Origin of the sequence: Hoskinsella mucinilytica, assembly GCF_045223415.1 — a bacterium.
GTDB classification, from domain to species: Bacteria; Bacillota_I; Bacilli_A; order Erysipelotrichales; family Erysipelotrichaceae; genus Hoskinsella; species Hoskinsella mucinilytica.
Genome location: NZ_JBEQZJ010000012.1, coordinates 1 through 57,671 on the forward strand (window position 1 = coordinate 1; position 57,671 = coordinate 57,671).

Genomic DNA, 57,671 nt, shown 5'->3' on the forward strand with positions numbered 1-57,671 from the left:
GTATGAATTTGTGTGAATCAAAGAGTTTTATATTTGCTTTAAATGAATTGTGGTATAATAGTTAAGACTGACTTTTGTTGGTATATCAGAAAGTAATATGGTGATTGATATGGAATTTATTGAGCTAAAAGAAAAGGAATTTGACTCCTTTGCGAGAAATCATAAATATAGCTCTTTTTTACAAAGTGTGGAAGAATATCACATAAAAAAAGAAGAAGGCTATGAATGTTATTTAGTTGGTGTGAAACACGAAGATACTTTAATTGCGGCAACCTTTTTACAAAGCATGCCAGTCGCAAGATTTTTTCGCTATTTTTATGCGCCTCGTGGTTTTTTGATGGATTATGAGGATAAAGAATTGATGGATTTCTTTTTTTCTCATCTAAAAAAATATTTATATGATCATAAATGTCTATATTTAAAATTCGATCCTTATGTTCCATTGATTCAAAGAGATAAAAATGGGGAGATCGTGAAGGATGGATTTGATCATCATGACTATATAGATGCTTTGTTACGACAGGGATGTAAACATGGTGGTTTTACAACAGGGTTTAATGCAGTTTCACAAGCGAGATGGATGATGGTATTGGATTTAAAAAACAAAACAGAAGAAGATTTAATAAAAAACATGGATCAGCTTAGAAAAAGAATTATAAAAAAAGTGGATTCTAATCATGTAGTTGTTTCCTTTTTATCTCATGATGAGCTTCCTCTTTATGAAAAAGTAGTGGAGGAAACAGGAAAAAGGAAAGGATTCCTTGCCAGAGAACATTCCTATCATGAACATTTATATCATTTTTTTGGCGAAGATCAAATTAAGATTGCTTATGCACAACTTGATGTCAAGGGCTATATGAAGGAGCAAACACAGAAGGTCGAAGAAGCAATGTCAAAATTTCATAAGTTAAAATCAGAATATGATGAAAAGCCGACAGAAAAATTAAAAAAGAAGATGGAACTTGCTGCTCAGACACTTGAAAATACAAAGAAAAAACGTTCAGAAGCTGAAGTGTTATTGAATCAAGGTGAGTGGATGCCTTTGGCTAGCTGTTTCTTTATCCTTTATGGTAAGGAAATCGTTTATTTATCAGGCGGTTCTTATCATGAATATAACAAATATAACGGTCCTTATACCATTCAATGGAACATGATTCGTTACGCATTATCACATGGCTATACCTCCTATAATTTCTATGGAACCAGTGGAAATTTCCATAAAGATGCAGATGACTATGGTGTGTATGAATTTAAACGTGGTTTTAATGCAGAAGCAGTTGAATTGTTAGGAGACTTTTATTTACCAATCAGAAAGGGATGCTTCTCTGTGTATAACAGACTCAAGCATATCGTTTAAGGAAGGTGGCTATCACATGAAATATACGTTTACAGTGGATATAAGCAAAGCGGAACATGACGCATTTGTGGAAGTGCATGAATATTGTAATTTACTACAGTCTGCTTCATGGGCTAGGGTTAAGGACAATTGGAAATCCGTATTAGCCGGAGTAAGAGATGATCATCATCAATTGGTTGCTTCCTCTCTTGTGTTGATCAAACAACTACCACTTGGTTTCACCATGTACTATTTGCCAAAAGGCCCAGTGATGGATTTCCATAACAAAGATATTATGAAGGCTTATTTTGATGGATTAAAACAATATAGCCGAAAGGATCATTGTATTTTTATAAAGGTTGATCCAGGTATTCATATCAATGATTATAAATCTACAGAATATAATACCGATCAATATCCTGAAACAAAAGAATATATGGACAATTTTCAATTCGTAAACGGAAGACATCAAGGATTCTCTATGCATATCGGAGATACCATACAACCACGTTTTCAATCTAATGTATATCGAAGCGATGATTTTGAAGCACAACTACCACGTCATACTAGACGCCTGATCAAAGACGCAGTAAAACGCAATGTTGAAATTGAAATGGGTGGTAAAAATTTTGTGGATGAATTCTCTCGTCTTGTTTCTTTAACAGAAGAAAGAAAAGGCGTACATCTAAGAGGTGCTTCTTATTTTCAAAAACTTTGTGAAGCTTATCCGGCAGATACCAAAATATTTTTAGCAGGTGTGGATCTAGAAGCGCTATATCAAGAATATTTAAAAAAACATGAAGAAGTAAAAAAAGAGATAGAAAACTGTCCGGAAAATGCGGTCAAGAAAATGAGAAGACTACAGGATATGGAGCGTTCTTTAAACAAAGATGTGAAGGAATTTAAGGATATCTTTGAAGAGATGGGACAAGTTCGTGGTAAAATCTATATCGCAGGTGTATTGAGCATACGATATGGACATACATGTGAAATGTTATATGCCGGTATGGATCAAAGATTCAAAAAGTTTATGCCACAATATAAAATCTATGTAGAAAATATGAAATGGGCATTTGAAAATGGCTGTAAAACGTGTAATATGGGTGGTGTAGAAGGTAGCCTGGATGACGGTTTGACAAAGTTTAAAGATAACTTTAATCCGTTGATCAATGAATTTATCGGAGAATTTGATATTCCGGTGAACAAATTACTTTATCCAATGTTCCATTTTATGTATAATTATATGAAGAAAAAGCGTGAAAAAGCTTTGGGAGGCGATTAAATGAAGGAAATCGTAGTACATTCATTAGCTGAAACAGCAGCATTAGGTGAAAAAATAGGAAAGCTGATGTTTCCTGGTGCATTGTTGACTTTGACAGGAGACCTCGGTGCAGGAAAAACAACGTTAACAAAATCGATTGGTAAGGCAATCGGTATAAAAAAAGTCATCAATTCGCCAACCTTTACGATATTAAAAACATATCATGGCGATATGCCGTTTTATCATATTGATGCATACCGTTTGGAAGGTATTACCCAAGATTTAGGATTTGAAGAGGTATTTGATGCAGATGGTGTTTGCGTAGTAGAATGGCCTCATTTTATAGAAAATCAATTGCCGAAAGAGCGTTTGGAAATTGAAATTTTACGCAGTGGTGAAGATGAGAGAACCTTTTGTTTCAAGGCAATTGGCGAAAAATACGAAAAGATAGTGAGGGAATTAGTATGAAGACCTTATGTATGGATAGTGCACACAAGCATCTTGTTATCGTTTTATTAGAAGATGGAAAAGTGAAAGCAGGTGAAGCTTTTTCTTGTTGGAAACAACAAAGTGAGACCTTGTTTCCGGAATTGATCAAATGTATGGATCAAATTGGATGGACAGCTGATGATTTGGATGAAGTGGTCATTAGTGATGGACCTGGTAGTTATACCGGGGTTAGAATTGCAATGGCAGTTGCTAAGGTATTATGTACGAGAAAGCATATCCCATTATATTGTTTATCTACCTTACAATTATACGCAGGAATACAAGAGAATGCATTTGTGATGTTAGATGCCAGAAGTTCCAGAGCTTATGTTGGTATTTTGGATAAAGGCAAGTTTTTAAAGGATGAATGCATTATGACGTTAGATGAAATCAAAGCGTATCTACAAGAACATCCAAAATCAGTGGTGATTGGTGATGGAGCCTTAATTGATCTTGAAACAGCGCATACGGATCTGGTGAAAAACTTTGAAACCTTATATCCGATTGCTAGAAAGGTTGAAAATATTCATACATTGACACCCCGTTATTTAAAGGAACAGGATGCCTACAAGGTGAAGTAACATGCTTCGTGCTATGAAAAAGGAAGATCTTAATCAGATCTTATCTATAGATGCAGAATGCTTTCCTATGCCTTGGAATGAAAAGCAATATTTATATGAACTTGAGGAAAATGATTATGCATTATTATATGTGTTAGAACAGGATGGAATCATACTTGGATATATTGACTTTTGGATCACTTTTGATGTTTGTCAACTTGCGAAAATTGCAGTGTTACCTCCTTATCGAGGGAAACGTTATGCACGTTTGATGATGGATCAAATGATTCAAGATGCACAAGAAAAGGGATGTGAAACGATATCTCTGGAAGTACGTGTATCTAATCAAAGTGCTCAAAAACTATATGCCGCTTATGATTTTATCAATGTAAACACACGAAAAAGGTATTATCAGGATAATGGCGAAGATGCTTACGTTCTGGTTAAGGCCTTAGGAGGAAATTGTGAATGAAAGATACCTATATATTGGCAATTGAGTCTAGCTGTGATGAGACTGCAGTTGCCATCGTAAAAAATGGAAAAGAAGTATTGGCAAACATCGTTGCGACACAAATCGATGTCCATAAGGATTTTGGTGGAGTCATCCCGGAAGTCGCAAGCCGTATCCATGTGGAAAATATTTCGATGGTAATCGAAGAGGCCTTAAAAAAGGCAGAAATGCAAGTAGAGGATATGGATGCTATCGCAGTAACCCAAGGGCCTGGTTTAGTAGGATGTCTTCATGTAGGTGTACAAGCTGCGAAAACTTTGGCATGGGCATACCAGAAACCATTGGTTCCAGTGCATCATATCGCAGGTCATATATATGCAAATGCATTGATTGCTGATCTGAAGTTTCCTTTATTGGCGTTAGTGGTATCCGGTGGACATACTGAATTGGTCTATATGAAGGATGAATGGAGCTTTGAAATTTTGGGAACGACACAGGATGATGCAATCGGTGAGGCTGGCGATAAGGTAGGTCGTGTACTTGGTCTTCCATATCCTGGAGGCGTTTATGTGGATAAATTGGCAAAGGAAGGCAAAGCCGTTTATACGCTTGCAAAACCCAAAACAGAAAATGAATTAGATTTTTCTTTTAGTGGTTTGAAAAGTAGCGTATTACAATTTATCGATCGTAGTAAGCGAAAAAATGAACCATTTGTTCCAGCAGATCTTGCAGCTTCTTATCAAGAAACAGCGTTTGAAGCACTTTTATTAAGAGCTAGAATTGCATTAAAACAATATCAACCATTACAAATGGTATTGGCCGGTGGTGTTGCCGCAAATTCTTGTTTGCGTCAAAAAGTAAGTGAGGATCTAACCAAAGAATTCTCTGATGTTGAATTTATTATTCCACCACTATCTTGTTGTACGGATAATGCGGCAATGATTGCTGTGGCAGGTACCATTGCTTACCAACATGGCGTGCGTGGTGATTTTGATTTGACAGCAGATCCTGGAATAGAATTAGAAAATGATGAAAAGGTTTCACATTTATAAAATCCTTTGACCGAATCAATACCTTGTTTCATGCTACTATCGGATATGATCTTGTATCAAACGGATATGTTTTTGCATGTTAAACTTATTAATTTATTCACAAATAAGAAAAATCGTGGTATACTAACTCATAGGTGATCAACATGAGTGAAAAGAACGTACCAAAGGCAACATTGCAGCGTTATCCTGTTTATCTTAAAGCACTACGTAAATTAAAAAGCTCTGGTGTAGAGCGCATCATGTCGAAGGAATTGGCAAGCGTTGTAAATATTGAACCAACGACGATTCGTCGTGATTTTTCTTTTCTTGGAAATCTGGGAAAACAAGGTTATGGCTATGATGTCAATCGCTTGATTGAAATATTCAATCAAGAATTAGGCATGGATTTTGATGAGAAAATCATTTTGGTCGGTGCAGGTAATATGGGCCGTGCCTTGATGAAATATAATAAATGGGATTATGTCGTAGGTGAAATCACATGTGCATTCGATATCAATCCAGATCGTCAAGGCGTTCGTTTCGGTATCCCCGTTTATGACATCAGTGAGCTAGAACAAAGAGTACCTGATGGTTGTCGTATCGCAATCTTGGCGATCAGTGAAAATATTCAACAAACGGTCGATCGATTGATTGCTTGTGGTATTATCGGTTTGGTAGATTTTACACATGAGCATATTCAGATACCAAAAGGTGTCGTATTAAAAAGTGTTGATGTTGTTTCTTCCATTCAAGAGCTGGTATTTGAAACAAATAAACTGAGTGTCTCTCATTAATCAAAAAAAAGCTTGTCATAAAGGAAGTAATTGTGATATCATCTATACAAGAGTTAGAAAAACTTGAAAAAATGCGTAGAAACAGGACGATATAAGTGAGTTTTGAGAAAAGCGATTCTGTAATTGGTGAAAGACAGAACAAAATCCTTATGGAGAACACCTGTGAAGCAAAGCTGGAGAACTAACAGTAGACAGCTTCGTATATCCGACGTTATGGATGAATTAAGATGCTCTGTATGTTTTAATACAGGGAATCAGGATGGCACTGCGCTGATGATAAGCGTTCCTGTATAGGAACGCTTTTTTTTACAAAAGGAGGAATTATGATGTTTGAATTTATGACAATTCGTGAATTATATGAAATCGTATTAAGTGGTTCACATGTAGAACTTGACAGTATGGAATATGTCCTACTACAGGGTTGGATCAGAACGAATCGATGTAGTGGAAAACTAGGCTTTATCGAATTAAACGACGGTACTTATTTCCGTAATGCACAACTCGTTTATATGCAAGAATTAAAGAATTTTGCGGAAGTAGAAAAGTATCCAACAGGAGCGGCAATCACGGTTACCGGTAAATTAAAATTGACACCGGAAGGAAAACAGCCATTCGAAATACAAGTTACGGAAGTTGTATTAGAGGGCGATTGTGATCGTGACTATCCATTACAGAAAAAACGTCATAGCTTTGAATATTTGCGTGAAATCGCTCATCTTCGTCCTCGTGCAAATACGTTCTATGCGGTATTCCGTTTGCGTTCCGTGCTATCTATGGCAATCCATGAATTTTTCCAAGATCAAGGCTTTGTCTATGTACACACTCCAGTAATTACTGGAAATGATGCAGAGGGTGCCGGTGAAACATTCACGGTTACAACAAGAGAAGATACTAACTATGAAGAAGATTTCTTTGGAAAGCATGCTTCTTTGACTGTATCCGGTCAGCTTCATGTAGAAGCCTTCGCAATGGCGTTCCGTGATGTATATACCTTTGGGCCAACCTTCCGTGCAGAAAACTCAAATACAACACGTCATGCTTCTGAATTTTGGATGATCGAACCAGAGATAGCGTTTGCTGATCTGGATGATGATATGAATCTGATTGAGGATATGATCAAATATTGTATTCAGTATGTGTTAGACAATGCCCCTGAAGAAATGAATTTCTTTAATTCTATGATTGATAAAGAATGTATCGATCGTATTACGAAAGTGATGAATAGTGAATTTAAACGTATGACATATACACAGGCAATCGAGGAATTGAAAAAAGCCGATGTGAAATTCGAAAATAACAAGATTGAATGGGGTATGGATCTACAAAGTGAACATGAGCGTTACTTATGTGAGAAAGTAGTCAATGGACCTGTATTCTTAATTGATTATCCAAAGGATATCAAAGCATTCTATATGCGTGTCAATGAAGATGGTAAAACCGTAGCTGCTTGTGACTTACTAGTTCCAGGCGTAGGAGAATTGGTTGGTGGAAGTCAAAGGGAAGAGCGTTATGATATTTTAGAAGCACGTATGAAAGAAATGGGTATGGAAAACGATTCTTTACAATGGTATATGGATCTTAGAAGATATGGAGGCTGTAAACATGCAGGCTTTGGACTTGGCTTTGATCGTATGCTGATGTATCTAACAGGTATTCAAAATATCAGAGATGTTGAACCGTTCCCACGTACACCAAGAAATTTATTGTATTAAAATAGAAGCTGCTAATCGAATGATTGGTGGCTTTTTCACAAGTTTTGTAATTATTTCCTGGGAAAATTCATGAAAATCTTTCAAATTTGTGATATTCCTTGAAAAAGATTGAGTATCTTCTTTTTTTCTTCTATAATATATACTGGTGATTAATGTGAAAGAATATATACTAAAAGAGAAACATGATGGCAGTGTCATAACAGTACGACAACTTCAGAAGGTATTGTTAGAAATGCTGAAAGATATAGATGAAGTTTGTAAAAACAATGATATTCCTTATTGGTTAACAGGTGGTAGTGCATTGGGTGCAGTACGTCATGAAGGATTTATTCCATGGGATGATGATGCGGATATCGGTATGATGCGAGAAGATTATGAGCGCTTTTTAAAGGTCGTGGATCAACTTGGTGATAAGTATATCGTACAAAGCTTTGAAACGCATAAGGAATATAATGTATTGATCCCACCAATGAAAATTCGTTTAAAGGGAACCTATTGTCAAGAGGCGAATTTTTTATTAAAGAATAAATGCAAAGATTCTGATGGTATTTTTATTGATGTTTTCATTGTAGATCATGTAAGTGAAAAACAATATAAGGATGTATATTGGAGATGTAGAAATGGGTTATTGATGGTATTGATTGCATTATTTGAGAATTTACATATCAATCCGCTTCCTTTGAAAAAGCGGTTTGTACGTAATGCCAAAAAATATGGTAGCATCAATGCGTCAACACCAATGGTTGGTTATGATCTTACATGGACCTTTAATTCCTTTTTCCATCCTGTTGTTTATCCTTATGAAAGTATATTTCCAACACAATATATGAAATTTGAGGATACCATGTTACCGGTGCCTAAAGACCCATCTTTTATGCTGAATGCGGAGGTAGGTGCCAATTATATGAGCTATCCTCCCAAATCAGCACAAGCACCGAAACATATCAAAGATATTGAATTGTAAAGGAGGACAAGAACATGGCATATGCTCCAAGAAAACGTAATTATCGCATCAAATGGAATATCGCAATTCCAATCATTTTCTTATGTGTACTACTCATTTATGCCGGTTCTTCTATTTTTTTCAAAACCAAAGAGGAGAAGGAAACATTTACTGTATGCGGATTTACACCAGAGAAAACTGCATCTGTTTTAAATAAAAAAAGTGCGGATATCGTAACAATAAGCGATTATGTATATTATGGAGAATCCCTTGGTTTGTATGAAAAAAGCTATTCACCTTTAAATAAGGATACATTATCAGGAAAATCCGTTGTCTTACATAATGTTTGTGATGATAGTGAAGTTACCATGACGTTAGGTGATACAGCAGATCAGAAAATAGTATTACAGGATATAAAAGATGGATATTATGAAGTAAGCATCATTGATAATCTTGTGAAAAAACGTGTGGTTTTCTCAGAAAAGCCGAAGGAACATCTATTTTCTACTGTAGCTCGTGATGGTATGGTGCATGATGTATCTATCATAGCGGATGCTGATCTTCTTGCGGATCAAGATATCACGATGGATCATAACTATATGTTTTTGAATGTCAGTAGCAAAGAGCCGGATTCAGATCAAATTGATGTCTTGATCGATCCTTATGGCATGAATGTGGATATTCAATCCATACCGGATAAAGGCAATGAGGCCAATGGATTAATAGAAAACGATGAAATGTATGAAGCAGCAGAGTTAATGAAAAAAGAACTAGAGTCCTATGGATTACGTGTAGAAATTACCAAAAGCGATAAGGATGAAGTCATAGCGACTTATGGAGATGAAGGACGTCTAGCAAAAGGATACCAAAAGCATGCCAAGTATTATCTTTTCTTACGGTTTAATGTAGATGTATCCACTACTGATACAAAGGGCATGATCTTACAGCATTCTAATTATAGTAGTCCAACTTTGGCAAGAAATATGATGTATCATATGACACAAGCAGATGATGTTGTTGAAGCGAATGCGTTATTTTATAATGATTATAGTTGGCCAGGTGTTTATTCAAGTAATCTTATCGCAGGAAGTTTAGATAATGAGTTGATTTATGATGTGAATTTAAATCTTAGAGAAAGCGGTGGAAGAGCTACACAGGCCGGTAGATATTCTGAAACTAGTAAAACAGAAAATAAAAGTTTTGTGAATGCGGATGGTATGCAAGCAATTGAAATTGATTTTGGATATATCACAAATCAATCAGATGCTACCAATTGGAAACAGCATCGAAAGGAAATTGTAACATCTTGTGCAAAAGCCTTTGCACTTGGTATTAATGTAATCAATGAATAAAGAAAAAGCAGGTGATGATGATGAAATATCAGATTCATAAGGGTACAAAGCAATATGGCGCAGATACCATATTTGAAGATATTCAGTTTGAAATCAGAAATAATGAAAAGATAGCGATCGTGGGTAGAAATGGCTGTGGTAAAACAACCTTATTAAAGGTGATTGCACAGATCGAGCCGTTAGATAAAGGTGAGATCCATGCGGAGAGTGGTCTTACCATCGGTTATCTTGCACAGACAACATTTTCAAATGAAGATGCCCTTGTAGAAGATGAATTAGAACATGCCTTTGATAAGGTAAAAGAGTTAGGAAAGCAACTTGAGCTTTCCACACAACAAATGAGTGAACATCCTTCTGAGGAAAATATGAATCGCTATGCCAATCTTCAACAGCGTTTTGAAGAAATGGGTGGTTATACTTATCATAGTGAAATGATGACGATATTCACAAAGTTTGGGTTTCAAGAAGCTGATTTAAAGCGTAGCGTTTCTACCTTTAGCGGGGGACAGAAAACCAGACTGGCATTTGTGAAGCTATTATTAAGTAAACCGGATATCCTTTTATTAGATGAGCCTACCAATCATTTGGATATCGACACGATTGAATGGTTAGAAGGCTACGTAAAACGATATCCCAAAGCCGTTGTATTAGTTTCACATGATCGTATGTTCTTAGATGATGTAGTGGATGTCGTTTATGAAATCGAATATGGTGTTATGCGTAGATATCCCGGTAATTATACCAATTATATGAATACGAAAAAAAGCGATCTCGAACAGCAAAAAAGTGCATATGCAAGGCAACAAAAAGAAATCCAGCGTATGGAGGAACTAATTGAAAAATTCCGTTACAAGAAAAATAAGGCTGCTTTTGCGCAAAGCAAGATCAAATATCTAGATCGAATGGATCGAATTGAAGATCCAAAAAGTGATGAGAAAACTTTCAAAGCAAGATTTACACCGAAAGTACGTGGTGGAAAACGTGTCCTTGAGGTAAAACAACTTTGTATTGGTTATGATCAGCCCCTATGTTGTGTGGATTTAGAAATCCTTCAAGGGCAAAAGGTAGCTATCATTGGTCCAAACGGGAAGGGAAAATCTACCCTAATGAAAACTTTGATGCAACAAATACCACCATTATCCGGAGGCTTTTTGTTAGGGCATCAAATAGAAATCGGTTATTTTGATCAGGAACTTGCTCAATTTGATTCTAACAATACCGTGTTAGAGGAAGTATGGAAAGATTTTCCTGATTTAAATCGCACTGAAATTCGTACTGCTTTAGGGTGCTTCCTATTTAGCGGAGATGATGTATTCAAAACGGTAGATTGTCTTTCAGGTGGAGAGAAGGTCCGTTTAAGCTTTGTGAAGCTGATGTTATCTCATCCAAATTTCCTAATGATGGATGAGCCTACCAATCATCTTGATTTGATTGGTAAGGAGGCATTGGAGGACTCTTTAAGTGAATATGAGGGAACGATGTTATTCGTGAGTCATGATCGTTATTTTATCAGTAAGCTTGCGACAGCAATACTGGTTATAGATGATGGAAAAGCGACATACTATCCTTTGACTTATAGTGAATATACACATTCTGAGCCAATACCAACGACAGCTCTTAAAGAAGTCAAGCAAGATGTAACTTTGAAAAAACCAATCAATTATGGTAAGGAAATCAGTAAGCTGGAAAAGAAAATCGAGGTCAAAGAAGCTGAACTAGAAGAATTAAGAGAATTACGTTTTGATCCTGAATATTATCACGATGTAAAGAAAATGGATGCATTAGATGCAAAGATCGATGAGGTCCATAATGAAATAGAACATTTAATGGCAAAGTGGGAAGAATATAGTGAGTTAATGGGATAACGTTAGAAAAGCCCCAGGTAGTATAGGCCTGGGGCTTTGCTTTTTTGATTTATAGAGCCTCATGTTTCTTTTCGAAAAGTGAGATAGATTGCATAAACTGATAAGGATCCATAAAAAGTAGCAGTAAAACATGGTACGATCATATGTTTGTCTTTGATAACATTGGCGATATCAAATGCAGGCAATAGACTGAAGTTATTCAGAAAGGAAAGCTTCATGCTTGTGAAAAGTAATGGTAAAAGAATGATCAAAGAAGCAAATATGAGAACATACATCTGTTGACGCAAGATGGAAGATAGACCAAATAACAAACATATGGCACATGTAATCGCAAAGAGTTTACAGAACCATGTGAAGATGATAAATTGTAGGATCGTGATTTCTGGAGGTAACATTGAAAATTGGGTTAAGGAAGTAATGGATGCGTGTAAACTAGAAAAGCCATAGGTTTGATGGATTTTCCATACATCAAAGGATATCGCAATAACGCTGAAACATACGCCACATAATAAGGCGAGCATCAGTTTGACTTTCCATACGCTTTGTTTTCCTAGTTTTGTAGAAAAGATGAGACGATCTCGATGTTGTTCATAGTCATAACATACGATATTGGAAAGGGTAAGGATCACAAAGAGTAATATTAGTAAAGCCGGTATCAGGTTGGTGGAGTCTTGAAAGAAGAGATATTCATAGCCATAGGATATCAATGCTTCTCTATGTGGATCTTGTTTGATATAGGCATAGTATTCTTTTATATTTTGAAATGCTTGTTCACCATAAAGCTGGTTCTCGATAGGAATGAGCATAGTTTGCTTTTGTTGAAGGGTTAATGAACCTTGTAAGTAACATTGTTGTATTTGTTCATATTGATCATGCAAATCACGATAGTAAGTATCTTGTGCCTGTAAAAAGGCATCCTTTTCTTCATTTGCAGGACCTGCAAGCTTGTCCATATACGACATCCATTGGTGCTGTTCCATAGAAATATAAAGCTGATCTTGATGAGAGTACCATTGAAGAAAAACGAACAGTAATATGAGCCATATACCTTTTTGAACTCGAAATAGCTTATAACTTTCTTGTTTCCATAAGGAAAGGGCATATATATGTTTTTTTGATCGTTTAGGTAATCCATTTTGTAACATAGGGATGCGCAGTTGTAAGTGTTTTTTCTTTTGATAAAGAAAAAAGCATAAAATAAAGCTCAGTGTGAATAAAGTGAATAAAGTGATGAGTGCAATCTTTTGTAGAGAGAAAGGGTAAGTAGCGATATTTAAATTAAGGTACATTTGGTAAAAGGTGTCTGTTTCTAGAAAACTAAAGATATTTAAATATTTCAATAGCTCAAAAGCGGTATTGGAAGGGATATAAAGATAACAGCATAATTCTAATCCAAGAAGGAGCAAAATCCCACCAAAACAGGTTATTTTATGATCAAATGCTATAGATATTGCCATCATCAAACATCCGATAACGCATGCCGCAAGCCACTTGGTGGTTAGAAACAAGCAAAGAAATTGTCCAATGGTCAATGATAAGGTGCTTTGGTTATAGCTGGCAAGGGAAATAAGACTAGCGGACATATCACCAAGCCCATACACGAATTGTTGATAGCACAAATTTGATCCATATAGCAGTAATAGAATACAAAGGATAGATAAACCGGATACCATGCATTTGGCTATGATGGTATGTCCATGACCATAGATCGTAGTTTTGATGATGGAAAATAATTGTTTGCTTTTTTCCTCCATTATCATTGTGGAAATAATGAAAGCACTGATCAAAAGAACAAGCATATCCGTAAAAGGCGTATGAGTCGCTTCAAGCATTCCTTTTTCAAGCTGATAGGTGACATGTTCTAGTTTCATATCTTGATAATCTCTTGCAGTCTTTTGAATGTTTCTAGCGGAGAATGAGTTTGTATTCGAAAAGATAGAAATTGAGGATATGTCAATGGCCTTTTGTTCGATCGCAGAAAGGCGGTCATGATAAGCATGCAAAGACTCCATTTCATAACGAATCTCTTGTAGGAAGGACGCTTCTTGTTCTAAAGATGAAGTGTAATACGAAGGCTGTTCTTCAAATTCTTTGGCATACTTTTTTTCTATATCCGGATAGTTTGTACGTATAGAAGCTAATTGTGCTTCATCATGATGGAGTTGCGCATTTCTGATTTGTTGAAGGATCATAAATGCTTGAATCTTATCATCATAGTCACATACAAATGCATAGCGTTGTTCATTTGGTATAGCTGAGAGTGTTTTCTGAAAGTTTTGATAGGCTTGTGGTGGTATCGGTTGATTGATATCGGTATACGCAAGTAAACCAAGATTGATAAAAAAAATCATAATCAAGGCTGTAAGAAAACTACGTTTGTGCCAAAGTTTGTAAGCCTCCATACGTATGAGGAAAATCATAGCGTATTCTCCTCGTCAAATATATATAAATAGACATCTTCTAAGGAAGCGGCATTAGGGCAATTTTGAAGTAAGAGGGGTACAGGTCCTTGAACGATCAGCTTTCCTTTTTTTAAAAAGATCACTTCTTTTGCGATCGTTTCCACATCACTTACCACATGGGTCGCAATCATTAGGATATGATCCTGGGCAAGTGTTTCAAAAACCTTACGTAAGGAAACACGCTCTTTTGGGTCTAGTCCTGCTGTAGGTTCATCAAATAACAACAATTGTGGATTTCCTAGTAATGCCTGAGCTACTAGAATTCGTTGTTTCATCCCCCCTGAATAGGCTTTACATTTTTTTGATAATTGTTCATTCATATTCACAAGATCTGCGACTCTTTCAACTTCTTTCGGAATTTCTTTTTTTGGGATTCCTTTTAATAAGGCCATATAAGTTAAAAATCGTCTACCACTAAATTCATCATAAAGTCCTTGTTGTTGTGGAGCGTAGCCTAAGATCGCATCATATTGTTTTTTCAGTTTATCAATAGAAGTATGATGCCATAAAACTTCACCTTCGTCCATGGATAATTGATGACAGAGGATATTCATAAGTGTAGATTTACCGGCACCATTTGGCCCTAGCAATGCGTAAATTCCTTTTGTTAATGTAATAGTTATGTGAGAAAGTGCTTTGGTATCCTGATAGGATTTACTGACATTTTTTATTTCAAGCATAGATACCTCCTATTATCGTGTATGAATGGTTGTTAAAGGTTGATAATTTGCATTGCTATTCCAAAAGTCTTCTTTTGAAATCATGCCATAATAAGCTTTGTCTAATTCATATTGATCTGTTCCTGCCCAGGTCTTTTCCATATGTTGATCATGATCATAATAGACGAAAAAGGAATCTTTTGTTTCAGCTAGAATTTCAAGTGGTTCCTTAGGATCATGTTTACTAAGTGATAATTCTTTCAAGCTAAGATCTTTCACAGAGAACGCATAAGAACGATTATAAGATGCGCTTGTTTCTTCTTTTCCCCATCCGTGGATGATAAGATGACCATCTCTGTATTCAAATATACCATAAAGGGAATCATTGGGCATTGTTTGAATCATTTCATCTTTACCGTCCTTCAAAGAAACACGATGGATTTCATTGTTTGCATCATAATATAAATAAGTTCCATCACTAATACAAAGGATACTGCTATCTACCTTGATTTCATTTTGTATGTTTTGTGTATCCGGAGAATATACCATATAGGTAGAGGTTGCATTTCTCATGATGTCATTGTATTCATCATATTTTTTCTCCTGAAGTAATTGATCAGGATCTTTTTGATACTCGTATTTTGAAAGAATCATAGTACGATTTTTACACCCTATTAGATGCATATTCTTAAAATCAAGTAGTTCATAAAATTCTCCTGTCGCAAGATCAATGCGAAAAAGTTTTGCTTCTTTGGCAACACTCATATAAACACTGCTTGATACTTCTACTGTTTCCTCTTTGATTAGTGGTAGATAAAGATAGTGATCATCTAGGATTATATCTTTATCTTGATAGCTGAATCCATTTGGTAGTGTACCTAAGATCTTTTTGTTTTTTCCATCCAAGTCCATTTGTATGATACGAGGACCACTCATTTCTTTTTGTTGCATACTACCATCACCGTGAAACACTGTACCGGTAAACTCATTTTGTATCAAATAAAGATGATCCTTATGGAGGAATAACACATCTAGCATGCTTCCTTGTATCAAAGAGGTACAAGAATCATCTGTATGGGTACATTCCGGTTTATCACATAAGAAGATTTCTTTTTTTGATGCATAATCATCATAGTAGATGTTGTAATAGCACATACCATTCACTTCTTGCGTAGCGATATGATAAAATCCTTGTTCATTGCCATCTCCATTGTATAATGCCTTCATTACAAGGTTTCCATTGTCTTTTGATTCATTACTCATTTGCTTCGTTTGTTTTGCGTTGTTGGATGTCTGACATGCAACTAAGAAAAGACAAGTCAGCGCAATCGTTAATTTCTTTAACATAATATCACCTCACCTATAAGATAAAGGATGCATGTATCAAAGCTGTATCTCATAAAAAAAGAGAAATCATGAAGATCATCATTTCTCTGAATCAGTGAAAGATAAAACCATATTGATGTAAAGAATAATCATAAATGGAAGATGCTCGATATTGTCCTAAAGGGACGATGCCCATCATGAGCGTAGGATTGGAGTCATCATAGGAAATCATATCACAATAAATCTGAAGCTTTGCTTGATAAGATTCATACCCAAATTCATTTTCAGTCCAATCGTTGATGTTCTCTAGTTCATAATAGTGAATCATTTTTTTGGCGATTTTTATCTGCTGTTTTTTCGAGAGCTGTTTCACTTGATCATTTGTGACACTAAGACGTAATAATTTTTTACTATTCATCAAGATCGTCGTTTCATTGCTTATTACCTTATCTTCGGCTATAGAGAATATTTGATTAAGGGTATAATAGCCTTGTATCGTACTTAAAGATTGATGCAAGGTTCCAAATTGGATGTTATATTCGTCTGTTTGTTGATTCAAATACTTCGGTGCTAGAATTCCTTGTTTCATCCATGTAGAAAGTTCTTGTTCCAATAGTGCTTTGATCTTTTGTAATCTATCTTGTTGCGGTTGTTGATAGATACTTAAATCTGTATAGTCATAAACAACATCTTCATTTTGTGTGAATTCATTGTAATAATTCGCATAGATATCCGATATGATAGGGTAGGTATCCATAAGTCCATGGTCTGTGATGAGTTTTTCAGATGTGTGAAATTCGCTTTGATCTATTCTATCCATTACTTGAAACACCAGCCAAGGTAACAAGAAGGTAAGAAGAAGCACGATCATACATAACATACTTTTATGCTTCATCATGCATCACCTCCAATGAAAAGCTGACCGTAGTACCTTTTAGCGGTGCAGAAGTGATGATGAGTTTGGATCGATGTAATTCCAAGATTCTTTGTACGATACTTAAACCAAGGCCAGCACCACCACATTGACGTGATCTGGATTTATCAGCCATATAAAACGGTTGGGTAGCCATTTCTATATCTTTTTCACTCATACCGATACCTTCATCAATGATCGAAAATTGATACATATCGCCATAACAAACACCTTTGATCAAAACCAGTTGATCTTGAGAAGACGCTTTGATGGCATTATCAATCAGATTTCTTAAAAGTGTAAATAATAGTTCAGGATGTGATCGTACGATTCCATGTTCACATAAAAACTGTAATCTACATGATTTTTCTGATCCTTGATCGTATTTTTTTAATGCGTCTATGACCGATGTTACTAAAATGCCACTTAGTTTAGGTTCAGCTTCATTTAATGCTAATAGATCCATTAAGGTATAGGATAGATGTTCCAATCGTTTTCCTTCTGTATAAATATAAGAGGCAGCCATATGTCTGGTTTCTTGATCACAATCCATCGTTCGTAACATATCCGCAAAGCCCAGTATAGCGGTCATCGGTGTCTTGATTTCATGGGAAAAACTTCCCATAAATTCTTCTCTACTTGCGGCATATTGCTTCAATTGATTGATATTGGTTTCTATTGCATCTGCCATTTCATCAAAACTTTTGCTTAATTCTCCAATTTCATCATCAGCGATGATATTGGTTCGTTCTTCATAATTTCCTTGTGCAATATGTCTGCTTACTTCGTTTAACTTTTGTATTGGAGCACTTATATAATGAACGATGATTTTTAAAATCAAGAAAGATATCAAAAGGATACAGGCATCGATCAACAAAAAACTATGAAACTGTCTTGTTCGCTCTTCATAACAGGAAGTTATATCGTATCCCGAGGTAATGGTATATGTCATATTGCCGGCTTTCATATGAGAGCTCATCAAAACGATGTTACGATGATGATCCGATATGATGCGATAACCGTTGATTTCTGATGTATGATTTTTATCAAGCAAAGATTGTTCCATATTGGAATATAATGGAGCATGATCTTGATTATATAACGCATAATAGGCACCTTGTACAACATTCGCATTTTGTTTTACATAGGTGATTGCCTGTTGGTTCATTTTATCAGCCTTTGCGCCGAACTCTGTGATCGCATTCATGGAATCTTGAATCAACTTGGATTCTATAGAGAAGGCTTCTAACTGATGGTTGTTAATGAGCTGATCGATGGTAGTATGTAAAAGGTTTCTATGATTTTGACATAGCATGATCAAAGAGCCAAAGAGAAAGACGATGCTTATGGTCAAATCACAGAAAAAGATGATTTTCTGAGAAAATTTCATGAGGTAACCTCCAACATATATCCGATTTTAAATACGGTCTTGATATATGTTTGCCAACCTAGTTTTTTTCTAAGACGTTGAATATGCAAATCCAATGTTCGGGTATGATCTAAACATTCTTCACCCCAAACCTTTTCATATAAAATTTCTCGATACAATGCAATATTCTTATTTTGTATGAGATATAACAATAAATCGTACTCTTTATTAGTCAATGCGATTTCACTACCTTGTTTCATTACCTTATGAAGGTTTGTATAAACTATGATATCCAATACATGTAATTCTTCCATACCTTTATGATATCGTCTTAATACGCTTTCAACTCTAGCCAATAGCTCATCCATAGCAAAGGGCTTGACCAAATAGTCATCTGCGCCAAGATGTAATCCCTTGACCTTATCCTTTACACTACCTTTTGCGGTTATAAAAATCACAGGAATATGTAATGGCTCTATATATTCCATCAATTCATAACCGTTTATTTTCGGTAACATGATATCAAGCAGAATCAGGTCAGGATGAGGTAGTGTTTCCAACAAATCAGCAGCTTGTTCACCATCAAAGGCATACATACAATCATAGCCAACTCTTTTTAAACTCATCATCATGAAATCCGCAATCGCACGTTCATCCTCTACAATCAATAGTTTCATCTTTATCACCCTACTTACTCTAACATCTTTATGTATCTAAATTGTATCCTATTTCAAACAGAAAGAAAATGTAGAATGTGGTATAAAAAAGAAAGAAGGGAGCATCTTAACATCAGGTGATGTGAATGACATATGAAGAAAAAACAGCAAGTATAGATCGATTATTGAATGTAAAAGAGAATTTTGATATCGTGAGGAAGCCATTACAGACACAAGGGATATCCATGAGCTTGTATTTTGTAGATGGCTTTGCCAAGGATGAAATTCTTGAGAAAATGATGGAGTTTTTATTGAAGGCGGATATGAAACAATGTGTAGAAACACAACCCATTCAAACCTTTTGTGATTCTTTTTTATCCTATTTAGAGGTAGATGTACAGTCAGATGAAAAAGCCTGTGTGGTTTCCGTCCTTAGCGGATCTATTCTTATGATCGTTGATGGATATGAAGAAGGTATTATCATAGATGCCAGAACCTATCCGACTAGGAGCATGCAAGAACCGGAAGAAGATAAGGTACTTCGTGGTAGTAGAGATGGCTTTGTGGAAACTTTGATCTTTAATACTGCATTGATCAGAAGACGTATTCGAGATACTAGATTGCATATGGAATATACAAGTGTAGGAAGTGCAAGCAAAACAGATATCGTCTTATGTTATATGGATCATTTGGTCGATCAAGATCTGTTAGCTGATATCAGAAGCAAGTTAGCACATATTGAGGTAGAGGCATTGACCATGGCACAAGAAAGCATCGCAGAGGCATTGGTGCCACATCGATGGTTTAATCCATTTCCTAAGGTACGTTATACAGAACGACCGGATGCCGCCAGTTCTAATGTATTAGAAGGAAAGATCGTCATGATCATTGATAATTCACCTAGCGTGTTATTATTGCCTACCAGCTTTTTCGACTTTATTCAGGAAGCTCAGGATTATTATTTACCGCCAGTAACCGGAAGCTATATGAGGATCATTCGTATTGTTGTATTTCTTGTGACCCTATTGGTAACACCAATCTGGTATTATTTTAATTGCAATCCGGACATGACTCCTGCTTGGTTACGCTTTTCCTTGATACAAGATGATATGAATCTTCCTATCATTGTACAAATGCTTGTGTTAGAATTCGGAATTACAGCTTTGAAAATGGCAAGCTTAAATACACCAAGCTCTTTAAACAGCTCTTTCAGTATCATTGGGGCTTTGATTCTCGGTGATTTTGCGGTCAATGCAGGTTGGCTTGCGCCTGAAATTATATTATATATGGCGTTTGTAGCATTGGCAAATTTCACTCAACCAAGTGTAGAATTGGGATATGCGATTAAGTTCATGAGAATCTTGATGTTGATTTGTATTGCGATATTGCCAAGGTATGGCTTATGGATAGCGATGGTGCTTGTTTTGATCATTCTTTGTTCTACCAAAACGATTACCAATACCTCCTATTTATATCCACTCATTCCTTTTCACCCTCACGAATTTAAAATGATTTTCGCAAGAAAAAAATTAAAGAGCAGATACAAAAAATAAACGTACTGGTAAATCCTGAAGAAAGCATCTATAATAAAGATGGAAATGAGGGTTGATCATGAACGAGATGAAACAACTAGAACAAATGGCGGTACTGGAAATACTATGCCTTCCTCTTTATCTTTATACTTATGATATATTACCGGCAGCGTTTTGGATCCTTTTGATTCTGATGGATAGCTATGAACTTAAGCAATTGGATCTTTCATCCTTGTTGAATCAAATAGAAACACAAGAAAAACCTTCAAAATTGGGAATCATTTTAACGATCGGTTATGCTTGCGGTCTTGGTGTCGTTGCATTTAAAAATATAGCTTTGGCAGGTATCTTGATTGTAAATGAGCTATTGATCACACTTGCATCGTTTGTGAATCTAAAAAATAAGGATGAAAAGTAATAAAAAGCTGTGATTTGACAGCTTTTTATTAACGATCCTTTTGGAATTCCTGTTCACCTTCCTCATCGATTTCTATGCAAAGCAAACCATCGTGATCCATAATTCTATAGAATAAATAACACCATGTAGTTTCACAAGTCATTTTCTTTACTGCATCGGGAAACGTAAATGACCTTGACTTGTCATTTTCAAAATAGAACGTTAGGTCATAGTCTTTTTTCAGATTCGTTGTAATCAGCATGAAATGCTCTTTTTGATGAGCATTCATTTTCTTGACTTTGATTCCATCATATTCATGATAAGAATACCTTAAGTCGGATATGGTCATATCTGTCAGATTACGAATTTGTACATATTCACCTGGTGGGTACATCATAAATTTCATCTCCTTTTAATTTCTTTATATATGGTTAGATTATACCTATTTATAGCAATTGTCAATGGTTATTTTAAGAACCTGCATATATATCAAATGTGGTTGTATGGATGTAATCCCTCACTTTTTGTCATGTAAGCCTTTCTTCTTGATAAATAGTTAACGAATAAGGATAAAAAATGGAATAACAACTTTAAAAACAATAGATTATGTGCTAAAATAAACCCGTAATGTTAATTTTGTTAATAGGAGGAATTATAACATGGCAAATTGTTTAGTAGCACAGTCTGGTGGACCAACTACCGTTATCAATGCATCACTTGCAGGTGTAGTAAGAGCTAACCAGTTGAACCCGGTTTATGACCACGTATATGGTGGATTAAACGGAATCGAAGGTATCTTACAGGACCGTTTATATGATTTAACAAACATGAGTGAGTTAGAAAATAGAATTCTACGTCAGACTCCATCTTCTGCGTTAGGTTCTTGCCGTTACAAATTAAAAAGAAATGATGAAACTGATTATCGTAAATTAGTAGAAATCATGGACAAACATGATATTGAAATCATGTTCTACATCGGTGGAAACGACTCTATGGATACTGTAGATGCTTTGAGCCAGTGGGCAAAAGCAAACAACATCAACAAACGTTTTGTTGGTATCCCTAAGACAGTAGATAATGACTTAATGGTAACTGATCACTGTCCTGGTTTTGCTTCAGGTGCAAAATTCGCAAATGAAGTAGTGAATGCTACTTGGTTGGATTATAACGTATATACTCGTGAAGAAGTATTTATCCTTGAAACAATGGGTAGAGATGCTGGTTGGTTAGCAGGATCTACAGTTGTTACAGGAAGAGTAGATTTGATCGTATTGCCTGAAGTTGATTTTGATAAAGAAAACTTCCTTGCACAGGTTAAAAAATGCATGGAAGAAAAAGGTAAATGCTATATCGTAACAAGCGAAGGTGCTCACTATGCTGATGGTTCTTACATCGCTGCCGGAGAAGCTGTAAATGATGGCTTTGGACATGCAGTTTTAGGTGGAGCTGGTGAAAACTTGAAAAACATGATCTTGGAAGCTGGTATTGCTCCTCGTGCTAAAGTACAGGACTTAAGTACTGCAGCTCGTTCTAGTAACTTTGCTCAGTCATTGGTTGATGTTACAGAAGCATTTGAATTAGGTATGTCAGCACACGCAAGAAGTGCAAACGGAACATTCACAGGACATGTTGTAGCTGTTCAAAGAGAATACATTGATGGAAAATACAATGCTAAATTCATCTCAGGACCAGCTGAAGATTTCGCAAATCATGTAAAACACGTACCAACTGAATGGATCCTTCCAGATTACCAGGGATTAACTCAAGAATTCTATGACTATATTACACCATTGATTCAAGGTGAACCAACATTGATCATGGAAAACGGTATTCCTGCAACTGTAGTACCTTTCAATAAAAGATAAATAAAACCAAAGGTGGTTGAGTTATATGCTCAATCACTTTTTTTTCATGAATAGTCATTGTGTTTTGAATATCAAAATAATAAATTTAAAAAAATGAATATGTTCACGATTTGTAAACAAAATGGAAAAATGGCTACAAAATTGTAAAAAATATACTTTTTTAACAGTTAATGCTTACATTTTCATAAATTATGCATATTTTTTCAATAAAATGAAATATTTTACAAGATTTTCAAATGAAAAAATTGTTAAAATTATTGTAATTCTGTGTGAAGTAGTTTATAATTAGTGACATATCAGGAATGATAGGAGGGTAATTTATGAAAAAAATGTTAACCCTGTTGGTAGCAGGATTAATGATGGTATCTATGACTGCATGTGGTTCTAAAAGTGGGTCATCAGATGCAACATTGAGAGTAGGTTCACTGGAATTAGATGGTGTAATCTCTCCAATCTACTATACAACTGCATATGATGGATATGCTGTTGATTTGATTTTCGATTCATTATTGGACTACAATGCAAATTCTGAGCTTGTTCCAGAGTTGGCTGCAGAAATGCCAACCGTTAGTGAGGATGGTAAACAAGTTACATTCAAACTAAAAGATGGTTTGAAATTCTCTGATGGTTCAGATTTGACATCTGAAGATGTTCGTTTCACATTTGAAGTAACTGCAGACCCAAGCTACACAGGTCGTTTTGGTACAACAGCACAGAACATCGAAGGATGGGAAGAGTTCAACAAGAAAGGTTCAACTGTTGAACATTTATCAGGAATTGAAACACCTGATGAAAAAACAATCATTTTCAACTTAAAAGAAGCAAGAAACGATGCTGTAGCTGACTTAGGTACTACTTATGGAATCATTTCATATGATCAGTTCAAAGACAGTTATAAAAAAGGAAATACAAAAGCAATCGAAGAAGCTACTACAGAAACGATTGGATCTGGTCCTTATAAACTAAATAAATATGACAAAGCATCTGGTGCTAGCTTTGTAAAGAATGAAAATTTCACTACAAATGATGGTGCTTATGCTGTTAAGAACATTGTAATTCAGCACGTTACTGATTCTACTGAATTAGAAGCTTTAACAACGGATAGTGTTGACTTACTTCCAGCAAGCTTAAATGCAGATAAGGTATCAACAATTAGTTCTAAAGAAGGATATACTTACCATGATTATGCTCGTGCAGGTATCGGATATGTAACATTTAATACAGAAAATGGTGCTACATCTGATCCAGCAGTAAGAAAAGCATTGATTTATGCTATTAACCGTGATGGATTCAACGATTCATACTTCGGATGGACTGATGAAGCAAGTGATGAATTGAAAGAAATCAAATTGGGATATGCTCCAAAAGCATTTATCAACCCTGTTAGTTCTTTAGGTGATGTTGTAAGAGGCGAAAGAAAAATCGATGGTCTTGCAGATTACACTTATGATTTAGAAAAAGCAAAATCCATTCTTGATGAAGCAGGATGGAAAGTAGGAGCTGATGGTGTCAGAGAAAAAGATGGACAGAAATTAGAAATCAAATTCTTGGCATCTGAAGGAAACTCTGTACTTGAAACTTTGTTGCCATTGTTTGAAAAAGACTGGGCTAAAGAATTGGGCGTTGATCTAAAGAAAACAACAGTAGATATGAACACAATGTTCTCTAAATTAGAGTCTACTGAAGCTGCTTCTGAATGGAATGCTGCATTCCTAGCTGTTGGTTTCACAGGTACTACTTTAACTGAAATCAATACAATGTTCCATAGTTCTGATGATAGATTAAGCAACTATGCAGGATTAAAAGATGCTGAGCTTGATGCATTACTTGAAAAAGCACAGGGAACTGTTGACAATGATGGTGCAAAAGCTGCTTATGAAAAAGTATTGGTAAAAGCTATGGATGATGCTGCTTATTATCCATTATATGCAAACCGTTACTTCGATCTATACAATAACAGAGTTAAAAACTTGAATACAAGCTCTGTATACAGCTGGGCAAAAGCAATGGCTGATGTAACTATAGACTAAAGCTTAAAAGAAAACAGAAGTGATGAAATTGATAAGAGCAAGTCAAACAACTTGCTCTTATGTACGTTTTTAGATGATTGAATGAGGTGATCAAATGTTAAAGTATATCGTCAAAAGATTATTGAATCTGATCCCTGTGATTTTCGTAAGTTCTGTACTTATTTTTTCCGTTGTGCAGGCAATGCCAGGTGACCCAGTAACTGCTTATCTGGGATCAGGAGCTAAGGTGACTGCAGAACAGAGAGAAGCATTGCGTGAAGAATTGGGATTAAACGCATCCGCACCAGAGCAGTATGTACGTTGGGTAGGACGTTTTGTAACAGGTGATTTAGGACAAAGTTTGAAATTAAAACAACCAGTAGCTACCGTTATTGGTGATTATGTGTGGAATACATTCTATTTGAATGCAATTTCATTAATCATAGCATTGCTTGTCGCAATACCGGTTGGTATTAAACAAGCAGTGAAAAAAGGTGGTGCTTTTGATAATGGGATGTCTGTCTTCTCATTACTTGGAATCAGTGTGCCAACCTTCTTCTTTGCATTGGTACTGATTTTCTTTGTAGCATTGAATATACCGGGGTTTCCGATTAGTGGTATGAGAGATGCAACATTATCAGCATTTGGATATAATAATTTCTTTCAGGAAATAGCCGATATTGCCGTTCACAGTATATTACCTGTGATCGTGTTGGCATTTAGTACATTTGCAACATTTGTTCGTTATGTACGAAATTCTATGATTGAAGTTATCAATCAAGACTACATTAGAACCGCACGTTCTAAAGGTTTAAAAGAAAAAGTGGTAATCTATAAACATGCGTTTAGAAATGCATTGATTCCATTGGTTACTCTGCTTGGTTTATATATTCCAAGTTTGTTTAGTGGCGCTATCATATTGGAATCTGTATTTATCTGGCCGGGATTAGGAAAAATCCTTATCGATGCAATCAATGCTCGTGATAATTCACTGGTAATGGCTTGTTTGATGTTCAGTGCGATTCTTATGGTAATTGGTAATCTATTAGCTGATATTTTCTATTCGTTGGTTGACCCACGAATCAAGATAGATGAATAGAGAGGTTGGTAAGTTATGGCAAAAAAAGAAAAAGAAGTGATCCTGGATACAGGAGAGAAGATAGAATCTATTGGTCCTTGGAGAATTGCTTGGAACAAGTTTAAAGCGAATAAAATAGCGATGGCTGGACTTATCATCTTCATCATTATAGCATTATCTGTAATCATTGTTCCTATGTTGACAGGTGTTGATGTTACAGATTTAAATTTAGGAAACGGACATGCGGCTCCAAGTGGCGAGCATTGGCTTGGTACTGATAAACAGGGTCGTGATGTATTCTTCCGTTTATTCCTTGGAGGAAGAGTTTCCATCATGGTTGGAGTCATTGCGGCTTTGATTACCGTAGTTTTAGGTTGTGTCATTGGTGGTATTGCCGGATATTATGGTGGTATCGTTGATAACCTATTGATGCGTTTTTCAGAGATTATCTACTCTCTTCCATTTACACCGATGATCTTGGCTGTAAGTGCCGCATTGTTGTGGACACCTCAGGATCAAAAAATGTATATTGTTTCATTATTGATCGGTGCTTTATCTTGGCCTGGTTTGGCACGTCTTGTACGAGGACAGATTTTAACGCTTCGAGAACAAGAGTTCATGCAGGCTTGTACTTCATTGGGTATTAGTGATTTTTCTAAGATATTTAAACATTTGATGCCAAATGTGTTGAACTTAATTATCGTAAATGCAACGTTAACAATGGCAAGTGCCATTCTGACTGAGGCTGGGTTATCTTTCCTTGGTATGGGTGTTGTTCCGCCAACACCAACTTGGGGTAATATGATGAACTTAGCAAGAGATGCGATGATATTTAGAAATTATCCATGGGAATGGATTCCGGCAGGGGTCATGTGTTTATTGACTGTAATTTCCATCAATCTTGTTGGTGAGGGATTACGTGATGCATTTGATCCTAAGGAATTGAATTAGAGGTGAATATATATGTCAGTGAATAAGAAAATATTAGAAGTTAAGAATCTGCGTGTATATTTCAACACGAAAAAGGGTGTATCCAAAGCAGTAGATGGCAACGATTTCACAATGTATGAAAATGAAACTTTGGCAATCGTTGGAGAGTCAGGCTGTGGCAAGAGCGTAACTGCAATGTCAATTTTAGGTCTTGTTGGAAACCCTGGTAAGATCATGGAAGATTCCCAAATTATGTATATGGGTGATGTAGAGCGTGATGAAGAAGGAATCGATCTTTCAAAGTGTAGTGATAAGCAGATTCGTGATGTACGTGGAAATGGTATTTCTATGATATTTCAGGAACCAATGACTTCTTTGAATCCTGTTTATACAGTTGGGGCTCAGATTACGGAAAATATCCATCTTCATGAAGATGTGAAAAAAGAAGAAGCAGAGGCACGAGCAATTGAGTTATTGAAAACCGTTGGTATTTCAAGACCAGAAAAAATATTTAAAAATTATCCATATCAGCTTTCCGGTGGTATGTGTCAGCGTGTTATGATTGCAATGGCATTGTCTTGTAGTCCTAAGTTATTGATTGCAGATGAGCCTACGACCGCCCTTGATGTTACCATTCAGGCACAGATCCTGTCTTTGATGAACGAATTAAAAGAAAAAACAGGAACTAGTATCATGTTGATTACACATGATTTAGGGGTTGTTGCTCAGGTAGCTGATTATGTCAATGTAATGTATGCTGGTAAGGTAGTTGAAACAGCGGCAGTAGATGAATTGTTTGAAAATCCAAAGCATCCATATACGATTGGATTAATGAAGAGCATGCCAAGTTTGGCTACGGAAGGAACAAGACTTGCGACTATCGAAGGAAATGTACCAAATCCGCTTTATTTGCCTAAGGGATGCTACTTCGCTGATCGATGTGAGAAAGCAATGCCAAAATGTAGAGAATCACAGCCTGGCAAAGTAAAAATCAAATCCAGACATCATGTATCATGTTTCTTATATGATGAAACTGGATCAGATCAGTAGGAGGATTTGCATATGGAAAAGAAAAAAATATTAGAAGTCAAAGACCTAACCAAATATTTTCCACTTGGAAAAGGAAAAATAAAAGAAGGTCAGCCATGTGTTAAGGCTGTTGAAGGCGTTAGTTTTGATTTGTATGAAGGAGAAACACTTGGGTTAGTTGGAGAATCCGGATGTGGAAAATCTACGCTTGGTCGTGCAATTCTTAGATTACATGAACCTACAAGTGGTAGTGTTATCTTCAATGGCGAAGATGTGTTGAAAAAGAGTCGTAAGGAAATGAGAAAACTTCGTGAGGAAATGCAATTTATTTTCCAAGATCCTTACAGCTCTTTGAATCCTAGAATGAACGTATTCAATATCTTAAGTGAACCTTTGATTGCACATGGAATGTTTAAAAGAGGACCTGAATTAGAGGAATATATCAAAAAATTAATGGAACGTTGTGGCTTACCAAGCTATTATTGTTATCGTTATCCACATCAATTCTCAGGTGGACAGCGTCAACGTATCGGGATTGCACGATCTCTTGCATTGAATCCGAGATTTATCATTTGTGATGAGCCTGTAAGTGCATTGGATGTATCTATTCAATCACAGATCATCAACTTGATGATGGATATGCAAGAAGAAAAAAATATTTCTTATATCTTTATTTCCCATGATTTGAGCGTTGTAAAGCATATTTCTGATCGTGTTGGTGTTATGTATTTGGGAAGTCTTGTGGAAATTGCTGATAAAGATGAAATTTATGCGAATCCACAGCATCCATATACGAAGGCACTGATGTCCGCAATACCAATTCCTGATCCGAAAAGCAAGACACAAATGCATGCGATCAAGGGAGAAATTCCAAGTAATGTAAATATTCCATCAGGCTGTAAATTCCATCCTAGATGTCCTTTTGCGACAGAGAAATGTAAAGCAGAAGTGCCACAGGTAAAGGAAATCAAGCCAGGACATTTTGTTCAATGTCATTTTGCCGGAGAATTTGAATGAGTAAACCGGCTTTAAAAGATCTATTAAAGAAGAAAAAGAAAGACCCGGAAAAGGAATCGCAATTAGAAAAAGGTGATTTTCTTGCATTGTTGATTGCCGGAGTATCGGTGTTTTTCCCAATTTTGATTGCCGCAATCGTGATATTAGCACTCTTTATTTTTGGGTGGAATGCATTTTTCGGATAATCAAGTAAAGTTAGGAATAAAAATCCTAACTTTTTTTTAATTTTTTTAGGATTTTTACCTCTTGATTACGTATATATATAATAGAGAGGTAATTTTATGAGAATACAAGATAACGAAAAAAATATGAGCCATTTGGGAAGTATTTATCAAAAAGGAAAACAATTAGATGATCTAGATGAATTTGCATGCTTACATATGGATGAAACACTATATTATCGAAAGCAACTAAAAAAAGAATTTGATCAAATACTGGAAACATTACCATCTGTGCAATCTATGATCTTATGTAATGATTATTTGAATCCAGTTGAAGAGGACTGGTGGCGGAATTTTTATCCTGCTGGTAAGTATTACCGGTTGAAAAATATTGCAATCGACGCATTCTTTCATTGCTTATACACCTGAAAAATGTTATCATTTAATGTAGAGGTAGAGTCATGTAAGGGTATGCAACATCGTGATTTTACCAATAAAACTTTTTTATAAGTATTTAATACAAGAGGAGGATGTACTTATGTTAAAAGGTATTGCGGCATCTGCAGGGGTTTCTATTGCAAAAGCATATAAGCTTGAATCTCCAAAAGTTGAGATTGTAAAAAAAGAAGGAAATCCTGCAGAGGAAATTGAAAAATTCAATGCAGCGCTTGAAAAAACGAAAAAAGATATTGAAGGCGTAAAAGAAAGAGCAGCTGTTCGTTTGTCTGAAGAAGAGCTTGCAGTATTTGATGCTCATCTTATGATGGCAGGCGATCCTGAATTTGCATCACAGATCGTAGGGCTGATCGAAAATGAAAAAGTCAATGCAGAATATGCAGCTGACACAATCGCAAATCAGATGGTTGCTATGTTTGAATCCATGGATAATGATTATTTTCGTGAAAGAGCAGCAGATATCAAGGATGTTACATACCGTTTGAAATGTAATCTTTTAGGTTTGACAATTCCTGATTTAAGTGCAATCAACGAGGATTCTATCATTGTGGCATATGATTTGACTCCATCTGACACTGCACAGTTAAATGAATTCGTAAAAGGTTTTGCGACTAGTATCGGTGGTAAGACAAGTCACTCAGCAATCATGGCAAACTCTTTAGAGATTCCTGCTGTTGTTGGTTGTGGTGATATCCTATCCGCAGTAAATCACGGAGATACGTTAGTATTAGATGCTTTAGATGGTGAAGTATTTGTGAATCCGGACGAAGAAACAATCAAAAAATATGAAGCAAAAGCAAAAGCATATGCTGAAGAAAAAGAAGCACTAAAAGTTTTGGTTCATGCAGAATCCATTACAAAAGATGGTCACCAAGTTGAATTAGCCGGAAACATCGGTGGATTTAAAGATGTTGAAGGTGTATTGAAAAATGGTGGCGAAGGTGTAGGCTTATTCCGTACAGAATTCTTATATATGGATAATGACCATTTCCCAACTGAAGATGAACAATTTGAAGCTTATAAAGCTGTATTAGAAGGTATGGGCGGACGTCGTGTTGTTGTTCGTACATTGGATATCGGTGGAGATAAGAAATTATCTTATTTCGAATTCCCTGAAGAAATGAATCCATTCTTGGGTTATCGTGCCATCCGTTTATGCTTAGATCGTACAGATATCTTCCGTACACAACTTCGTGCATTGATCCGTGCTAGTGTTTATGGTAGACTTTGTATCATGTTCCCAATGATTGCAACTGTAAAAGAATTTAGAGATGCAAAAGCAATCTTTAATGAAGAAAAAGCAAAATTGATTGAAGAAGGTGTTCAGGTAGCTGATAATATCGAAGTTGGTATGATGGTTGAAATTCCTGCAGCTGCAGTAAATGCGGATAATTTCGCAAAAGAAGCTGATTTCTTCTCAATTGGTACCAATGATTTAATTCAGTATTCTATGGCAGCAGATCGTATGAGTGAACATGTTTCTTACTTGTATCAACCATATAACCCTTCTGTATTACGTCTGATCAAAATGACGATCGACGGTGCACACAAAGAAGGTAAATGGGCAGGTATGTGTGGCGCAATGGCCGGAGAACCATATGCAGTACCTCTATTGTTAGGTATGGGACTAGATGAATTCTCTATGTCAGCTACACAAATTCTGAAAGCACGTAAAATGGTTACAAGTCTTGATAAATCAGAAGCAGCAAAACTTGCTGAAGAAGCATTATCTCTTGCTACTGCAGAAGATGTATTGGCACTTGTGAAAAAAGCTGTTGACTAATTATTATAAGAAGAATGATGATGTTGTAAAACTGCATTTCTATGAGGATATGCAGTTTTTTTAAAATTTTACCATCACAATACATTGCTAAAAATGACAAGATATTACTTGTATAATATGATATACTAAAACAGTAATCAAAGATAAATCATCAAGACATAGACGTTTTCTTTAAAACCCTAATTTGGCAAACATGACCATAAGTTCAGAAAGCGAATATGCTACATGCTATGTGAGGATAGTAATGTAAAAGCTTGATGTTTATTTGAAAGAAATGATTCTTACAATCCCTTTCAAGAATCATTTTTTTTATAAGCAAATTATGTTAAAATAGAAGCAATGAAAGGGGATTTACAGGATGAAAAAACTTTTTCTGATACTATGTATCCTGCTGTTAACTACAGGATGTGAAACGGCGCAAAAGAAAGAGGATGAAGATCCTGTTTATTTTTTGTTTGCGACTCCTTTATCGACACATACCTTGTGGCTTCAAGCAAAAGAGGGTATGGAAGATGCGTGCAACGAATTAAATATCTATTGTGATTGGAAAGGTCCGACTTCCATTGATACCAATGAAATGGATCATGTTGTATTAGCAGGAGTGCTTCAAAAATGTGATGGTATCATTACACAAGGTGTCATTGATCCTGCATTGATTGAAAAGGGCGCAGAAGTTGGAATACCTTTTGTTCTTGTAGATTCTGGAATTGCAGATGCGTCGCCTTTAGCAACGATAACCAAAGATTTCACTCAGCAAGCAGAGTTATTGCTCAATGACATCGAAAAAACTTTGGGAGAAGAGGAAAAACTTTACATTGGTATCCAAGTATCACAACTAAGCTTTGATCTTGCACAAGAACAAATAGAAGCAGTCAAAGAGGTCTTTAAGAAGCATAAAGGAGGCTTTGAAATCACAGCAATCAGTGAATCAAAATCGGATAAGCTTCATGCACGAGAGGAATGGCAAAAAGTTTTGGATCGCCGTATGAATGTCGCTTTGAATTTTGCCGGTGAAAATGCTGCCGGCTGTGTGGAAGCGATGCAACAAAATGGATATCAGGGGACAATGTTGGTTTATGGAGTAGATGATATGGAAGATACGATTCAATTGATCAAAGAAGGTAAAATCAAAGGAAGTGTAGTAACAAGTTTTTATAATTATGGATATGAGGCAGTTTACCTATTATATGATGCAGTGGTGAATCATAAAACACTTGAAGATCCTGTCATAGGTGCACAACTGCAATTGATAGATAAAGCTTATTTGAACACAAAACAGGAGCTAAAAAGATGAAGAAAAATAGCTTTAAAAAGAAAATTTTATCCTACAACCTTTTACTGATTTCTATCATCCTTCTTGTCATAGGTATGTACATCATCATCAACAATCATACCTTAGAAAAATACAATAATACGTATACTGCATATAATCAATTGAATAAATTTTATACCAATGCCAAACTAATGAATGATTCTTTTAAAGGATATCTTTATAATCCGAGTGAGGAAAATTATCAAAAGTATGAAGATGCCAAACTTGAAAGTTATCAAAATTTACATATGGTCAAAACAAGCTTAGATAATTTGGATATCAAATGGCGATTTACATTACTGGAAAATATGTTAAATGCATATGTTGAGCAGGCTAAATTGGTAAAAGCAGAAAGCGAAAAGGTGATGAACACCTTTAATCAGGATTATGAAACTTTGAAAACTTATTATTCCTTACTTGATCAAACCAATGCTGATAGCTATGGGTATTTGATCAATGATATGCAACTACAAAAGGACGCAGTTAGAAAAAATCAACAGATCGTACAACTGGTTTCTGTATTTTTGTTGCTTTATGTAGGTATTTGGATGGTGTATTTTTCAGTAACGACAATCAAGTCTTTAACCGTACCAATTGAAAAGATCATCAAAAATATGAATCGGATCAAAAAGGGAACTTATGATCTTACGCAAATTTCAAATAGCAATAGCGAAATGAATGATTTATGCATCGCATTAGAGGATATGGCACAAAGGGTTCAAGAAAATTTAGCTTATGCAAATGAGAAAGCAGAACTGGAAAAGCGTGTTTTAGAACAGAGTAATGAGAATCTTAGAAAAGATGAACTGTTGGCACAAAGCGAATTAAAGGTGCTTCAAAATCAAATCAATCCTCATTTTCTATTCAATACGTTAAATATGATTTATAAAATGGCATATCAAGAAGGAGCCTCACAAACAAGTGAGCTTATGGAAAAAACAAGTCAATTACTTCGTTATGGATTAGATAGTGCAAATAAGATCAGTGATTTGGATAAAGAATTGACAGCTATTCAAAATTATAATTATATTCAGGAGAAACGTTATGGAGGAAGAATTCATTTTCATATCGAACGAGAAGAAGATGTAGAAAATATTGCAATGCCTAGTATGATCCTTCAACCTCTGGTAGAAAATGCCGTTACCCATGGTTTGAAGGATACTTTGGAAGATGGAGAGGTCAGCATAGAGGTTTGGACTTATGAGGATGAGGTCATCATCAGCGTGAGTGATAATGGGCAAGGTATGAAGCCGGAAGCGCTGGAACAAATGATCATGAATGATTTTCGAGTAGACACTAAGGATCGAAACCATCTGGGATTATATAATGTCACAAAGCGATTAAAAGGATTCTTTCAAGATAGAGTAAAGATTTTGGTAGATTCTGCCCCTGAATGTGGATTTGAAATTACGATAAGGATAAAAAAAGAAAAGGATGAGATGTATGACGAGAATATTGGTCATTGAAGATGAACAGATAGAACGAGAAACATTAGTGAATATATTAGAGAAAGGTATTGCGCATGTGGAACTTTTTGCCGCTAAAAACGGATCAGAGGCATTACAGCTTTATGAAAAAAAGCGTCCTTCCATCATCTTGGCTGATATCAATATCCCTCAAATCAGTGGATTAGAGGTTATCAGACGTATCAAAGAATATCATGATGATTGTGAATTTCTTATATTATCAAGTTATAATTATTTCCATTATGCTCAAGAAGCAATTCGCTTAGGTGTGGAAGACTTTATCCTTAAGCCATATAATATCAACGACCTGGTAAATGCTGTAACACATATCATTCAGAAACAAAATACAAAAAGTAAAGAGCAGGCCGCTAGAAGTGAATTAATGGAAAAGTTAGAAAAATACACTCCTATCATGGAAAATGAATGTTTTTACTCTATCTTATCCAATGAGGATGAATTGATGTTAAAACAGAAGTTACAATTATTAGATAAACATATCATCAGCGGATTTTGTGTCATTTGCATAGATAAGAGCACACAAGAACGTATCATGGAAGATATGAAAAAAAGAGGATATCGTATCTTACATGGACAACTACATGGGGAATATATCTTGTTTATTTTCTTTGATCATCCTATTTATCCAAGTGAGGAAAAGGAGTTATCCGGTTATTTTCAAACATTAGAAGAAATGAATGGAAAATTGCGTATCGGTAGCTTGGAAAAGGATATCGATATGTATGAGTCCTATCGTATGGCGAAACAAAATGAGATACAAGATTTTGCCAATCTACAGGATACAACAAAAAAAGAGGGACATGATAGAGAACAACTTATCGAACAAATGATACAAGCATTTGATGAATTGGATGAGGATAAGGTGAAGATGCTAATCGCTTCTTATGCTCAATTAGTGTTGTCTAAGGAAAAGGATCAAATGAATGAGGATATTCAGTTATTAATGGATAATCTTCTCATTCATTTAAAGGATACTTATGATCAAATTGAACTTAGTGCAATAGCTTCCAATCCCATCACATCAGTAAATTTTCAAGAGCTTATGCTGTATCTGCAAATGAATGTTATGAGTTATTATCAGACTATGAGTGTTTATCGCTTTAAAAATACCAATCAGTTGGTTAGGCAAGCATTGAAGTTCATTGATACCAATTATCGTCGTCCTATCACATTGAATGACATGGCAGAGGCTTTACATGTATCCCCATTTTATATCAGTAAGCTATTGAATACGAGCATGAAAAAAACGTTTACCGAACTGATCAGTGAACGTCGTGTAGAGGCAAGTAAAGAGCTTTTAAAAACCAATAAAAGAATCAAAGAAATTGCTTATGAAGTTGGATTTCAAGGTCAAAACTATTTCACTAAGATATTTAAAAAATACACAGGAGTCACACCTAAAGTATATAAAAATACCTTTGAGAATGAATCTTAATCAAGCACTTTTTCAAAAATAAGTATCAAAAACAGAAGAAAAAGCTAGAATTTTCTAAAAATAGCAACAAATTGCTATAAATATGTTGTATAATATAATACGCAGATAAGACCAATCATACTATCTGCAATACCATAATGTAAGGTTGTTACCAGCCAACCTTAAATTAATCCTTTTTCTTTAAAAAAGTTCCCGCTTCTCCCAGAGCGGGGCCTTTTTTATATATATACAAAAAACAGGAGGATCCTGTTTTAACGTTGTTCCACATTAAAGTAGAGTGCTTTAAATCTGCTGTCTGCTTTCAAAGCCTTCTTCAATTCTGATGCGAATGTTTGATCATCATTTGATGTAAATTGAAGTGATAAGCCTTGTTTCTTTACAAAGTGAATGCTTTCATCATATGCCTCAGCAAATTGGATAATATCATCCTGTAACATTGCGCAATTGATTAAGATCATCGTTTTTTTCTCCTTTCTCTAATTCTTTAGCGACATAACTCGTTAGTAAGTCAGCGAATACCAGGAAGAATACCTGATTTTCTAAATATTTATGCATGTTTTGATTACGACTATTTGGTAGCCAGATCATATGTTTTGCATATTTACGGATGGTTGTCTTCTCATTCATGGTTATCAGAATGATAGGAATATCCTTTTCTTTATATTCGTTGATAAAGTCCTTCGCACTTTCACCCTCCGCCGTAAATAAGATGATGATGTCTTCTTTTGTGATGAAGTGTTTGACTTCGTGACGATCATCACTACTAAAAGCCACAGAAGGCTTCGCTAGTTTCAACATGTTGTATTGAAATGATTGCGCAGGTAGAAAGCTTTTATGCATACCAATGCTCACAACTGTCCTTGCATAAGCGATTTCTTGAGCTATGGTAATTAACTCTTCTTCTTTTAAAACATTTTGCATCATCAAGATCAGATTGCTATAGGCTTCAAGAATGGTTTCTTGACTATCCTCATTTGTTAAAGATTGTTTTTCACAACGGTAAATGTCAAATTTAAATTCATTGTAAGAAGGATAACCCAGCTTTTGTATAAATCTAGTCAAAGAGGCCTGTGAAATGCCGTATTCTTTAGCTAAGTTGGTTACAGTTGCGTTTCGAAAAATAGCATCTGCATTTTTATTGATTAGCTCTACGATGTGCTGATCTGTTTTTGTAAAGGAACCTTGTTTCAATTCCATTAATTCATAAGGATTCATATTTATCACCTATAGGTATGATAACGGATTTCTTATTTATAATCAACATAAATACGTGATTTACTTTCTTTTATCACTTTTTGAATGAATTTATCAGCCTCACCTATTTGAAGTCTGGAATTGAAGGTTTCAAAATATTTACCATACTGTTCTTCTGGGACAAGATAATTGCAATAATTACCACTATAACAAATCAAAATAACGATTTTATCTGGAAAAGCCTCTTTGATCTTTTTTCCAAAAGCGCTTAAGATATCACCCGGTAGTGTGATCAACAAAAGCTTGCCATAATCAATGACATCAGCATGTAGATGCATTTCAAATCGCCCAAAACTTTCTTTGATATCACATTTATGCAAATACAGAGAGGAAACAGGAGATTCTGGGTTTTCTTCAATCTGTTTTCTGATTGCCTGATGCACAGGATCATGTTTAAAATCGGATATGCTAATATAATCTACAGACCAATGTGAACATGTAGTAAGTGTTAGATCGTCAGATACCTTTTTGTCATAAAATTGCGAAACAATGTTGGAAGAGGAACTTTCCAGACTTTCAGTACCATTTCGATAAAATCTTGTAGATACATCGCCACATGTGCCATTACTGATCAATACAGGAGCATGTAGTTTTTCCTGTAATCGATTTCGAATATGTCCTAATAAATCAGCGCTTAATAATAGATTGTCGCCATTCAATAAAGTAGGATGTGTACTAATATTCGCAAATCCTCCAATACATGTTTCGCCTTGTACAAATTTTAAAAGATGAAAAGATTTGTCGCTCCAAGATTCTTTCACATTACGATTACCGTAAATACCATCGATCATGCAATGTTCATAGATCAATTGACATGGTTTTAAATGTTGTACACAATATTGAAGGTCTTGAATGATCTGTTGCTTTAGTTGCTTTGTTAATTCACTTTCCGCTGCTACTTGTTCAAATGTTAATTTAAAGAAGCATGGGGCACTATGTGTATGGATACAACTAATCAAAATAAGTTCTTGTGCAATTCCAGTTGCTAAAGAGACTTCTTTTTTGATATCCTCCACAAAGCTTTTTTCAAGACAGATACAATCTATCATCGCAAGCAGAATCGTTGTCTGTTCTACTTCTAAAGCCATATAGTTGACTTCTATGGGATCTAGTACCCCAATACTTTCTTTCTTTCTTTCATACCCACCCATCCTGCAGGGACGTTGTGGAGTTACATCTGTTTTAGAAAAACAAACGTTCATGATAACCACCTCTTTTTTACACTTTTATTAAAGCACACATTTCCAATAAATGCAAATTTAATTTAAAAAATTTAAAAAAGTATTGAATGGTTCATTCACATGTGCTAGACTGTAAATGGGGTTGGAAGCGATAACATCCCTCAGGTGCACATGTAGGATACCATCGCTAACTCATTATGATAACAGTGAAAACTGGAGAGGAGAAAGGATTATGTCTGAATCAAAACAAGGAATTATGGATAAATTCCAAGGATTCATGGAAGAGAAAATTTTGCCATTCGCTACAAAACTGGGAAATCAGCGTCATATGGCAGCTATTCGTGATGGAATGTCAATCTTGATTCCATTAACGATCATCGGTGGTATTGCAATGGTATTGGCGATTCCTCCCGTACCAAGTGGTATAGAAAATACAAACTTCTTTTATGGCTTTTTATTAGCATGGCAATCATGGGCGGCTACCTATAACGCTACCTTAATGGTTCCTTATTACCTAACCATCGGTATCATATCAATTTACGTAGTTGCAGGGGTATCTTATCGTCTTGCAAAATCTTATGATATGGATGGCATCAATAACATGATAGCAGCTTTGCTTGTATTCTTATGTATTGCCGGTTTCCCTGATGGAGCTACCATTCAAGCCGGACAGTTAGGCGCCAGTGCAATGTTTACAGGATTATTGATTGCGATGATCGTTGTGGAAATCAATCGTATCTTTATAAAGAAGCATATTTGTATTAAAATGCCTGCAGCGGTTCCACCAAATGTAGCAGCACCTTTCAACGTACTTCTACCTTTGGCATTTAATGTTATTTTATTCTTAGGTTTGAATATGGTTAGTACTGAGCTTGTTGGTGGTGGACTTACTACATTGATTTATAAAGCATTCCAACCATTTATTTCAGCTTCCGGAAGCTTGCCAAGTATCCTATTGATCAACTTCTTGATGACAACATTCTGGTTCTTCGGTATCCATGGCGCAAACATGGTGTCTGTTGTAACTAGTCCGATCACTACCATGGGACTAGCATTAAATGCAGAAGCATATGCAAATAATTTACCTTTGCCACAGATCTTCTCAGGAGCAGTTAATAGCGTATTCGGAAATTGGATCACTTATACGGCAATGCTGATCGTAATGCTGTTGGTATGTAAGTCAGCACAAATGAAAAGTGTATCTCGAGTCGCTTTGATTCCTACACTATTTAATATCAATGAACCGATGATCTTTGGTATTCCAACAGTATTGAACGTCTTTACTTATATGCCATTATTGATTTGTTCTATGGTTAACTTCTCAATAGCGTATTTGTTAATGGATGCGAACATCATCGGACGCTTCTTTGTAACGCTACCATTTACGGTACCAGGACCATTACAGGCTTTCTTGGCAACCATGGATTGGAAAACCATCGTTGTTTGGTTTGCGTTGCTTGCGTTAGACTGCGTCATTGTGTTCCCATTCTTAAAAACATACGATAAGCAGCTACTTTCAAAAGAAAACGAAGAAGAAGCATAAAAAGGAACTCGGCTTGCTGGTAAGCTGAGTTCTTTCCTTAAGGAGGGAAAAAGATGGATATGGCATATATCTTACTCAAACAGATCTTGATCATGTTTTTCATTATGCTGATCGGTGTGCTCTTATATCGACATAAAAAAATAAGTATGCAAGGTACGAAAGAACTGGGAACCTTATTACTTTATATCGTGATTCCCATTGTGATCATTCAAAGCTTTTGTGTTGAATATACTAACGAGCGCATGACAGGATTATGTTGGTCATTTCTGTTATCTCTATGTTCTCTTATACTAGCGATGTTGGTATCTTATTTGATTTTCAAACGCAAAAGACCATTGGATAACTTTGCGGCATCTTTTTCTAATGCCGGGTTTATCGGCATTCCCTTGGTTCAAGCAACGATAGGAAAAGAGGCAGTGTTTTATATTGCTAGCTATATTGCATTATTGAATATATTACAATGGACCTATGGATTATTTGTGATGACAGGTAAAAAAGAGGGCATTCGGTTTACTAAGCTCATGGGTAATCCCATTGTAATTGCTGTTATTATAGGAATGATCATCTTCTTCTTACAACTTCCGATTCCTGAGCTTATACGAACAATGATGAGCTCTATGGCTGGTTTGAATACACCACTTGCAATGTTGATCAGCGGAGCTTATTTGGCACAGGTATCTTTTATTACGATGTTTCAGGATAAGCACTTGTTGTTTTCCAGTATCCTAAGGCTTTGTATCTTACCACTTATGACCTTTTTGTTATTGCTATGTGTTCCATTTGTCGATTCCTCTATTCGTCTTGCGATTTTGATTGCTGCCAGTGCACCAGTAGGTAGCAATATCGCCATCTTTGCATCTTTATATGATGCAGATTATCTTTATAGTGTAAAAACGGTTTGTCTTTCTACCATTTTGTCCATTGTGACGTTGCCACCACTTATACTGTTGGCTCAACAATTTTTATAGGAGGATATCTATATGAAATTAATCATAAATGCAGATGATTTTGCTTATACAAAAGGAGTGACACAGGGTATCATGGAAGGCTATCATCATGGTATCATTCGCTCCACTACCGTTCTTAGTAATATGCCATATCTTGCCTATGGTGCATCTCTTGTCAAAGATGCTGATGAATTGGGTATCGGTGTTCATTTAACCTTAACCTTAGGAGATGCTTTGACCCATGGCAAAACAATAACTACAAATGGCACGCATTTTAAAAGTAGGAAACAGTTTTATGAAGAATTGGATCATGTTGATTTACAAGAAGTCTATGATGAATTTGAAGCACAGATCGAACACTTTATCAAAGTAATGAATCGATGTCCGGATCATCTGGATTCGCATCATAGCGTACATGATGCCAAAGGGTTACTTGAGGTTTCGATAAAACTAGCCAAACGTTATCATATTCCTATGAGAAGATATGCAAACGCAATCTATGTTCCTGGATTTTATGGAGAAACTGCAACTGTAGATGATTTGATTGCCTTGATCTTACAACATAAAGATGAGGAAGCAATCGAAATTATGACACATCCAGGGTTCTGTGATTTAGAATTATATGAAAACAGCTCTTATCATACGCAACGAGTGGTAGAGCTTAGCGTTCTTTGCGATGAGCGTATAAAAGAGGTTCTTCATAAAGAGCATATCGATTTAACAAATTATAAGATGTTAAAAAGCCCCTTAGTCCTTTGATTAAGAGGCTTTATTGTGTTGTTTTTCTCGCAAGGAAGCGAATCTCAAGCTCGATATGAGCTTGTTGCGCTTCAAATGCTAATTGTTGAATGGCTTGTTTCAAACAGGCGGCGGCCATATCTTCCATAGGTAGTTCTACCACAGATAAAGGTGTTGACGCAAATTCTTCTAATTCAGAATCAGCATTTCCAACGGCAATCAATTCCATATCCTTTGGTAACTTACAGCCTATTTCTTTCAAATAGCGTAGGATACCGATTGCCTGATAATCAGATAATGCAAAAATGGCATCATAATCAAGCGGTCTGGTTTGAATGGCTTCATAAGCATCTTTCATGGTCATTTTACAATCAAGCTTAGAAACCTTGATATGCTTTGCTACACATGCTTTTTCAAATCCTTGTATCCTTTTCTTCATCCCGGGAAACAAGGACATATCTCCCACAAGTAAAGCATGTGTTCTTTGATGGGCGATAAACACCTCTGCAGCCAATTGACCGATGTTTTCGTCATTGACACAAACCGTAGAATAAACATCACTTGTTCGATTATAAAGTATGATAGGAATCGGAAAGGTCATTGACTCTAGATAAGCAATATCTGATGGACTTGCATTACAGATGATCGCTGCATGATAATTTCCAAACTCAGAAACAGTTGCGACTTCCTCGATATGATCGTTTTTATAAGGGTGAATCAAAAATTCACAACGTTTATCTTCTTTCAACATAGCTTCTTGAAGACCATGTAAAAATCTGGTCATGAGGCTAGCACGGAAATCACTTGACCAATAAACAGCAATGGTAATTTGATTCATTTGATGCTGATCTCTTAATCTACGAGCACTAACGTTAGGTCGATAACCAATCTCTTTCGCCGCTTTCCAAACTTTTTCTTGAGTTGCTTTAGAAATCTTACGAGTTTCGCTCTTTCCACCAATGACAATGCTGGCTGTGCTTGGACTAACACCTGCTTTTGCCGCAAGCTCTTTAATATTTGCCATAGAAACACCCTTTCTTTTACGTAGGTATTATATCGGTATTCGAAACGAAATACAAGTTTTTCTTTACAAACGTACAACGTTGTATTATAGTATAGGTACAACGATATACTAAAACGTTGTACTAACGAGAAAAAGGAGAAATAGAATGAAAAAAGTAAGGATTGGAGGAGGTCAAGGCTTTTGGGGCGATAGTCCGGATGCTGCCATTCATATGGTTAAAAACGGTGACCTCGATTATTTGGCATGTGATTATTTGGCAGAATTAACGCTAAGTATCATGCAACGACAAAAGAGAAAGGATCCCAAGGCGGGATATGCAAAAGATTTTCTGCACTTGATGGACGTGATTCAAGAAGAAGCATACCAAAAAAAGATCGGAATCATTACAAATGCCGGTGGTATGAATATCGAGGGTGCTGTTCAAGCATTGCATACACAAGCCAAAAGTAAGGGAATGACAGGGTATAAGATAGGCTATGTACTGGGAGATGATATCAAGGATCAAATAGATACTTTGATACAAGAAGGCATGGAATTTAGAAATATGGATGATGGTAGGCATATCAATGAAATCAAAGATCGCATTGTGAATGTCAATGTCTATCATGGCTATGAACCAATTGTCGAATGCTTACATCAAGGTGCTGATGTCGTCATAACTGGACGTGCAGCTGATTCTGCATTATTTCTTTCTCCGCTGGTAAAGGAGTTTGGATGGGCAAAGGATGACTATGATCAACTAGCAAGAGGTATCATGGTCGGTCATTTATTAGAATGTGGTGGACAAGGTTCTGGTGGTAACTTTGATTATGATTGGAGAAGTGTTCCGGATATGGACCAATTGGGATTTCCTATCGCAGAGATCAATGAAAAAGAACTTTATATTACAAAAGCTTCCAATTGTGGTGGTTTGATCAGTGAACAATCCGTGAAAGAACAATTCTTATACGAAGTACATGATCCTGCAAATTATCTAACACCGGATGTCAATGTGGATATTTCAAAGGCTACGATTCACCAAGTAAAAGAAAATGTGGTACAAGTTGATGGAATTCATGGAACTACAAGACCGGATAATTTAAAACTTTGTGTAGGCTATCATGCCGGCTATAAAGTAGAAACCTATTTAAGCTTTGCTTGGCCGGATGCTTATGAGAAGGCAAAATATGCTGCGGATATCTTGATGAAGAAGTTAAAACGCAAACACCTTAAGGCAGAAGAAATTCATATATCCTATGTTGGATTGAATGCATTGCATCTTGATGTAGCAGATATGTCAGAGGAAATGGTTCAACGAATGAATGAAGTTGTTCTTCGAATCGCTATTCGTACATTGGACAAAGAGGAAGCATATAAGATCATTCCTGAGATTTCACCAATGCAGTTAAACGGTCCTCCGCAAGCAAGTTTCTTTGGTGGAAGAGCTAAGGTTCATGAGGTAATTGGCTTATGGCCAACATTTATTCCAAGAGATGCTGTAAAGCTCAGTGCTCATATATTGGAGGTGAAATAATGTCAGAAATATATTTACATGAGATTGCACATGGAAGAAGTGGGGATAAAGGGGATACTAGTAATGTATGTGTATTCGCAAGAGATCCAAAAGATTATGAATGGATCAAAAAAGAGGTAACGGTGGAAAAGGTCAAGGAACATTTTGGCGATATGATAAAAGGGGATATCATTCGATATGAAGTACCATCTTTACATGGATTTAATTTCGTGATGCATCATGCTTTGGGTGGTGGAGCAACCTTATCACTTCGCTTAGATACATTAGGAAAGTCTATGGGAAGTGCATTTATGAGAATGAAGATTCATAAGGATGAAGATCATGAGTAAACAGGCATTAGAAAACTTAGTGGTATTAGATTTGACCAGAGTATTGGCAGGTCCTTATGCGACAATGATATTGGCAGATATGGGCGCAAAAGTCATTAAGATCGAAATACCCGGTAAGGGAGATGATACAAGAAGTTACGCTCCTTTTCAAAATGATGAAAGTATGTATTTTGCAAATTTTAATCGAAACAAACAAGGAATCACATTAAATTTAAAAAGTGAAAAGGGAAAAGCAATCTTTCGATCTTTGGTCAAACAAGCAGATATCGTTGTGGAAAACTTTCGACCGGGTGTCATGGAAAAGTTAGGTCTTGGTTATGATGACTTAAAAAAAATCAATGATCGCTTGATCTATGCATCCGTAAGTGGATTTGGTAGTTATGGTCCTTATGCAGATAGAGCAGGTTATGATATCATATCTCAAGCTATGGGAGGCTTGATGAGTGTTACAGGACAACCGATGGATGCTCCAACCAGAGCTGGTAATGCGATGGGAGATATTCTCGGTGGATTGAATCTTACCATTGGTATCTTGGCTGCGGTCCATGCTAGAAGTATTACAGGAGAAGGTCAAAAAGTAGATGTCGCATTGGTTGATTGTGTTGTTTCTTCCTTAGAGGCTGCGTTTCAACGCTATTTCAAATCAAAGGAAATACCTCCTCGCATGGGAAATCGTTATGCAGCTGTTGCTCCTTATGATTCTTATCGGGCAAAAGACGGATATTATGTGTTAGGATGTGGAAATCAAAAATTTTATGAAATCCTATGTCGTGATATTCTTAAACAACCACAATTGATCGAACATAAATTATTTTTGACACTTCAAGATCGTGTGTTACATCATGAGGAGTTAACACCGTATATAGAGGCGTGGTCAATAAAGTATACGGTAGAAGAGGCAGTGAACCTTTTGATGAGCTATGGTCTTCCTGCTGCTCCTATTTATGATTTGAAACAAATCAGTGAAGATCCTCATATCGCCCAGGCAAGAGAAATGTTAGTAGAATTAAGACATCCTGTCATTGGAGATATGAAGGTGAGTGGTTGTCCTATCAAATTAATGGGTACCAAACCGGAAATAAAAACACCGGCACCTACTCTTGGACAAGATAATATAAAAGTATTAGAAAAGCTTGGTTTTAGCATGGTACAGATAGAAGAACTTAGAAGAGAAAAAATCATATAAAAAAAGGGCTGTGACGATTGTCATGGCCCTAACTGTATTTGTCCTTAACGTTGCTTATAAATAAGATCTGGTTCTTTTTATATCCGTAACCAAATCTTCATCTGCATTTTTCATCTGTTAAGGAAAGGAATTCATCAATTCTATCCGCAGCGGTGTTTAAAGCACTTCTCCAAAAGTTGATATCACATAGATCAATACCCATGATACTTGCGACATCTTCTACATCCATAACAGTGGTTGCTTTTAACATCTCTTGGTATTTTGGTAAAAAGTCATCCTTCATCTCTTCATATTTTACAACCAAACCTCTAGCAAACAATCCACCAAAAGCATAAGGGAAGTTATAGAAGCTTAGATCCGCAGAGTAATAATGAGATTTGTTGATCCACATGTAAGGATGCAAATATTCTGGATCTAGACCATCACCATAAGCTTCTTTCTGTGCATGAAGCATGATATTCTTTAATTCATCTGCATTTAAGAATTCATTTTTTCTACGCTCAACGACTTCCTGTTCAAAGAGGAATCGAGAATAAATATCACACATGATCTGTGTGAGATCTTGTAGTTGATTTTCAATCAAAGCAATCTTTTCATCACCATGAGCGGCATCGATAGCAGCATTCATAATAATGTTTTCATTAAAGGTACTTGCTGTTTCCGCAACAGGCATAGAATAATCCCAATTCATTGGACGATGTTCTTCAATCATCATGCCGTGATATGCATGACCTAATTCATGTGCAAGAGTTACGATATCACCCAAAGAACCATCGAAGTTTGTTAACACACGACTTTGTTTTGCGAAAGGAAGATTCTCACAAAAAGCGCCGCCAACCTTTCCTTTATGTGGGAAGAAATCAATCCATTCTTCATCAAAAGCACGTTCCATCATATCTGCCATATCTTTCGCAAAAGGACGGAAATGATCTAGCAAATATGTTTTTGCTTCTTCTACGCTATATTTCTTGTTGCTATTTCCCAAAGGAGCAAACAGCTCATACCAAGGTAAGCCATGTTCATATCCTAACAAATCAGCCTTACGTTTCAAGTATTGTTGGAATTTCGGGAAGAATTCCTTCATTGCCGCAAACATAGCATCTAATGTTTCTTTTTTCATGCAAGATTGATGTAAGGTCATCATCAAAACAGAATCATAACCACGTAACTCACTTACTGTGTTTGCCTGTCCTTTGATACTATTCAATGCAAAGGCAATGGTATCTTTCACAGCCTCATAGCTTTTTAATTCTGCTTCATAAGCAGCTTTTCGTACTTCCTTATCAGCATCATAAGCCATATTTCGTATGTCAGATAGGGTAGTAGATGTTCCTTGATAAGTTACATCCATCGTTGATGTCACAAATTCTCTTAAATTGGACCATGCATTGCCTGCATTTAGATCCATCAAAGACAATACATTTTCTACCTCATCGGAAAGTAGATATTGTGCATCTCGTTTTGTTGTAGTCAATAGATATGCGTATTCTTTTAATAAATCATGCTGTTCAATCAATGCCTCTAAATCTTTTGTTTCAGCAATATAACGATTGAATCGTGAAATAGGTTCACTCATTTTTGATCCTAAGGCCATCAAACGACTGAGATAAGTAGAAGTCATTGCATCTGTTGTATCAGTGCTTTGACGTAAATTCATATAGGCACTCAGTGGATACATAAGATTACGATATGCTTCTAATCTGGTTAGTATTTCCACAAGTGTCGCTATTGTATCCGTTCGATTCAATTCTTTAGAAAAGTCTTGAATGGAATCAATGTAGTTCTCAAGTTTTTTGAAATCCTCTTGAAATTTTGGATCTTCATAGTCTTTATATAAGACAGATAGAGACCATTCTTTCATGTAACATACTCCTTCCTTATAAACAGCATTATTATATCACGTTCTTATGAGTTTATGCATCCTAAGCCTCTTTTCTTTTACGAGAATGCATGTAAATAAGATATCCTGTGAAAATCAGTACCATGCTGTAGGCAACCATGATAGGGAAGGATACTTCAATAGTTTCAAATAATGTAATAGAACCGAATAGAAAAAAGAAAAAGGAGCTGCCTACTTTCACACAATCTTCGCTCACATGAGAGAAAATCAATTTCCCGGCAAAAATGCCAATCAGATTCGCTAAAAACAGACCTAGTGCGCTACCCAAAAAAACCTGAAAGTGGGCATCCATGTGATCAGCGGCGAGCGCCACGGTAGCAAGCTGTGTTTTATCACCTAATTCAGCAAGCATAAAGGTAAGGGCAATGGATAGTGCAGGAATACGTAAAGCAATATGTTTGCCTTCGCCTTCTTCTTCAGATGTTTTTAAATTCCATAATCCAAAGCCTAAAAACATTGCGGCAGCAGCAAGTTTTACCAATCTGATCGGGATCAAATCACCTATGAGGTCACCCGCACATACAGATAGTGCAGATATCATGCCGATTCCCAATGCCATACCTATGACAACCGTTTTTACTCGATAACGATTGCATAAAGCCATTACCATTAATTGTGTTTTATCTGCCATTTCCGCAAGGAAAACCAAAAGAAACGTATGAAACATCATCATTATCACCAATATACTGTATGAGAAAAACGCAAGTAGTATGCGTAAAACAAGAGAAGCATAGAAAAAGGCTGATTTCTCAGCCTCTTTTATCTTAAGCTTCCATCATATAAGCCATAACCAACTTCATGGTAGCTTCCAATCCTTCATAATGAGTACGCTCCATTCCATGACTTGCATGAACACCTGGACCAATCAATGCACCACGTATATTATTACCACCTTTTAAGGCTGCACTGACATCACTACCATATTGTGGATAAATATCTACGGCATAAGGAAGTTCGTTTTTCTTCGCAAGATGGATCAGCTTATTGGTCATATCATAATCATATGGACCACTGGAATCTTTTGCGCAAATACTAACATCATATTCTGTACAAGCTAAATCTAAACCAATACAACCCATATCTACCGCAATCAGCTCTTTGATAGAGGAAGGAATCCATGCCATTCCATGACCTACTTCTTCATAACTACTTATCATAAATATCGTATCATAAGCAGGAGTCGCATTGGTATCTTTTAATTCTTTCAATACGCCAAGCAATGCGGCTACACTGATTTTATCATCTAGAAAACGTGATTTGATAAAGCCACTATCTGTAATTTGTACCTTAGGATCATAAGCAATAAAATCACCATTACAAATACCAAGGTTTTCTACATCTTCTTTTGTTTTTACTACTTCATCAATTCGCACTTCCATATGTTCGATGCTACGCTCTTTGCTGGCAGCATCCGGATATACATGAATGGCCGGTGATGTATTTAAGATCGTACCGGTATACACTCTTTGATCTCTGGTATAAATCTGACAATACTCGCCATCTAAAGTAGGAACGATCGGTCCTCCGACTTTCGTTAAAGCAAGAAATCCATTTGGTTTGATAGAACGTACCATCAAGCCTAAGGTATCACAATGAGCACAATAGCCAATGGTCTTCTCATTGCTTTTTCCTTTGACATAAATCAAAAGATTACCTTTTTCACTCTTGGATGTTTCATAACCTAACGATGTAGCTTCTTGTTCCACAAAGCTGATTGCTTTCTTTGTATAACCACTTGGGCTATCGATTTGTAAAAGCTCTTTCGCAAAATTCAATACATAATCCTTATTCATAAGTTCCTCCTGTTATATTGATTGATAAAGCTTATTTAGCTTGTTATCTAAGGTAAGTTTTCGCTCTAAACATGCGCATTTTTGATTTAATAATTCATCTTGTAACTGAATCAAGGAAGCAAGCCCTTTGTTTAGTTTCGCTTTGCTATCATTGATTTTGGAAAGCGCCATGAAATCAAATAGGACATTATCTAAAAAGATATCTGAAAATTTCAACCATTCATCCATTTGAACCTCAGGCAATTCGATATTGGAAACATCACGTAATTCCTTTTGAAATCTACGCATATCCTTTTGAATCTGCGCAATGCTTTGTTGTGCTTCATCAACATGGGAATGTTTGATCATAGAAGATACCATTCCACCACCGGCGATATCATAAATGCCCCAAGAGGAAGCACTATCTAGTTCTCGAACCGCATGTTTTAGTTGATCTGTCACCACATAACTTGCTTCAATTGCTTCTTGAAGTTCTTTTTCTAACATTGTTTCTTGTTCAAGCTTATCATATAGTTGTTGTACTTCTTCTTTTTTAGGTCCTTTTAAAGCTTCTTCTTTTTGTAGACGTTGTAACGCTTCTCGTATTGCATCCTCTTGTGATATTTCTTCTTCACAATGTACTAATTCTTCATTAATGAGGGCTGTTTCTTCTTGTAATTGTTTGAGATATAAGGCTGCCTGTAAAGCCTCTTGTTCCTCTTTGATCAAACGTTCTTCTTTATCTTTGGCAATCCATGCCATAATACTGGAAAAAGAAGCATGCTTTAGTTTCTCTACATCCTTATTTTCCTTCTTTACCATGGCATAAGCTACCTCTAGCTTCGCATTATTTTGTTCAAAACGTTTCTCTAATTCTCTTTGATAATCCTTCATTGATTCGATTTTCGCAAGTCGATGCTTTAATTCAGCGATTTCTTTGTTCATAAGAATCCTCTTTTCTGTATTATTTACTGATATAAATACCATCTAGATCATCAATTTCTTTTACCTTAACACGAATAACTTCTTGTAATGAGCTAGGGATATTTTTCCCTATATAATCAGCTCTGATAGGAAGTTCTCGATGACCTCGATCTACCAATACAGCCAATTGAATTTCATTGGCTCTACCAAAATGCATGATCGCATCCATGGCGGCACGCACAGTTCTGCCTTTGAATAACACATCATCAACAAGGATGACTTTTTTATTTTTTACCGGCATCTCCAGATCGGGGATCGGATAAGCATCTTCTAAATCATCTCTCCAATGGCTGACATCAAGAGCGTAACATGGTACCTGACAATTTTCGATTCCCGCAATCATATCCGATAAGCGTTTTGCCAGAATTTCACCACGTGTCTTGATACCGACAAATACCAGGTCTTCAACACCTTTGTTATGCTCAATGATTTCATGTGCGATTCTTGTCATTGATCGTCGCATACCGATTTCATCTAATATTTCTTTTGTTTCCATAAGTCCTCCTAAAACAGATCCAGCAATTCTTCCTTGCTCATGCTGGTAATGATACCTTCATTATTGGAAATGATGGATTCACTCAAATCCTTTTTTAGATCCTGTAAATGCAAGATTTTTTCTTCGATCGTATCTTTTGCGATAAGCTTAACTACCTGCACGTTGTTATGCTGACCAATACGATACGCACGATCGGTAGCCTGATTTTGAGCTGATACATTCCACCAAGGATCAAAGTGGATAACCACCTCTGCACTCGTTAAATTCAATCCGGTTCCTCCTGCTTTCAAAGAAATCAAGAAAACACTGGTATCATCATGATTAAATGCATTGACCATTTGTTGTCGCTTCAGCTTCGGTGTGGATCCTTTCAAAAGGTAGTAAGGAATATCACTTGCGACCAGCTCTTTTTCCAATAATGCTAACAAACTTGTAAATTGTGAAAACAACAGGATCTTCTTATGGGAAGCTCGACAGGATTCGATATACTCCATACATGCCGCAATTTTTGCACCGACACCTTGATAGTTTTCATATAATAATCTTGGATCACAGCATAACTGACGAAGTCTTGTAAGCATGCTCAATACCATGATTTTGCTCTTGTTGACACCTTGCTGTAAAAAGCTTTCTTGTAGCTCTTCTTTCATCATCGCAACATTGGCAAGATATAATTTATTCGCTTCTTCATCCAATTCTACCAGCATCGTATGTTCCATTTTTGCTGGTAGCTCTTTTAATACATCTTTTTTCACACGTCGTAAGATAAATGGTTCTACCAATCGTTTCAATTCTTTTAATGTCACCGGATCATTTTCTTTTACGATAGGATATTCAAAGAACTTTTTGAAATAAGCATAAGAATATAAATATCCCGGCATTAAGAAATCAAAAATGCTCCAAAGTTCCGCAAGGGAATTTTCAATCGGGGTTCCTGTTAACGCAAATCGATGAATGCTATTGATTGCCTTCACACTGGTTGCGTTTTTGGTATTATGATTTTTGATATATTGAGCTTCATCCAAAATCTGATAAGTAAAGTTTATAGATTCATATGCTTCCACATCACGTTTCAAATAATCATAAGAGGTGATGATGACATCATAATCTTGACAGTGTTCGATCTTGACCTTACGCTCTTCACTACTTCCGGTAATGATCAATGCGGTTAGATTCAAAGAGAATTTCTCAATCTCACTTTGCCAGTTTAAAATCAACGAGCTTGGACATACAACCAAAGAAATGCTTTCAGGATGTCTTGCTTTCTCATCTTCTAATAAGGTGATGATCTGTATCGTTTTACCGATTCCCATATCATCCGCAAGAATACCGCCGAAGCCATATTCAGCCATTGTCTTTAACCAACGAAAGCCCACTTTCTGATAATTACGCAATATGGATTTTAAACTATCCGGTACTTTATAATCGGCATCTTGTACATTACGAATGCCACGCAAGATATCTTTGAAGCTGGAATCACGATCCACCTTGATCATATTGACTTCTTTCATACTATTGTCCAGATAAAGAGAACGATATTTTTCTACCTTAATGGATCCACTACTGATTTCTTGTTCCTTTACATGCATGCCATCTAAAATACTGCTAAGTTCTGATAAGGCACTATCCTCTATATTCACAAAAGAACCGTTTTTCATACGATAATATTTTTTGTGAAGACGATAACTTGCTAAAACATCTTGTAGTTCATCAATTGGGAAATCTACGGTATCAAAATTAATTTCCAACAAATCACTTTCGATACGAACCCCCATACTGATATTGACACTATCTCTGATTTCCAGCTTCTTAAATTTATCTGTTGCATAAATATCACACATGCTATTTAATTCTTCAAAGCCATGTTGTAAAAACTCATATACGGCATCTTGAGAATGTTCGATATATGCGATACCCTCATTGGCATCAATACGTGTCATATATTTTGTAAAAACAAGACGAACAGCAATTTCTTCATTGAAATTACGAGATGTAGAAAGCATGTCACAAGAGAAGGCGTTGTATTCTTCTTTCCCATATTGATAAATCAATTTCGCTGAAATGACATTGCTCTTAGGCATATCGATATAGACCTTACATTCCAAAGGTAATGGTGCAAATTCAGATATATCCACTCCATGAAAGGGAATCAAAGATCGAATATTCACCAAAACATTATTATAAAATCCCGGCATCAATTCTTTAGATATACTGAATGGACCTTTCTTTTCCAACATCGCCTTTAAAAACGGCGCAGCCTTTTGCGTATAGATTTCATCACAACGATATAAGATATTGTCCTTTAAGATATAACTATGCATTCTACCCTCTAATACACGATATTCAAGGGATGGTAAGGATATTTGATAAAGCTGTTTCTCATCCACTTTGATATCCAGTTGAAAATCAGGATTATGATCTACGAATTTTACATTGATCAGATTTTTTTCCTTACGTCGATACATGACTTCTTTCCCTTGATACATAGTGAAAAAATCATCTAGTGCATCTTTGGTCAAACATAAATTTCTAGCCTGTGGCGCACTTTTTAAAGCCTCTTTGCTTTGAAAGTAATACGTATCATGCTCATGTGAGCGTAAAAAACGAATCAAAGGAATGCTTTCTTCATCAAAGCTGTATAGATTATGAAGAAATTCCAGTTCTTTACCATAACTTTTTTTAATATTATGCTCAATATCATATAAAAACTGTACGATATCTTTGATGATATATTTCTTTGCATTACCGATTTTTAATGTTACAGCCATGATCCTTTTTTGTCTCAGTTCAAATACAGGTTCCAAATGTACCGCATTTTTAAGGTTCATAGCCAAAGAAGTATAAACAAGCTGTTCCTCATATTCATTCATCAAACGAATGGCAACGGGATCCTGTATTGTTTGTATTGGTGTTTCCTCTAGCTTTTTATTTTCCTGATCACTTTGTACCTTTAATAATACCGCAACACAATGTGCACAACTGATAAAATTCTGTTGATGTTGAGGACAATTACAAATATGTGCTCTTACCAAAAAATCATCCTTATCCACAGACATATTTACTTCAAAATACTGTTTTTCATCCTTGATCGTTGCGTTGATCAAAATGATCTTATCATTAGAAAAATCATCAATATCAAGTGATACGATGGCATTTTCTTCCATTAGTTGTTTTCCTTTTTCAAAGGTTTCTTCATTGATCGCAAAATCCTTAATTTGCGCTGTTGTAAATTCCATGGGATCACCTAGCTTTCCATTATCTTATTGTATCATTTTTTATAGGAAAATGCTCTAGTTTATTGCACAATGCTTTAGAAAATACGTAGTTACAAATTCATTCAAAAGAGAAAAAAAGCAGTATTCTTATGAATACCGCATAGTATAACATCAATCGATTTTTTCAAAGACAGCTGCCGGAGCACCACATACAGGACAGATATAATCTTCTGGTAGTGGATCCCCTTCATAAATATAACCGCAAATTGTACATCTCCAGCCTTTCTTTTCCGTTTTTGCCTGATAACTGGAAGCATTCTTTGGCGTTGTACCATTTTTTACTTTATGATAATAAGCATAGGTCATGACCTCTTCTTGGCTGATGACATCGCAATCGATGACTTCTCCAATAAAGATGACATGGGTTCCGATATCTAATTGATGAACGACCTTACAAGTATAGTAGGCAGCGGTATGTTCAGTTAAATAAGGAATGTTTTGGATATCTCGTTTACTTGCGATACCTTCATACTTTTCATGATCTTTACTAGATTGAAATCCAAAGCGTTTGATGGTATCCATTGGTACATCCTGTGTCAAAGCAACGGCGTTGAATTTCCCGGAAGCCTCGATTACTTGTTTGGTATAGTTGTCTTTATTGACGGCAACCGATAACTGTATCGGAGATGCTGTTACTTGATGTAAAGTGTTAACTACACAACCTGCATCTTTGCCTTCAAAGTTGCTGGAAATGATATATAAGCCATAACTTAGTTTGAATAATGCTGTTTCGTTCATAATATCCTCCTTCTTAAGAATTATTCTTATCTTTATGTATATAGTATGCTCTGATTTTATAAAAAAGTACAGCTATTTGCTTCTTTTCATCATCAATTGCATAAAATTATAAGAATTCATTCAATTATTACGCTTTGTTTACATCGCATTCACAAAATAGGGACAAAATTCCAGTATGATATGCTCGTGCCAGGGGCATAAATGAAGATGAAAAAGGAGAACGAAATGAAAAAAAGAATGAGTATCGTGATGAGTGCAATTCTTGGATTGACGTTGATGGCCGGTTGTTCATCAAGTTCAGCAAAAGAGGATATTACCATTGCATTTTTGCCAAATGAGGATAGTGCTCAGCGAAGTGAAGAGGCATTTGATATGCTGAAAGAAGAAGTTCAAGCAGCTTTGGGAGATGCGTACAATGTTAAAATTGCGGTATTAGATGATTATTCTGCAGTAACCGAGGCAATGTTATCAGGTACAGCACAAATTGCATGGGAAAGTGGTGGAACTTTTGCGACGACCTATTTAAAAAATGATAAAGTACTACCTATCTTAAGCTATGGACCAAATGGTGATCCAGAACAATCAGGATATCGTGCTTATATTGCGACAAATGCAAAAAATAAAGGCGATTTTGAAGGGAAAAGCAGAGAAGAAAAACTTGCACAGTTGAAAGGAAAATCCTTTAGCTTTGTATCCGCAACCAGTACCAGTGGATGTATGGTACCTACACAATCTTTATGGGGCATCTTTGGTGATGAAGGATCTAAGGATGTAAGCGATAAGGAACAAATTAATGTGAAAAATGCGGATAACGGTGGTTTATTCTCAGATGTACAATATGGTGGAAATCATCCGGGTTCCGTTACGTTGATCGTTCAAGATAAAGTATATGCCGGAGCATATTGTTGTAATTATGCAGAGGGTTATGAAGATGACTTGTATGTCATTGATGAACAATTCGTACCTAATGGACCAATGTGGGTAAATACCGAGGTGTTGGGAGAAGAAAATGTGAAGAAATTAACACAACATTTTACCGGACTGACATCTGAAACTGCGATCAATAAGGATTTCTTCAGTAAGGATAAAGGGTTTTTCTTTGAGGCAGAGGATGATACAACAAATTACAAATTCTTTCAAACAGATGTAGATCGTTATCAGTTCATTATTGAAATGGCGAAAGATCAACAGAAATAGATAGGAAAAGATCTTCGGATCTTTTTCTTTTATAAAATAATTGAGTTATTACCAAGGCTTAACCTCGCTTTAACAAATCATGGAAAAGCTTAGGCTATAATGCTAGTGTGTGATAAAGGAAAAGGTGAAGTTATGAGAAAAGAAATCTTAAAAGTAGAGCATATATCGAAAACATATCAACCCAATGCGGTCAAAGCGTTAAAGGATGCGTCATTTACGCTTCATGAAGGAGAGCTAGTGAGTGTCATAGGACCAAGTGGTTCAGGAAAAAGTACATTGCTTCGTTGTATGAATAGGATGATCGATACCAGTGAAGGAAACATTTATTTTCTGGGGCAAGATGTTACGAAAGCGAATAAAAAGGAAATACGAGAAATCAGAAGAAATATCGGTATGATCTTTCAACACTATAATTTAGTATATCGTCTAAATGTATTGGAAAATGTGTTACATGGTAGATTGGGGTATTATCCGGCTTGGAAGAGTGCTTTAGGTATGTATCAGGATCAAGATGTGGAAAAGGCAGCACAGTTATTAGAGTTGCTTGGCTTAAAGGATCGATTATATGATCAATGTTCTATGTTATCAGGTGGCCAAAAGCAGCGAGTAGGGATCGCCAGAGCATTGATACAGGACCCTAAACTTGTGCTATGTGATGAACCGATTGCATCTTTAGATCCTCAATCAAGCAAGGTGATCATGGAATATCTTCACGATATCGTTAAAACAATGAATATCCCTTGTATCGTGAATTTACATCAGGTGGATGTGGCTCTTCATTATTCAGATCGTATCATTGGCATGCATGAAGGAGAAATCGTTTTTCAAGGGAAGCCAAAGGAATTGACCAATGAGATGATCGAGCGAATCTATGGAGTATCCATAAGTGAATTGATCGGTAAGGTAGAGGAGAGTGGCGCATGAGTTATTTTGTGAAAAGAAGAAGGCATTTATTATTTCTTGTATGTATGGTCATTGTATTTTTGTTTTTAGCAACCTTACGTTTAGAAATCAATTGGCTTTCGATCTTGATGAATGCAAGGACGTCTTTTGATCGCTTTATGGTAGAGTATATTCCATTGGATGTTTCTGAATTATCTTCACAGTTATATCAGCTATGGATTACGGTTGTCATTAGTATTGCCGGTGCGTTTGTCGGTATGGTTCTTGCGTTTTTTTCTTCCTTGGCATTATCTAAGCATACAGGAAAACATAAGGCATTGACCTATGTAGTGAGAAGTTTTGCGTCTTTTACCAGAAACATTCCGGAAGCTGTTTGGGCAATCTTATTGATCCCGTTTTTATGGTTTGGGGAGTTTCTTGGGTTTCTTGTTATGTGTATCATCTCATATGGCTTTTTGACTAGAACCTTTGCGGATGAAATAGATGAAGCAAATAGCAATTGTCTTGAAGCATTGAGTGCCACCGGTGCAGGTTATTGGCAAATCGTATTTCATGGTGTGATTCCCGAAACAATGCCATCTTTGATATCTTGGAGCTTATATGCAGCGGAAAACAATATTCGAAGTGCAACGGTAGTTGGCATGCTTGCGGGCGGTGGAATCGGTTGGTTGATGGGTGTGTATAAAGGCTTTTATCAAATGCATCTTATGGCAACAAGCATCGTATTGATCGTTCTTGTGGTCATTTTGACAGATCAGATATCAACTCAGATCAGAAAGAGGTTATTATAATGGAAACATCTATGACATTACAGAAACAAACATCTACGTTACAAAGGAAAAAAAGAGGCCGGTATCGTATCAAACAGGTGGATAAAACTTCTCGTATGATATTAGGAATTCTAGTTGTTTTTGCATTTGTTTTTCTTTATTTTATTACGGTTATGTGTGAATATCGTTGGGATCAGGTGCGCATTGATTTTATTTTAGAAATCTTACCAAAGTTTGTTGATTTCTCACAACTA

Annotated in this window: 53 protein-coding genes (1 of these 53 running past the window's edge); 35 read left to right on the forward strand and 18 right to left on the reverse strand. The window is 36.0% G+C overall.

Going from position 1 to position 57,671, the window contains the following annotated elements:
- Positions 1 to 109: 109 nt before the first annotated feature.
- The 11 genes from UGRO018_RS05515 to abc-f all read left to right on the forward strand — a co-directional run bounded on the left by UGRO018_RS05515 (position 110) and on the right by abc-f (position 11,794).
- Positions 110 to 1,357, forward strand: a complete 1,248-nt coding sequence (locus tag UGRO018_RS05515) for a peptidoglycan bridge formation glycyltransferase FemA/FemB family protein (RefSeq protein WP_416325464.1) — start codon at positions 110 to 112, stop codon at positions 1,355 to 1,357.
- Between the two features lie 16 nt (positions 1,358 to 1,373).
- Positions 1,374 to 2,618 (forward strand): peptidoglycan bridge formation glycyltransferase FemA/FemB family protein, encoded by a 1,245-nt coding sequence (locus tag UGRO018_RS05520; protein ID WP_416325465.1) that lies wholly within the window; start codon positions 1,374 to 1,376, stop codon positions 2,616 to 2,618.
- Complete coding sequence (gene tsaE / locus UGRO018_RS05525; protein WP_416325466.1) at positions 2,619 to 3,065, forward strand: tRNA (adenosine(37)-N6)-threonylcarbamoyltransferase complex ATPase subunit type 1 TsaE; 447 nt, start codon at positions 2,619 to 2,621, stop codon at positions 3,063 to 3,065.
- On the forward strand, positions 3,062 to 3,667 hold the full coding sequence (tsaB, locus tag UGRO018_RS05530; protein WP_416325467.1) for a tRNA (adenosine(37)-N6)-threonylcarbamoyltransferase complex dimerization subunit type 1 TsaB: 606 nt from the start codon (positions 3,062 to 3,064) through the stop codon (positions 3,665 to 3,667). Before tsaE ends, tsaB begins: the two co-directional genes overlap by 4 nt.
- A gap of 1 nt (position 3,668) precedes the next feature.
- The gene (gene rimI / locus UGRO018_RS05535; RefSeq protein ID WP_416325468.1) at positions 3,669 to 4,118 is read left to right on the forward strand and encodes a ribosomal protein S18-alanine N-acetyltransferase; all 450 of its coding nucleotides are present in this window, start codon (positions 3,669 to 3,671) and stop codon (positions 4,116 to 4,118) included.
- Complete coding sequence (gene tsaD / locus UGRO018_RS05540; RefSeq protein ID WP_416325469.1) at positions 4,115 to 5,149, forward strand: tRNA (adenosine(37)-N6)-threonylcarbamoyltransferase complex transferase subunit TsaD; 1,035 nt, start codon at positions 4,115 to 4,117, stop codon at positions 5,147 to 5,149. The genes rimI and tsaD overlap by 4 nt, the downstream gene beginning before the upstream one ends.
- A 143-nt stretch (positions 5,150 to 5,292) precedes the next feature.
- Complete coding sequence (locus UGRO018_RS05545; RefSeq protein ID WP_416325470.1) at positions 5,293 to 5,922, forward strand: redox-sensing transcriptional repressor Rex; 630 nt, start codon at positions 5,293 to 5,295, stop codon at positions 5,920 to 5,922.
- Positions 5,923 to 6,248: 326 nt separating this feature from the next.
- Positions 6,249 to 7,634 carry an asparagine--tRNA ligase gene (asnS, locus tag UGRO018_RS05550; protein WP_416325471.1) on the forward strand — a complete coding sequence of 462 codons (1,386 nt, stop codon included), beginning with the start codon at positions 6,249 to 6,251 and terminating at the stop codon, positions 7,632 to 7,634.
- Positions 7,635 to 7,788: 154 nt separating this feature from the next.
- A complete protein-coding gene (locus UGRO018_RS05555; RefSeq protein WP_416325472.1) occupies positions 7,789 to 8,598 on the forward strand; it encodes a LicD family protein in 810 nt (269 codons plus the stop codon).
- Between the two features lie 14 nt (positions 8,599 to 8,612).
- Positions 8,613 to 9,929, forward strand: coding sequence for an N-acetylmuramoyl-L-alanine amidase (locus UGRO018_RS05560; protein ID WP_416325473.1), 1,317 nt, complete (start codon positions 8,613 to 8,615; stop codon positions 9,927 to 9,929).
- Between the two features lie 20 nt (positions 9,930 to 9,949).
- Complete coding sequence (gene abc-f / locus UGRO018_RS05565) at positions 9,950 to 11,794, forward strand: ribosomal protection-like ABC-F family protein (RefSeq protein ID WP_416325474.1); 1,845 nt, start codon at positions 9,950 to 9,952, stop codon at positions 11,792 to 11,794.
- A gap of 59 nt (positions 11,795 to 11,853) precedes the next feature.
- Here the strand turns inward: abc-f and UGRO018_RS05570 are convergent, their stop codons facing one another.
- The 6 genes from UGRO018_RS05570 to UGRO018_RS05595 all read right to left on the reverse strand — a co-directional run bounded on the left by UGRO018_RS05570 (position 11,854) and on the right by UGRO018_RS05595 (position 19,200).
- Positions 11,854 to 14,214, reverse strand: a complete 2,361-nt coding sequence (locus UGRO018_RS05570) for a hypothetical protein (protein WP_416325475.1) — start codon at positions 14,212 to 14,214, stop codon at positions 11,854 to 11,856.
- Complete coding sequence (locus UGRO018_RS05575) at positions 14,211 to 14,936, reverse strand: ATP-binding cassette domain-containing protein (protein ID WP_416325476.1); 726 nt, start codon at positions 14,934 to 14,936, stop codon at positions 14,211 to 14,213. Before UGRO018_RS05575 ends, UGRO018_RS05570 begins: the two co-directional genes overlap by 4 nt.
- Positions 14,937 to 14,948: 12 nt before the next feature.
- Positions 14,949 to 16,262, reverse strand: coding sequence for a hypothetical protein (locus UGRO018_RS05580; protein ID WP_416325477.1), 1,314 nt, complete (start codon positions 16,260 to 16,262; stop codon positions 14,949 to 14,951).
- A 91-nt stretch (positions 16,263 to 16,353) separates the two neighbouring features.
- A complete protein-coding gene (locus UGRO018_RS05585; RefSeq protein WP_416325478.1) occupies positions 16,354 to 17,139 on the reverse strand; it encodes a hypothetical protein in 786 nt (261 codons plus the stop codon).
- The gene (locus UGRO018_RS05590) at positions 17,126 to 18,544 is read right to left on the reverse strand and encodes a sensor histidine kinase (protein ID WP_416325479.1); all 1,419 of its coding nucleotides are present in this window, start codon (positions 18,542 to 18,544) and stop codon (positions 17,126 to 17,128) included. Before UGRO018_RS05590 ends, UGRO018_RS05585 begins: the two co-directional genes overlap by 14 nt.
- Complete coding sequence (locus UGRO018_RS05595; RefSeq protein ID WP_416325480.1) at positions 18,541 to 19,200, reverse strand: response regulator transcription factor; 660 nt, start codon at positions 19,198 to 19,200, stop codon at positions 18,541 to 18,543. Before UGRO018_RS05595 ends, UGRO018_RS05590 begins: the two co-directional genes overlap by 4 nt.
- A 125-nt stretch (positions 19,201 to 19,325) precedes the next feature.
- On the opposite strand from UGRO018_RS05595, the gene UGRO018_RS05600 reads away from it, so the two are divergent.
- Entirely contained in the window at positions 19,326 to 20,732 is a 1,407-nt protein-coding gene (locus UGRO018_RS05600; protein WP_416325481.1) for a spore germination protein, read from the forward strand.
- A 58-nt stretch (positions 20,733 to 20,790) separates the two neighbouring features.
- Positions 20,791 to 21,129 carry a hypothetical protein gene (locus UGRO018_RS05605; protein ID WP_416325482.1) on the forward strand — a complete coding sequence of 113 codons (339 nt, stop codon included), beginning with the start codon at positions 20,791 to 20,793 and terminating at the stop codon, positions 21,127 to 21,129.
- A gap of 28 nt (positions 21,130 to 21,157) precedes the next feature.
- Here UGRO018_RS05605 and UGRO018_RS05610 read toward each other — a convergent pair whose 3' ends face one another.
- Positions 21,158 to 21,505 (reverse strand): hypothetical protein, encoded by a 348-nt coding sequence (locus UGRO018_RS05610; protein WP_416325483.1) that lies wholly within the window; start codon positions 21,503 to 21,505, stop codon positions 21,158 to 21,160.
- A gap of 262 nt (positions 21,506 to 21,767) precedes the next feature.
- Between UGRO018_RS05610 and UGRO018_RS05615 the strand changes: the two genes are divergently transcribed.
- The 12 genes from UGRO018_RS05615 to UGRO018_RS05670 all read left to right on the forward strand — a co-directional run bounded on the left by UGRO018_RS05615 (position 21,768) and on the right by UGRO018_RS05670 (position 35,667).
- Entirely contained in the window at positions 21,768 to 22,973 is a 1,206-nt protein-coding gene (locus tag UGRO018_RS05615) for a diphosphate--fructose-6-phosphate 1-phosphotransferase (protein WP_416325484.1), read from the forward strand.
- Positions 22,974 to 23,293: 320 nt separating this feature from the next.
- Positions 23,294 to 25,003, forward strand: a complete 1,710-nt coding sequence (locus tag UGRO018_RS05620; RefSeq protein WP_416325485.1) for an ABC transporter substrate-binding protein — start codon at positions 23,294 to 23,296, stop codon at positions 25,001 to 25,003.
- 94 nt (positions 25,004 to 25,097) lie between these two features.
- Positions 25,098 to 26,081, forward strand: coding sequence for an ABC transporter permease (locus tag UGRO018_RS05625; protein ID WP_416325486.1), 984 nt, complete (start codon positions 25,098 to 25,100; stop codon positions 26,079 to 26,081).
- Positions 26,082 to 26,096: 15 nt separating this feature from the next.
- Positions 26,097 to 27,011 carry an oligopeptide ABC transporter permease gene (opp4C, locus tag UGRO018_RS05630; protein WP_416325487.1) on the forward strand — a complete coding sequence of 305 codons (915 nt, stop codon included), beginning with the start codon at positions 26,097 to 26,099 and terminating at the stop codon, positions 27,009 to 27,011.
- A 12-nt stretch (positions 27,012 to 27,023) separates the two neighbouring features.
- The gene (locus UGRO018_RS05635; RefSeq protein ID WP_416325488.1) at positions 27,024 to 28,040 is read left to right on the forward strand and encodes an ABC transporter ATP-binding protein; all 1,017 of its coding nucleotides are present in this window, start codon (positions 27,024 to 27,026) and stop codon (positions 28,038 to 28,040) included.
- Positions 28,041 to 28,052: 12 nt separating this feature from the next.
- On the forward strand, positions 28,053 to 29,036 hold the full coding sequence (locus UGRO018_RS05640) for an ABC transporter ATP-binding protein (RefSeq protein ID WP_416325489.1): 984 nt from the start codon (positions 28,053 to 28,055) through the stop codon (positions 29,034 to 29,036).
- Positions 29,033 to 29,221, forward strand: a complete 189-nt coding sequence (locus tag UGRO018_RS05645) for a hypothetical protein (RefSeq protein ID WP_416325490.1) — start codon at positions 29,033 to 29,035, stop codon at positions 29,219 to 29,221. Before UGRO018_RS05640 ends, UGRO018_RS05645 begins: the two co-directional genes overlap by 4 nt.
- Before the next feature lie 96 nt (positions 29,222 to 29,317).
- On the forward strand, positions 29,318 to 29,626 hold the full coding sequence (locus tag UGRO018_RS05650; RefSeq protein WP_416325491.1) for an MG284/MPN403 family protein: 309 nt from the start codon (positions 29,318 to 29,320) through the stop codon (positions 29,624 to 29,626).
- Positions 29,627 to 29,735: 109 nt separating this feature from the next.
- Positions 29,736 to 31,436, forward strand: coding sequence for a phosphoenolpyruvate--protein phosphotransferase (gene ptsP, locus UGRO018_RS05655; protein WP_416325492.1), 1,701 nt, complete (start codon positions 29,736 to 29,738; stop codon positions 31,434 to 31,436).
- Positions 31,437 to 31,794: 358 nt separating this feature from the next.
- Entirely contained in the window at positions 31,795 to 32,730 is a 936-nt protein-coding gene (locus UGRO018_RS05660; RefSeq protein ID WP_416325493.1) for a substrate-binding domain-containing protein, read from the forward strand.
- Positions 32,727 to 34,214, forward strand: coding sequence for a sensor histidine kinase (locus tag UGRO018_RS05665; protein WP_416325494.1), 1,488 nt, complete (start codon positions 32,727 to 32,729; stop codon positions 34,212 to 34,214). Before UGRO018_RS05660 ends, UGRO018_RS05665 begins: the two co-directional genes overlap by 4 nt.
- Positions 34,192 to 35,667 carry a response regulator transcription factor gene (locus UGRO018_RS05670; protein WP_416325495.1) on the forward strand — a complete coding sequence of 492 codons (1,476 nt, stop codon included), beginning with the start codon at positions 34,192 to 34,194 and terminating at the stop codon, positions 35,665 to 35,667. The genes UGRO018_RS05665 and UGRO018_RS05670 overlap by 23 nt, the downstream gene beginning before the upstream one ends.
- Before the next feature lie 251 nt (positions 35,668 to 35,918).
- Here UGRO018_RS05670 and UGRO018_RS05675 read toward each other — a convergent pair whose 3' ends face one another.
- Genes UGRO018_RS05675 through UGRO018_RS05685 form a run of 3 tightly spaced genes read right to left on the reverse strand, consistent with a single transcriptional unit; the run spans position 35,919 to position 38,123 of the window.
- Positions 35,919 to 36,125, reverse strand: coding sequence for a hypothetical protein (locus UGRO018_RS05675; RefSeq protein ID WP_416325496.1), 207 nt, complete (start codon positions 36,123 to 36,125; stop codon positions 35,919 to 35,921).
- Positions 36,091 to 36,882 carry a MurR/RpiR family transcriptional regulator gene (locus tag UGRO018_RS05680; protein WP_416325497.1) on the reverse strand — a complete coding sequence of 264 codons (792 nt, stop codon included), beginning with the start codon at positions 36,880 to 36,882 and terminating at the stop codon, positions 36,091 to 36,093. Before UGRO018_RS05680 ends, UGRO018_RS05675 begins: the two co-directional genes overlap by 35 nt.
- 32 nt (positions 36,883 to 36,914) lie before the next feature.
- Complete coding sequence (locus UGRO018_RS05685) at positions 36,915 to 38,123, reverse strand: hypothetical protein (protein ID WP_416325498.1); 1,209 nt, start codon at positions 38,121 to 38,123, stop codon at positions 36,915 to 36,917.
- A gap of 211 nt (positions 38,124 to 38,334) precedes the next feature.
- Between UGRO018_RS05685 and UGRO018_RS05690 the strand changes: the two genes are divergently transcribed.
- From UGRO018_RS05690 to UGRO018_RS05700, 3 genes are read left to right on the forward strand one after another with little or no spacing between them, the layout of a single operon-like run.
- Complete coding sequence (locus UGRO018_RS05690; RefSeq protein WP_416325499.1) at positions 38,335 to 39,645, forward strand: PTS sugar transporter subunit IIC; 1,311 nt, start codon at positions 38,335 to 38,337, stop codon at positions 39,643 to 39,645.
- 53 nt (positions 39,646 to 39,698) lie between these two features.
- Positions 39,699 to 40,613, forward strand: coding sequence for an AEC family transporter (locus UGRO018_RS05695; RefSeq protein WP_416325500.1), 915 nt, complete (start codon positions 39,699 to 39,701; stop codon positions 40,611 to 40,613).
- A gap of 12 nt (positions 40,614 to 40,625) precedes the next feature.
- A complete protein-coding gene (locus UGRO018_RS05700; protein ID WP_416325501.1) occupies positions 40,626 to 41,351 on the forward strand; it encodes a carbohydrate deacetylase in 726 nt (241 codons plus the stop codon).
- 10 nt (positions 41,352 to 41,361) lie between these two features.
- Here the strand turns inward: UGRO018_RS05700 and UGRO018_RS05705 are convergent, their stop codons facing one another.
- A complete protein-coding gene (locus UGRO018_RS05705) occupies positions 41,362 to 42,354 on the reverse strand; it encodes a LacI family DNA-binding transcriptional regulator (RefSeq protein ID WP_416325502.1) in 993 nt (330 codons plus the stop codon).
- A 145-nt stretch (positions 42,355 to 42,499) separates the two neighbouring features.
- Here UGRO018_RS05705 and UGRO018_RS05710 point away from each other — a divergent pair, with 145 nt between their 5' ends.
- From UGRO018_RS05710 to UGRO018_RS05720, 3 genes are read left to right on the forward strand one after another with little or no spacing between them, the layout of a single operon-like run.
- The gene (locus UGRO018_RS05710; protein WP_416325503.1) at positions 42,500 to 43,867 is read left to right on the forward strand and encodes an acyclic terpene utilization AtuA family protein; all 1,368 of its coding nucleotides are present in this window, start codon (positions 42,500 to 42,502) and stop codon (positions 43,865 to 43,867) included.
- Entirely contained in the window at positions 43,867 to 44,196 is a 330-nt protein-coding gene (locus tag UGRO018_RS05715; RefSeq protein WP_416325504.1) for an AtuA-related protein, read from the forward strand. The genes UGRO018_RS05710 and UGRO018_RS05715 overlap by 1 nt, the downstream gene beginning before the upstream one ends.
- Positions 44,189 to 45,382, forward strand: a complete 1,194-nt coding sequence (locus UGRO018_RS05720; RefSeq protein ID WP_416325505.1) for a CaiB/BaiF CoA transferase family protein — start codon at positions 44,189 to 44,191, stop codon at positions 45,380 to 45,382. The genes UGRO018_RS05715 and UGRO018_RS05720 overlap by 8 nt, the downstream gene beginning before the upstream one ends.
- A 97-nt stretch (positions 45,383 to 45,479) precedes the next feature.
- Here UGRO018_RS05720 and UGRO018_RS05725 read toward each other — a convergent pair whose 3' ends face one another.
- The 7 genes from UGRO018_RS05725 to UGRO018_RS05755 all read right to left on the reverse strand — a co-directional run bounded on the left by UGRO018_RS05725 (position 45,480) and on the right by UGRO018_RS05755 (position 54,547).
- Positions 45,480 to 47,243 (reverse strand): M3 family oligoendopeptidase, encoded by a 1,764-nt coding sequence (locus UGRO018_RS05725; protein WP_416325506.1) that lies wholly within the window; start codon positions 47,241 to 47,243, stop codon positions 45,480 to 45,482.
- A 61-nt stretch (positions 47,244 to 47,304) separates the two neighbouring features.
- Complete coding sequence (locus tag UGRO018_RS05730; protein ID WP_416325507.1) at positions 47,305 to 47,952, reverse strand: TMEM165/GDT1 family protein; 648 nt, start codon at positions 47,950 to 47,952, stop codon at positions 47,305 to 47,307.
- A 94-nt stretch (positions 47,953 to 48,046) separates the two neighbouring features.
- Positions 48,047 to 49,075, reverse strand: coding sequence for a M42 family metallopeptidase (locus UGRO018_RS05735; protein ID WP_416325508.1), 1,029 nt, complete (start codon positions 49,073 to 49,075; stop codon positions 48,047 to 48,049).
- Between the two features lie 12 nt (positions 49,076 to 49,087).
- Positions 49,088 to 49,999: a hypothetical protein gene (locus UGRO018_RS05740; RefSeq protein ID WP_416325509.1), complete on the reverse strand. Its 912-nt coding sequence runs from the start codon at positions 49,997 to 49,999 to the stop codon at positions 49,088 to 49,090.
- A 19-nt stretch (positions 50,000 to 50,018) separates the two neighbouring features.
- Positions 50,019 to 50,534, reverse strand: coding sequence for a bifunctional pyr operon transcriptional regulator/uracil phosphoribosyltransferase PyrR (gene pyrR / locus UGRO018_RS05745; RefSeq protein WP_416325510.1), 516 nt, complete (start codon positions 50,532 to 50,534; stop codon positions 50,019 to 50,021).
- Positions 50,535 to 50,542: 8 nt separating this feature from the next.
- Positions 50,543 to 53,770 (reverse strand): SNF2 helicase associated domain-containing protein, encoded by a 3,228-nt coding sequence (locus UGRO018_RS05750; RefSeq protein ID WP_416325511.1) that lies wholly within the window; start codon positions 53,768 to 53,770, stop codon positions 50,543 to 50,545.
- 150 nt (positions 53,771 to 53,920) lie between these two features.
- Positions 53,921 to 54,547, reverse strand: coding sequence for a flavin reductase (locus tag UGRO018_RS05755; protein WP_416325512.1), 627 nt, complete (start codon positions 54,545 to 54,547; stop codon positions 53,921 to 53,923).
- A 225-nt stretch (positions 54,548 to 54,772) separates the two neighbouring features.
- Here UGRO018_RS05755 and UGRO018_RS05760 point away from each other — a divergent pair, with 225 nt between their 5' ends.
- From UGRO018_RS05760 to UGRO018_RS05775, 4 genes are all read left to right on the forward strand, one after another.
- Positions 54,773 to 55,744, forward strand: coding sequence for a PhnD/SsuA/transferrin family substrate-binding protein (locus UGRO018_RS05760; RefSeq protein WP_416325513.1), 972 nt, complete (start codon positions 54,773 to 54,775; stop codon positions 55,742 to 55,744).
- 132 nt (positions 55,745 to 55,876) lie between these two features.
- Positions 55,877 to 56,668, forward strand: coding sequence for a phosphonate ABC transporter ATP-binding protein (gene phnC / locus UGRO018_RS05765; RefSeq protein ID WP_416325514.1), 792 nt, complete (start codon positions 55,877 to 55,879; stop codon positions 56,666 to 56,668).
- The gene (locus UGRO018_RS05770) at positions 56,665 to 57,438 is read left to right on the forward strand and encodes an ABC transporter permease subunit (protein WP_416325515.1); all 774 of its coding nucleotides are present in this window, start codon (positions 56,665 to 56,667) and stop codon (positions 57,436 to 57,438) included. Before phnC ends, UGRO018_RS05770 begins: the two co-directional genes overlap by 4 nt.
- Positions 57,438 to 57,671 carry the 5' portion of a PhnE/PtxC family ABC transporter permease gene (locus UGRO018_RS05775; protein ID WP_416325516.1) on the forward strand. 627 nt of this gene lie beyond the right edge of the window, so only the first 234 of its 861 coding nucleotides appear in the window; its start codon is at positions 57,438 to 57,440; its stop codon lies beyond the right edge, outside the window. Before UGRO018_RS05770 ends, UGRO018_RS05775 begins: the two co-directional genes overlap by 1 nt.

What these genes read in the sequence shown, in the direction of transcription:
- UGRO018_RS05515 (WP_416325464.1), top strand. Translation starts at nt 110, where the DNA reads ATGGAATTTATTGAGCTAAAAGAAAAGGAATTTGACTCCTTTGCGAGA.
- UGRO018_RS05520 (WP_416325465.1), top strand. Translation starts at nt 1,374, where the DNA reads ATGAAATATACGTTTACAGTGGATATAAGCAAAGCGGAACATGACGCA.
- tsaE (WP_416325466.1), top strand. Translation starts at nt 2,619, where the DNA reads ATGAAGGAAATCGTAGTACATTCATTAGCTGAAACAGCAGCATTAGGT.
- tsaB (WP_416325467.1), top strand. Translation starts at nt 3,062, where the DNA reads ATGAAGACCTTATGTATGGATAGTGCACACAAGCATCTTGTTATCGTT.
- rimI (WP_416325468.1), top strand. Translation starts at nt 3,669, where the DNA reads ATGCTTCGTGCTATGAAAAAGGAAGATCTTAATCAGATCTTATCTATA.
- tsaD (WP_416325469.1), top strand. Translation starts at nt 4,115, where the DNA reads ATGAAAGATACCTATATATTGGCAATTGAGTCTAGCTGTGATGAGACT.
- UGRO018_RS05545 (WP_416325470.1), top strand. Translation starts at nt 5,293, where the DNA reads ATGAGTGAAAAGAACGTACCAAAGGCAACATTGCAGCGTTATCCTGTT.
- asnS (WP_416325471.1), top strand. Translation starts at nt 6,249, where the DNA reads ATGTTTGAATTTATGACAATTCGTGAATTATATGAAATCGTATTAAGT.
- UGRO018_RS05560 (WP_416325473.1), top strand. Translation starts at nt 8,613, where the DNA reads ATGGCATATGCTCCAAGAAAACGTAATTATCGCATCAAATGGAATATC.
- abc-f (WP_416325474.1), top strand. Translation starts at nt 9,950, where the DNA reads ATGAAATATCAGATTCATAAGGGTACAAAGCAATATGGCGCAGATACC.
- UGRO018_RS05570 (WP_416325475.1), bottom strand. Translation starts at nt 14,214, where the DNA reads ATGATTTTCCTCATACGTATGGAGGCTTACAAACTTTGGCACAAACGT.
- UGRO018_RS05575 (WP_416325476.1), bottom strand. Translation starts at nt 14,936, where the DNA reads ATGCTTGAAATAAAAAATGTCAGTAAATCCTATCAGGATACCAAAGCA.
- UGRO018_RS05580 (WP_416325477.1), bottom strand. Translation starts at nt 16,262, where the DNA reads ATGTTAAAGAAATTAACGATTGCGCTGACTTGTCTTTTCTTAGTTGCA.
- UGRO018_RS05585 (WP_416325478.1), bottom strand. Translation starts at nt 17,139, where the DNA reads ATGATGAAGCATAAAAGTATGTTATGTATGATCGTGCTTCTTCTTACC.
- UGRO018_RS05590 (WP_416325479.1), bottom strand. Translation starts at nt 18,544, where the DNA reads ATGAAATTTTCTCAGAAAATCATCTTTTTCTGTGATTTGACCATAAGC.
- UGRO018_RS05595 (WP_416325480.1), bottom strand. Translation starts at nt 19,200, where the DNA reads ATGAAACTATTGATTGTAGAGGATGAACGTGCGATTGCGGATTTCATG.
- UGRO018_RS05600 (WP_416325481.1), top strand. Translation starts at nt 19,326, where the DNA reads ATGACATATGAAGAAAAAACAGCAAGTATAGATCGATTATTGAATGTA.
- UGRO018_RS05605 (WP_416325482.1), top strand. Translation starts at nt 20,791, where the DNA reads ATGAACGAGATGAAACAACTAGAACAAATGGCGGTACTGGAAATACTA.
- UGRO018_RS05610 (WP_416325483.1), bottom strand. Translation starts at nt 21,505, where the DNA reads ATGATGTACCCACCAGGTGAATATGTACAAATTCGTAATCTGACAGAT.
- UGRO018_RS05615 (WP_416325484.1), top strand. Translation starts at nt 21,768, where the DNA reads ATGGCAAATTGTTTAGTAGCACAGTCTGGTGGACCAACTACCGTTATC.
- UGRO018_RS05620 (WP_416325485.1), top strand. Translation starts at nt 23,294, where the DNA reads ATGAAAAAAATGTTAACCCTGTTGGTAGCAGGATTAATGATGGTATCT.
- UGRO018_RS05625 (WP_416325486.1), top strand. Translation starts at nt 25,098, where the DNA reads ATGTTAAAGTATATCGTCAAAAGATTATTGAATCTGATCCCTGTGATT.
- opp4C (WP_416325487.1), top strand. Translation starts at nt 26,097, where the DNA reads ATGGCAAAAAAAGAAAAAGAAGTGATCCTGGATACAGGAGAGAAGATA.
- UGRO018_RS05635 (WP_416325488.1), top strand. Translation starts at nt 27,024, where the DNA reads ATGTCAGTGAATAAGAAAATATTAGAAGTTAAGAATCTGCGTGTATAT.
- UGRO018_RS05640 (WP_416325489.1), top strand. Translation starts at nt 28,053, where the DNA reads ATGGAAAAGAAAAAAATATTAGAAGTCAAAGACCTAACCAAATATTTT.
- UGRO018_RS05645 (WP_416325490.1), top strand. Translation starts at nt 29,033, where the DNA reads ATGAGTAAACCGGCTTTAAAAGATCTATTAAAGAAGAAAAAGAAAGAC.
- UGRO018_RS05650 (WP_416325491.1), top strand. Translation starts at nt 29,318, where the DNA reads ATGAGAATACAAGATAACGAAAAAAATATGAGCCATTTGGGAAGTATT.
- ptsP (WP_416325492.1), top strand. Translation starts at nt 29,736, where the DNA reads ATGTTAAAAGGTATTGCGGCATCTGCAGGGGTTTCTATTGCAAAAGCA.
- UGRO018_RS05660 (WP_416325493.1), top strand. Translation starts at nt 31,795, where the DNA reads ATGAAAAAACTTTTTCTGATACTATGTATCCTGCTGTTAACTACAGGA.
- UGRO018_RS05665 (WP_416325494.1), top strand. Translation starts at nt 32,727, where the DNA reads ATGAAGAAAAATAGCTTTAAAAAGAAAATTTTATCCTACAACCTTTTA.
- UGRO018_RS05670 (WP_416325495.1), top strand. Translation starts at nt 34,192, where the DNA reads ATGACGAGAATATTGGTCATTGAAGATGAACAGATAGAACGAGAAACA.
- UGRO018_RS05675 (WP_416325496.1), bottom strand. Translation starts at nt 36,125, where the DNA reads ATGATCTTAATCAATTGCGCAATGTTACAGGATGATATTATCCAATTT.
- UGRO018_RS05680 (WP_416325497.1), bottom strand. Translation starts at nt 36,882, where the DNA reads ATGAATCCTTATGAATTAATGGAATTGAAACAAGGTTCCTTTACAAAA.
- UGRO018_RS05685 (WP_416325498.1), bottom strand. Translation starts at nt 38,123, where the DNA reads ATGAACGTTTGTTTTTCTAAAACAGATGTAACTCCACAACGTCCCTGC.
- UGRO018_RS05690 (WP_416325499.1), top strand. Translation starts at nt 38,335, where the DNA reads ATGTCTGAATCAAAACAAGGAATTATGGATAAATTCCAAGGATTCATG.
- UGRO018_RS05695 (WP_416325500.1), top strand. Translation starts at nt 39,699, where the DNA reads ATGGATATGGCATATATCTTACTCAAACAGATCTTGATCATGTTTTTC.
- UGRO018_RS05700 (WP_416325501.1), top strand. Translation starts at nt 40,626, where the DNA reads ATGAAATTAATCATAAATGCAGATGATTTTGCTTATACAAAAGGAGTG.
- UGRO018_RS05705 (WP_416325502.1), bottom strand. Translation starts at nt 42,354, where the DNA reads ATGGCAAATATTAAAGAGCTTGCGGCAAAAGCAGGTGTTAGTCCAAGC.
- UGRO018_RS05710 (WP_416325503.1), top strand. Translation starts at nt 42,500, where the DNA reads ATGAAAAAAGTAAGGATTGGAGGAGGTCAAGGCTTTTGGGGCGATAGT.
- UGRO018_RS05715 (WP_416325504.1), top strand. Translation starts at nt 43,867, where the DNA reads ATGTCAGAAATATATTTACATGAGATTGCACATGGAAGAAGTGGGGAT.
- UGRO018_RS05720 (WP_416325505.1), top strand. Translation starts at nt 44,189, where the DNA reads ATGAGTAAACAGGCATTAGAAAACTTAGTGGTATTAGATTTGACCAGA.
- UGRO018_RS05725 (WP_416325506.1), bottom strand. Translation starts at nt 47,243, where the DNA reads ATGAAAGAATGGTCTCTATCTGTCTTATATAAAGACTATGAAGATCCA.
- UGRO018_RS05730 (WP_416325507.1), bottom strand. Translation starts at nt 47,952, where the DNA reads ATGATGTTTCATACGTTTCTTTTGGTTTTCCTTGCGGAAATGGCAGAT.
- UGRO018_RS05735 (WP_416325508.1), bottom strand. Translation starts at nt 49,075, where the DNA reads ATGAATAAGGATTATGTATTGAATTTTGCGAAAGAGCTTTTACAAATC.
- UGRO018_RS05740 (WP_416325509.1), bottom strand. Translation starts at nt 49,999, where the DNA reads ATGAACAAAGAAATCGCTGAATTAAAGCATCGACTTGCGAAAATCGAA.
- pyrR (WP_416325510.1), bottom strand. Translation starts at nt 50,534, where the DNA reads ATGGAAACAAAAGAAATATTAGATGAAATCGGTATGCGACGATCAATG.
- UGRO018_RS05750 (WP_416325511.1), bottom strand. Translation starts at nt 53,770, where the DNA reads ATGGAATTTACAACAGCGCAAATTAAGGATTTTGCGATCAATGAAGAA.
- UGRO018_RS05755 (WP_416325512.1), bottom strand. Translation starts at nt 54,547, where the DNA reads ATGAACGAAACAGCATTATTCAAACTAAGTTATGGCTTATATATCATT.
- UGRO018_RS05760 (WP_416325513.1), top strand. Translation starts at nt 54,773, where the DNA reads ATGAAAAAAAGAATGAGTATCGTGATGAGTGCAATTCTTGGATTGACG.
- phnC (WP_416325514.1), top strand. Translation starts at nt 55,877, where the DNA reads ATGAGAAAAGAAATCTTAAAAGTAGAGCATATATCGAAAACATATCAA.
- UGRO018_RS05770 (WP_416325515.1), top strand. Translation starts at nt 56,665, where the DNA reads ATGAGTTATTTTGTGAAAAGAAGAAGGCATTTATTATTTCTTGTATGT.